At 41.3% G+C, this 57,671-nt stretch carries 53 protein-coding genes and 1 riboswitch (1 of these 54 running past the window's edge); of the genes, 21 read left to right on the top strand and 32 right to left on the bottom strand.

Annotation, left to right across the window (positions count from 1 at the left end):
* Both M3205_RS13695 and M3205_RS13690 read left to right on the top strand, forming a co-directional pair.
* A protein-coding gene (locus tag M3205_RS13695; RefSeq protein ID WP_251170413.1) for an aldehyde dehydrogenase family protein crosses the window boundary here: on the top strand, window positions 1–320 show its 3' portion. Its footprint begins 1,165 nt before the window's first position; only the last 320 of its 1,485 coding nucleotides appear in the window; its start codon lies beyond the left edge, outside the window; its stop codon occupies window positions 318–320.
* A gap of 133 nt (window positions 321–453) precedes the next feature.
* On the top strand, window positions 454–1,053 hold the full coding sequence (locus M3205_RS13690; protein ID WP_251170412.1) for an SCO family protein: 600 nt from the start codon (window positions 454–456) through the stop codon (window positions 1,051–1,053).
* 43 nt (window positions 1,054–1,096) lie between these two features.
* Here M3205_RS13690 and M3205_RS25635 read toward each other — a convergent pair whose 3' ends face one another.
* The 4 genes from M3205_RS25635 to M3205_RS13675 all read right to left on the bottom strand — a co-directional run bounded on the left by M3205_RS25635 (window position 1,097) and on the right by M3205_RS13675 (window position 4,542).
* On the bottom strand, window positions 1,097–1,231 hold the full coding sequence (locus M3205_RS25635; RefSeq protein WP_285886332.1) for a hypothetical protein: 135 nt from the start codon (window positions 1,229–1,231) through the stop codon (window positions 1,097–1,099).
* Between the two features lie 92 nt (window positions 1,232–1,323).
* Window positions 1,324–3,693, bottom strand: coding sequence for a penicillin acylase family protein (locus M3205_RS13685; protein WP_251170411.1), 2,370 nt, complete (start codon window positions 3,691–3,693; stop codon window positions 1,324–1,326).
* A gap of 17 nt (window positions 3,694–3,710) precedes the next feature.
* Window positions 3,711–4,097, bottom strand: coding sequence for a MaoC/PaaZ C-terminal domain-containing protein (locus tag M3205_RS13680; protein ID WP_251170410.1), 387 nt, complete (start codon window positions 4,095–4,097; stop codon window positions 3,711–3,713).
* A complete protein-coding gene (locus M3205_RS13675) occupies window positions 4,090–4,542 on the bottom strand; it encodes an FAS1-like dehydratase domain-containing protein (protein ID WP_251170409.1) in 453 nt (150 codons plus the stop codon). Before M3205_RS13675 ends, M3205_RS13680 begins: the two co-directional genes overlap by 8 nt.
* Before the next feature lie 179 nt (window positions 4,543–4,721).
* Here M3205_RS13675 and M3205_RS13670 point away from each other — a divergent pair, with 179 nt between their 5' ends.
* Window positions 4,722–6,341 carry an ABC-F family ATP-binding cassette domain-containing protein gene (locus M3205_RS13670; protein ID WP_251170408.1) on the top strand — a complete coding sequence of 540 codons (1,620 nt, stop codon included), beginning with the start codon at window positions 4,722–4,724 and terminating at the stop codon, window positions 6,339–6,341.
* Window positions 6,342–6,381: 40 nt separating this feature from the next.
* On the opposite strand, the gene M3205_RS13665 is transcribed toward M3205_RS13670, so the two are convergent.
* Window positions 6,382–6,519 (bottom strand): YuzL family protein, encoded by a 138-nt coding sequence (locus M3205_RS13665; protein ID WP_251170407.1) that lies wholly within the window; start codon window positions 6,517–6,519, stop codon window positions 6,382–6,384.
* A gap of 104 nt (window positions 6,520–6,623) precedes the next feature.
* Here M3205_RS13665 and M3205_RS13660 point away from each other — a divergent pair, with 104 nt between their 5' ends.
* The gene (locus M3205_RS13660; protein ID WP_251170406.1) at window positions 6,624–6,869 is read left to right on the top strand and encodes a YkuS family protein; all 246 of its coding nucleotides are present in this window, start codon (window positions 6,624–6,626) and stop codon (window positions 6,867–6,869) included.
* Between the two features lie 67 nt (window positions 6,870–6,936).
* Here the strand turns inward: M3205_RS13660 and M3205_RS13655 are convergent, their stop codons facing one another.
* The 7 genes from M3205_RS13655 to M3205_RS13625 all read right to left on the bottom strand — a co-directional run bounded on the left by M3205_RS13655 (window position 6,937) and on the right by M3205_RS13625 (window position 17,041).
* A complete protein-coding gene (locus M3205_RS13655; RefSeq protein WP_251170405.1) occupies window positions 6,937–8,109 on the bottom strand; it encodes a D-alanyl-D-alanine carboxypeptidase family protein in 1,173 nt (390 codons plus the stop codon).
* Between the two features lie 464 nt (window positions 8,110–8,573).
* Window positions 8,574–9,764 (bottom strand): DHH family phosphoesterase, encoded by a 1,191-nt coding sequence (locus M3205_RS13650; RefSeq protein WP_251170404.1) that lies wholly within the window; start codon window positions 9,762–9,764, stop codon window positions 8,574–8,576.
* Window positions 9,765–9,865: 101 nt separating this feature from the next.
* Window positions 9,866–11,191: a YjiH family protein gene (locus M3205_RS13645; protein ID WP_251170415.1), complete on the bottom strand. Its 1,326-nt coding sequence runs from the start codon at window positions 11,189–11,191 to the stop codon at window positions 9,866–9,868.
* A 63-nt stretch (window positions 11,192–11,254) separates the two neighbouring features.
* The gene (locus tag M3205_RS13640; RefSeq protein WP_251170403.1) at window positions 11,255–12,235 is read right to left on the bottom strand and encodes an agmatinase family protein; all 981 of its coding nucleotides are present in this window, start codon (window positions 12,233–12,235) and stop codon (window positions 11,255–11,257) included.
* Window positions 12,220–13,506 carry an imidazolonepropionase gene (hutI, locus tag M3205_RS13635; RefSeq protein WP_251170402.1) on the bottom strand — a complete coding sequence of 429 codons (1,287 nt, stop codon included), beginning with the start codon at window positions 13,504–13,506 and terminating at the stop codon, window positions 12,220–12,222. Before hutI ends, M3205_RS13640 begins: the two co-directional genes overlap by 16 nt.
* A gap of 216 nt (window positions 13,507–13,722) precedes the next feature.
* The gene (gene hutU, locus M3205_RS13630) at window positions 13,723–15,384 is read right to left on the bottom strand and encodes a urocanate hydratase (protein WP_251170401.1); all 1,662 of its coding nucleotides are present in this window, start codon (window positions 15,382–15,384) and stop codon (window positions 13,723–13,725) included.
* Window positions 15,385–15,556: 172 nt separating this feature from the next.
* Window positions 15,557–17,041 carry a helix-turn-helix domain-containing protein gene (locus M3205_RS13625; RefSeq protein WP_251170400.1) on the bottom strand — a complete coding sequence of 495 codons (1,485 nt, stop codon included), beginning with the start codon at window positions 17,039–17,041 and terminating at the stop codon, window positions 15,557–15,559.
* Between the two features lie 148 nt (window positions 17,042–17,189).
* Here M3205_RS13625 and M3205_RS13620 point away from each other — a divergent pair, with 148 nt between their 5' ends.
* On the top strand, window positions 17,190–17,642 hold the full coding sequence (locus M3205_RS13620; protein ID WP_251170399.1) for a hypothetical protein: 453 nt from the start codon (window positions 17,190–17,192) through the stop codon (window positions 17,640–17,642).
* A gap of 41 nt (window positions 17,643–17,683) precedes the next feature.
* On the opposite strand, the gene safA is transcribed toward M3205_RS13620, so the two are convergent.
* Complete coding sequence (gene safA, locus M3205_RS13615) at window positions 17,684–18,310, bottom strand: SafA/ExsA family spore coat assembly protein (RefSeq protein WP_251170398.1); 627 nt, start codon at window positions 18,308–18,310, stop codon at window positions 17,684–17,686.
* Between the two features lie 293 nt (window positions 18,311–18,603).
* Here safA and pflB point away from each other — a divergent pair, with 293 nt between their 5' ends.
* From pflB to M3205_RS13600, 3 genes are all read left to right on the top strand, one after another.
* Complete coding sequence (gene pflB / locus M3205_RS13610; RefSeq protein ID WP_251170397.1) at window positions 18,604–20,829, top strand: formate C-acetyltransferase; 2,226 nt, start codon at window positions 18,604–18,606, stop codon at window positions 20,827–20,829.
* 102 nt (window positions 20,830–20,931) lie between these two features.
* A complete protein-coding gene (gene pflA, locus M3205_RS13605; protein WP_251170396.1) occupies window positions 20,932–21,657 on the top strand; it encodes a pyruvate formate-lyase-activating protein in 726 nt (241 codons plus the stop codon).
* Window positions 21,658–22,431: 774 nt separating this feature from the next.
* Window positions 22,432–23,493: a hypothetical protein gene (locus tag M3205_RS13600; RefSeq protein WP_251170395.1), complete on the top strand. Its 1,062-nt coding sequence runs from the start codon at window positions 22,432–22,434 to the stop codon at window positions 23,491–23,493.
* A 36-nt stretch (window positions 23,494–23,529) separates the two neighbouring features.
* Here the strand turns inward: M3205_RS13600 and nadE are convergent, their stop codons facing one another.
* Together nadE and M3205_RS13590 are read right to left on the bottom strand one after the other, a co-directional pair.
* Window positions 23,530–24,351 (bottom strand): ammonia-dependent NAD(+) synthetase, encoded by an 822-nt coding sequence (nadE, locus tag M3205_RS13595; RefSeq protein ID WP_251170394.1) that lies wholly within the window; start codon window positions 24,349–24,351, stop codon window positions 23,530–23,532.
* Window positions 24,352–24,378: 27 nt separating this feature from the next.
* Complete coding sequence (locus M3205_RS13590) at window positions 24,379–25,836, bottom strand: nicotinate phosphoribosyltransferase (protein WP_251170393.1); 1,458 nt, start codon at window positions 25,834–25,836, stop codon at window positions 24,379–24,381.
* A gap of 380 nt (window positions 25,837–26,216) precedes the next feature.
* On the opposite strand from M3205_RS13590, the gene M3205_RS13585 reads away from it, so the two are divergent.
* On the top strand, window positions 26,217–27,281 hold the full coding sequence (locus M3205_RS13585) for a glycoside hydrolase domain-containing protein (RefSeq protein ID WP_251170392.1): 1,065 nt from the start codon (window positions 26,217–26,219) through the stop codon (window positions 27,279–27,281).
* Between the two features lie 26 nt (window positions 27,282–27,307).
* Here M3205_RS13585 and M3205_RS13580 read toward each other — a convergent pair whose 3' ends face one another.
* Window positions 27,308–28,237 (bottom strand): lysylphosphatidylglycerol synthase domain-containing protein, encoded by a 930-nt coding sequence (locus M3205_RS13580; RefSeq protein ID WP_251170391.1) that lies wholly within the window; start codon window positions 28,235–28,237, stop codon window positions 27,308–27,310.
* A 537-nt stretch (window positions 28,238–28,774) separates the two neighbouring features.
* Between M3205_RS13580 and yidC the strand changes: the two genes are divergently transcribed.
* The gene (gene yidC / locus M3205_RS13575; RefSeq protein WP_251170390.1) at window positions 28,775–29,563 is read left to right on the top strand and encodes a membrane protein insertase YidC; all 789 of its coding nucleotides are present in this window, start codon (window positions 28,775–28,777) and stop codon (window positions 29,561–29,563) included.
* Window positions 29,564–29,671: 108 nt separating this feature from the next.
* Window positions 29,672–30,226 carry a YhcN/YlaJ family sporulation lipoprotein gene (locus tag M3205_RS13570; RefSeq protein WP_251170389.1) on the top strand — a complete coding sequence of 185 codons (555 nt, stop codon included), beginning with the start codon at window positions 29,672–29,674 and terminating at the stop codon, window positions 30,224–30,226.
* 38 nt (window positions 30,227–30,264) lie between these two features.
* Here the strand turns inward: M3205_RS13570 and M3205_RS13565 are convergent, their stop codons facing one another.
* The 6 genes from M3205_RS13565 to M3205_RS13540 form a co-directional block, all read right to left on the bottom strand.
* On the bottom strand, window positions 30,265–30,468 hold the full coding sequence (locus M3205_RS13565) for a DUF6501 family protein (protein WP_251170388.1): 204 nt from the start codon (window positions 30,466–30,468) through the stop codon (window positions 30,265–30,267).
* A 47-nt stretch (window positions 30,469–30,515) separates the two neighbouring features.
* Window positions 30,516–30,758 carry a hypothetical protein gene (locus M3205_RS13560; protein ID WP_251170387.1) on the bottom strand — a complete coding sequence of 81 codons (243 nt, stop codon included), beginning with the start codon at window positions 30,756–30,758 and terminating at the stop codon, window positions 30,516–30,518.
* A gap of 87 nt (window positions 30,759–30,845) precedes the next feature.
* Window positions 30,846–31,382 carry a VOC family protein gene (locus M3205_RS13555; RefSeq protein WP_251170386.1) on the bottom strand — a complete coding sequence of 179 codons (537 nt, stop codon included), beginning with the start codon at window positions 31,380–31,382 and terminating at the stop codon, window positions 30,846–30,848.
* Between the two features lie 17 nt (window positions 31,383–31,399).
* A complete protein-coding gene (locus M3205_RS13550) occupies window positions 31,400–32,269 on the bottom strand; it encodes a gamma-glutamylcyclotransferase family protein (RefSeq protein WP_251170385.1) in 870 nt (289 codons plus the stop codon).
* A 406-nt stretch (window positions 32,270–32,675) separates the two neighbouring features.
* Complete coding sequence (locus tag M3205_RS13545) at window positions 32,676–34,328, bottom strand: AMP-binding protein (protein WP_251170384.1); 1,653 nt, start codon at window positions 34,326–34,328, stop codon at window positions 32,676–32,678.
* A gap of 431 nt (window positions 34,329–34,759) precedes the next feature.
* A complete protein-coding gene (locus M3205_RS13540) occupies window positions 34,760–35,554 on the bottom strand; it encodes a VOC family protein (RefSeq protein ID WP_251170383.1) in 795 nt (264 codons plus the stop codon).
* Between the two features lie 203 nt (window positions 35,555–35,757).
* Between M3205_RS13540 and sda the strand changes: the two genes are divergently transcribed.
* On the top strand, window positions 35,758–35,889 hold the full coding sequence (gene sda / locus M3205_RS13535) for a sporulation histidine kinase inhibitor Sda (RefSeq protein ID WP_035330849.1): 132 nt from the start codon (window positions 35,758–35,760) through the stop codon (window positions 35,887–35,889).
* 385 nt (window positions 35,890–36,274) lie between these two features.
* On the opposite strand, the gene odhB is transcribed toward sda, so the two are convergent.
* From odhB to M3205_RS13520, 3 genes are all read right to left on the bottom strand, one after another.
* A complete protein-coding gene (gene odhB / locus M3205_RS13530; RefSeq protein WP_251170382.1) occupies window positions 36,275–37,528 on the bottom strand; it encodes a 2-oxoglutarate dehydrogenase complex dihydrolipoyllysine-residue succinyltransferase in 1,254 nt (417 codons plus the stop codon).
* Between the two features lie 256 nt (window positions 37,529–37,784).
* Window positions 37,785–40,622 (bottom strand): 2-oxoglutarate dehydrogenase E1 component, encoded by a 2,838-nt coding sequence (gene sucA / locus M3205_RS13525; protein ID WP_251170381.1) that lies wholly within the window; start codon window positions 40,620–40,622, stop codon window positions 37,785–37,787.
* A gap of 316 nt (window positions 40,623–40,938) precedes the next feature.
* On the bottom strand, window positions 40,939–41,178 hold the full coding sequence (locus M3205_RS13520) for a hypothetical protein (protein WP_251170380.1): 240 nt from the start codon (window positions 41,176–41,178) through the stop codon (window positions 40,939–40,941).
* Between the two features lie 191 nt (window positions 41,179–41,369).
* Window positions 41,370–41,485: riboswitch (SAM riboswitch) on the top strand.
* A 75-nt stretch (window positions 41,486–41,560) separates the two neighbouring features.
* On the opposite strand from M3205_RS13520, the gene M3205_RS13515 reads away from it, so the two are divergent.
* From M3205_RS13515 to M3205_RS13495, 5 genes are all read left to right on the top strand, one after another.
* Window positions 41,561–42,673 carry a methionine biosynthesis PLP-dependent protein gene (locus M3205_RS13515; protein ID WP_251170379.1) on the top strand — a complete coding sequence of 371 codons (1,113 nt, stop codon included), beginning with the start codon at window positions 41,561–41,563 and terminating at the stop codon, window positions 42,671–42,673.
* Entirely contained in the window at window positions 42,670–43,854 is a 1,185-nt protein-coding gene (gene metC, locus M3205_RS13510; RefSeq protein WP_251170378.1) for a cystathionine beta-lyase, read from the top strand. The genes M3205_RS13515 and metC overlap by 4 nt, the downstream gene beginning before the upstream one ends.
* A gap of 4 nt (window positions 43,855–43,858) precedes the next feature.
* Complete coding sequence (locus tag M3205_RS13505; protein ID WP_251170377.1) at window positions 43,859–45,709, top strand: bifunctional homocysteine S-methyltransferase/methylenetetrahydrofolate reductase; 1,851 nt, start codon at window positions 43,859–43,861, stop codon at window positions 45,707–45,709.
* The gene (gene metH, locus M3205_RS13500; protein WP_251170376.1) at window positions 45,702–49,151 is read left to right on the top strand and encodes a methionine synthase; all 3,450 of its coding nucleotides are present in this window, start codon (window positions 45,702–45,704) and stop codon (window positions 49,149–49,151) included. Before M3205_RS13505 ends, metH begins: the two co-directional genes overlap by 8 nt.
* Before the next feature lie 86 nt (window positions 49,152–49,237).
* On the top strand, window positions 49,238–49,792 hold the full coding sequence (locus M3205_RS13495) for an HAD hydrolase-like protein (RefSeq protein WP_251170375.1): 555 nt from the start codon (window positions 49,238–49,240) through the stop codon (window positions 49,790–49,792).
* Window positions 49,793–49,845: 53 nt separating this feature from the next.
* Here M3205_RS13495 and M3205_RS13490 read toward each other — a convergent pair whose 3' ends face one another.
* The 3 genes from M3205_RS13490 to M3205_RS13480 are packed head-to-tail and all read right to left on the bottom strand — an operon-like array spanning window position 49,846 to window position 50,873.
* On the bottom strand, window positions 49,846–50,181 hold the full coding sequence (locus M3205_RS13490; protein WP_251170374.1) for a DUF3889 domain-containing protein: 336 nt from the start codon (window positions 50,179–50,181) through the stop codon (window positions 49,846–49,848).
* A 24-nt stretch (window positions 50,182–50,205) separates the two neighbouring features.
* Window positions 50,206–50,349: a hypothetical protein gene (locus tag M3205_RS13485; protein WP_251170373.1), complete on the bottom strand. Its 144-nt coding sequence runs from the start codon at window positions 50,347–50,349 to the stop codon at window positions 50,206–50,208.
* Complete coding sequence (locus M3205_RS13480) at window positions 50,349–50,873, bottom strand: hypothetical protein (protein WP_251170372.1); 525 nt, start codon at window positions 50,871–50,873, stop codon at window positions 50,349–50,351. The genes M3205_RS13485 and M3205_RS13480 overlap by 1 nt, the downstream gene beginning before the upstream one ends.
* 154 nt (window positions 50,874–51,027) lie before the next feature.
* Here M3205_RS13480 and M3205_RS13475 point away from each other — a divergent pair, with 154 nt between their 5' ends.
* Window positions 51,028–51,336, top strand: coding sequence for a hypothetical protein (locus tag M3205_RS13475; RefSeq protein ID WP_251170371.1), 309 nt, complete (start codon window positions 51,028–51,030; stop codon window positions 51,334–51,336).
* A 32-nt stretch (window positions 51,337–51,368) separates the two neighbouring features.
* Here the strand turns inward: M3205_RS13475 and M3205_RS13470 are convergent, their stop codons facing one another.
* The gene (locus M3205_RS13470; protein ID WP_251170370.1) at window positions 51,369–51,941 is read right to left on the bottom strand and encodes a hypothetical protein; all 573 of its coding nucleotides are present in this window, start codon (window positions 51,939–51,941) and stop codon (window positions 51,369–51,371) included.
* 115 nt (window positions 51,942–52,056) lie between these two features.
* On the opposite strand from M3205_RS13470, the gene M3205_RS13465 reads away from it, so the two are divergent.
* Window positions 52,057–52,308, top strand: a complete 252-nt coding sequence (locus tag M3205_RS13465) for a hypothetical protein (protein ID WP_396105721.1) — start codon at window positions 52,057–52,059, stop codon at window positions 52,306–52,308.
* A 45-nt stretch (window positions 52,309–52,353) separates the two neighbouring features.
* On the opposite strand, the gene M3205_RS13460 is transcribed toward M3205_RS13465, so the two are convergent.
* On the bottom strand, window positions 52,354–53,181 hold the full coding sequence (locus tag M3205_RS13460; protein WP_251170369.1) for an aldo/keto reductase: 828 nt from the start codon (window positions 53,179–53,181) through the stop codon (window positions 52,354–52,356).
* Between the two features lie 115 nt (window positions 53,182–53,296).
* On the bottom strand, window positions 53,297–53,503 hold the full coding sequence (locus M3205_RS13455; RefSeq protein WP_251170368.1) for a zinc ribbon domain-containing protein: 207 nt from the start codon (window positions 53,501–53,503) through the stop codon (window positions 53,297–53,299).
* Between the two features lie 156 nt (window positions 53,504–53,659).
* On the opposite strand from M3205_RS13455, the gene M3205_RS13450 reads away from it, so the two are divergent.
* Window positions 53,660–54,043 carry a globin domain-containing protein gene (locus tag M3205_RS13450; RefSeq protein WP_251170367.1) on the top strand — a complete coding sequence of 128 codons (384 nt, stop codon included), beginning with the start codon at window positions 53,660–53,662 and terminating at the stop codon, window positions 54,041–54,043.
* A 153-nt stretch (window positions 54,044–54,196) separates the two neighbouring features.
* Here the strand turns inward: M3205_RS13450 and M3205_RS13445 are convergent, their stop codons facing one another.
* Window positions 54,197–56,362, bottom strand: a complete 2,166-nt coding sequence (locus M3205_RS13445; RefSeq protein ID WP_251170366.1) for a beta-propeller domain-containing protein — start codon at window positions 56,360–56,362, stop codon at window positions 54,197–54,199.
* A gap of 184 nt (window positions 56,363–56,546) precedes the next feature.
* On the opposite strand from M3205_RS13445, the gene M3205_RS13440 reads away from it, so the two are divergent.
* Complete coding sequence (locus M3205_RS13440; protein ID WP_251170365.1) at window positions 56,547–57,452, top strand: DMT family transporter; 906 nt, start codon at window positions 56,547–56,549, stop codon at window positions 57,450–57,452.
* Window positions 57,453–57,671 lie beyond the last annotated feature (219 nt).

The following is a 57,671-nucleotide window of genomic DNA, read 5'->3' as shown; positions in this document are numbered from 1 at the left end:
ACGAAATGACAATTGCGAAGGAAGAAATCTTCGGACCGGTTATTTCGGCAATGCCTTATGATGACATTGACGAATTAATTAACCGTGCCAATAACAGCGAATATGGATTAGCTGCAGGAGTTTGGACTCGTGATGTGGCAAATGCACACTATGTGGCCAATAAACTTCGTGCTGGTACAGTTTGGGTGAACTGCTACAACACTTTCGATGCTGCCTCTCCATTTGGTGGTTATAAGCAATCCGGTATCGGCCGTGAAATGGGCTCATATGCTCTTGATAACTATACAGAAGTTAAGAGTGTATGGATCTCAATGAAATAATAGCCGAATCATCAAAAGGAACCTTTCGGGGTTCCTTTTTTTATTTGAAATTCCCCCTATTATGAATAAGTTCACAGATTATCCATAGGATTTTAGATGGATATTATTTATCCTTATATTGGGAGGGGAAATAATGAAAAAAATATATTTGATTTCCGCTATTATTGTATTATTTGGCATTGCTGCCGGCATTTCATTTTTTATCATCCGTGATTTGACATCAAAGATCCCTGATCATATTACACTTTTAACAGATGATGAGAAGGTATACGACTTTTCCAAATCTGATAAAAAACTGAAGCTTGTTGAATTTATTTATACGCACTGTCCGGATATATGTCCGACAACTACCCAAAGGATGAATCTCCTGAAAAGTGATCTTACTAATGAAGGCGTATTTGGGGACAAAGTACAATTCATTACAGTAACGATCGATCCTTATCGGGACACCGCAGATGTTCTTAAAAAATACAGAAGTACGTTTGACATCGAAAACGATGAGAATTGGCTTTTTCTAACTGCAGATCCTGATACACTGAAAACGGATCAGGCAGAGATTCAGGAGCTCGCAAACACTTTCCAATTTCAGTATCGTGATCCCGGCGATGGCTTCTATGTTCATAGCACTTTTGTATATTTGCTTGACGAAAATAATACATTTATTAAGAAGTTTCCTATGGGAGAAGATTTTGACAGGAATGAAGTTTTCAAAAAAATAATGAAGCAAATATAACAAAAAAAAATGACGGATTTTAGGGTCCGCCATTTTTTTTAACCTAGTTCGTAGAAGAAGATAAATTTTTGTTTTGGTCAATGAGTATTAAAGTTTTTGATCTTGGTTTAGAGAAGCTTACTTTAATACCGGATTTCTTTAATCGGTTTACTAAATCAACCAGCTGTTTTTTAGCCATCTAAAAAACTCCTTTTTCCCTGCCTGTATGATTAATATTTTACATGAAATTTATGAAAAAACTATGAACAAAAAGAAACATTTTATACTTTTTCAAGGTTTTAATAAAAGTGTATAACTGTTTTTTTCTTCAGTGAGGGATGTTTTATGATAGTTACCTTCTGCCCAGTCATTCATCTGATCGTGGTACCACTGGCTTAAGGGATGTCCGGACTGCCCCGGTCCTACCAGATGGTAGGCGGTGTTCATGTTTTGTGTATCAACCACAAATCTCCAGGATCCTCCATGATTCACAGTGCCATCGTCTTTGTTTGCTGCCGCCTGCACAGTGACTGAGCTGCCGCCAACAGGAATTCGTCCTTCTCTATTAAACAAATAGTTTAAAGGTTTTACATTCGAAAGCGGGTGGGAAAAAGCTAATTGATGATAGTTACCCCATTTCCACTTAGTCGGACTGCTTCCTTGAAGATTTTCGGCTTCTATTACCGCTATACTCAATGATTGGGAAAGGACTTCCTGCAATCCTCCCTTTTCTTCAATCCAAATGCTTTCCCGTCCATTTGCTGCATTTCTCAATAATTCATCCACTGTTTGCTTTTGGCCTTTGAAGAGCTTCCTCATTTGGGGTGATATCTGATCTTCAAAAAGTACATCGGCTATGCTTTTCATCCAAAGATTGAAAATGAGAGGGGCTGCCTCATCCTTGCTGTCAATATAATCCCATTTACTCAGGATCGTTAAAGCATCCTTTTCAAGAGCGGTTGATGGTTCTTTTATTCCGGACAGGAAAATCGGTAGGAATTCCTTTGCCTGCAGGTTTATTTGATCCATTTGCAGTGACATCATATCTTCAGCTGTAAGATTATCCTTGCTTTTCAGAAATTCCTGAATGCGCATTTGCCGATATGGCTGGGCCCAATCATGACTGATGTGGTAAGGGTAGCTGTCATCCATCACCTTATTGTTTGCTGTTGAGATATAGCCTTCTTCGGGATTGACAGTTTTAGGAAGCTGTTCATAAGGGATGTAGCCTTTCCACTCATATTCATCAGACCAGCCGGGCACCGGCAGCAATCCGTCTCCCTTCTTTCTGATTGGGATTTTACCATTAGCCTTATAAGCTATTGTTCCATCAGGAGAAGCAAATACAAAGTTTTGGACAGGTGTGTGGAATAACTCCAATGCTCGTTCAAACTGATTCCAGTTTGAAGCTTTATTCATTTTTAGAATGGCCTCCAGCTCTTTTGATGGCTGAAGTGCTGTCCATTGCAAGGAAAGAACGGTATCCTTTCCGCTGTCTCCTGCAAATTCCGAAATCACAGGTCCGTGGCGTGTAATCGTTACTTTATAGCTAATTGGCTCTTTGCCTTTTACCTTAATTGGTTCATCTATTACTTCAGCCTTTTCCCACTTTTCATTGAATAGAAACTCATTTATGTTGGCAGGATTCCTTTTTTCAATATACAAATCCTGAACATCTGGTCCTGTATTGGTTACTCCCCATGCAATATCTTCATTGTGACCGAGTATGATGCCTGGGATTCCTGCAAAAATGACACCGCTGACATTCATTTCAGGGGACTCCAGGTGCATCTGATACCAGATCGAAGGTGTGCTCAGTGATAAATGAGGGTCATCAGCCAAAATAGGCTTTCCGGATGCTGTTTTACTGCCGGCTGCCACCCAGTTATTGCTTCCGTTATATTCAGGAGGCGTAATGACAGATGCAAAGCTTTTTTCTATATTTAAGTCGTGCTTTCCTATTATGTATGGGGCTTCTTCCGGATAGGAGGGGAATAAATCATATGCTTTATCTTCCGGAAAATGCTGAAGGAGATAATAGCGGAATGCCTGGCTTTCCCAGTGTCCGCCAAGATCATATGCCATGTATTTGCCAATAGTAAGCGAATCCACAGGAGACCATTCTTCCGGTTCATAGCCGAGTATGGAAAATTCAACAGGGATTTTTCCATTTTCTATAACTTCTTTTATATAAAGATTAACTCCTTCCGCATACCAGCTTAAAATCTGTTTTGCATCTGAGGAATATGCTTCATAGGATGCTTCTGCAGCTCTTCTCAAACCAAGGGTTCTAAAATATTTATCATTTTCAACAGTAGCCTCTCCTATTACTTCACTCAATCTTCCCGATGCCTGACGCCTGCTTAAATCCATCTGAAAAAGGCGGTCCTGTGCCTGGACAAAGCCTTGGGCAATAAAAAGGTCCCTTTCATTGGCAGCAATCAGGTGCGGGACTCCGCTGTTATCGCGATTGACCTTTACTTCCTCAGATAGGGAACTTATTTTGATTACTCCCTCTGTTTTAGGCAGAGAGCGTGACAATAAACCATACATAATGAAAAAGGCAGCAGCCAGCAGCACTAATATGATAGCAATGCTCCAAAGCGAGTACTTCTTCCACTTTGCTTTTGGCCGATGCTTGATCCCGATATTGCCTTCCATAGACATTCCTTCCTTTATTATTCAATTTTGAATTCGAACCTGCCGGAAAGCTTTTGCTCACCAGCTTCATTTTTAACTGATACTTCTCCGGTCAGCCTTTTTTCGTCCTCTTCCCATTTCTCTCCTGTCACCCTCCCTTCTATTGTCAGTTTCTCGCCGGGCCGTGTCATTTTGCTGAAGCGCACTTTGAACCTTCTCAGGTCCTTTCTTGGAAACCACTCAGCCAGTGCTTCGCCTGCCATTCCCATGATAAGCATCCCGTGGGCGATCACTCCATCCAATCCGGCCTTTTCTCCTATAGGGACTACTGTATGAATCGGATTGAAATCTCCGGATGCTCCTGCATACTTGACCAGCTGTGTATGTGTGATTTCTGGTTTATGAATCATTTTCAGCTCACTCATTTTTGCTTCCCCCTCTTTCAATAATGGTGGATTCTGCATAGAGAACATCTTCTCCATCATGGTTTTTGTACTGAATACCAATTGTAATAAATCGCAGGTTCCTCTTTTCAAAAGAAGAAATTACTTTCGGGATCGCGGTTACTGTATCGCCAGCACAAATTTCTCCTATATAGCGATATTCCTGGCCCCCGTGAAGAACCTTGAGAGGGTCAAGTCCGAATAGCTCAATTAGGGTTTCGAAATCCATGCCTCCCCACATCTCAATGGCTGTAGGAAATGTTGGCGGGATGGGAATGTCACGATACCCCTCTTTTCTAGCAGTGTCAGCATCATAATAAATAGGGTTTTTGTCGCCAATTGCCATCGCAAATTCTTTGATTTTTCCCCTTTCAATGGTGAACTTGAAAGGTTTTAACTTCACCTCTGTATTTAAAAGAGATTCCATAATTACTGCACTTCCTCTCATCCTTTTATAATCTTTATGTATTCGACTTTTTCCTTCTGCTTCCTGTTAATTCTCTAAACTTTTACCTTAGAAGTTACGTGATAAGAACAAGAATTCGCGATTATGCGCTGAAAGTGTTATAATTTTATGGATTATGTATTTGGAGGAATAAAAACAATATGATAACTGTCAGTAATGTAGGTCTTCGTTACGGTGACCGCAAACTATTCGAAGACGTTAATATTAAATTCACACCTGGCAATTGCTATGGATTGATTGGAGCAAATGGTGCAGGTAAATCAACTTTTCTTAAAATTTTATCAGGTGAAATTGAGGCGCAATCCGGAAGTGTTCATTTAGGTCCCGGCGAACGCCTTGCTGTTCTGAAGCAGAACCATTTTGAGTTCGAAGAGCATGAAGCATTAAAAGTAGTCATCATGGGACATGCACGTCTTTATGAAGTAATGCAGGAAAAAGATGCTATATATATGAAGGCTGATTTCACAGATGAAGACGGCATGAAGGCTGCTGAACTTGAAGGTGAATTTGCAGAATTAAATGGCTGGGAAGCTGAATCTGAAGCAGCTATTTTGCTGAAGGGACTTGGAATCGGAGAAGAGCTTCACGACAAAAAAATGGCTGATCTTTCCGGTTCTGAAAAAGTGAAAGTTTTGCTTGCTCAGGCCCTTTTTGGCAAACCGGATGTTCTTTTGCTGGATGAGCCGACAAACCATTTGGATATCAAGGCAATTCAATGGCTTGAGGAATTCCTGATCAACTTTGAGAATACTGTTATTGTCGTATCCCATGACCGTCACTTCTTGAACAAAGTTTGTACGCATATTGCCGATCTTGACTTTGGCAAGATTCAAATTTACGTAGGGAACTATGACTTCTGGTATGAGTCAAGCCAGCTTGCCCAAAGGATGGCTCAGGATGCCAATAAGAAAAAAGAAGAAAAAATCAAGGAACTGCAAAGCTTTATTGCCCGCTTTAGTGCAAACGCATCTAAATCCAAGCAGGCAACTTCACGTAAAAAGCTACTTGATAAGATTTCATTGGATGATATTAGACCATCCTCAAGAAAATATCCGTATGTCGGATTTTCACCTGACCGTGAAATCGGAAATGATTTGCTGCGGGTAGACGGCATCACTAAAACAATTGATGGTGTTAAAGTTCTGAACAATGTCAGCTTTATCATGAACAAAGATGATAAAATAGCGTTAGTTGGAGCGAACGAATTGGCGAAAACCACCCTGTTTAAAATACTGACTGGTGAAATGGAGCCGGATGAAGGAACATATAAGTGGGGTGTAACAACCTCTCAGTCCTATTTCCCTAGTGATAACTCTGAGTTCTTCGAGAACTCTGATTTGACCCTTGTAGACTGGCTGCGCCAATTCTCACCTCAAGATGACAGTGAGAGCTTCCTGAGAGGTTTTCTTGGAAGAATGCTGTTTTCCGGTGAGGAAGTTTTAAAGAAAGCAAGCGTTCTTTCGGGTGGGGAAAAAGTCCGGTGCATGCTATCTAAAATGATGCTGAGCGGCGCTAACGTGCTTCTATTAGATGAGCCGACTAACCATCTTGATTTGGAATCCATTACGGCATTAAATAATGGGCTGATTAATTTCAAAGGCTCTATGATTTTTGCATCACATGACCATCAGTTCATTCAAACCATTGCCAACCGCATTATCGAAATTACACCGGCTGGCATTGTCGATAAGCAAATGATGTACGATGAGTATTTAGAAGATCCAGCCATTCAAAAGCAAGTTGCTGAAATGTATCAGTAAAGAGTAATAGCAGGAGGTTCAGCCTCCTGCTTTTAGTTTGTTATAAATCTTGTTTTTTCTTTTTATGGCGTGCAGAGGAAGCTGTTCTGCTCCCTGTTTCCATGTTGGTTGTCCCTTGCCCTTCGACGTTTGGAGAACTTAATCCGGCCTTTGAAGGGTCTTTTTTGCGTTTGGTCATAGTTAAACACCTCCTTTCTTACTTTTTCGTGTTAAGGCTATTTTTATCCGTGGAATAAAAATGGATTACAAAAGCCAATCTAACAAACGGAGGAGGTGTTAACATTGACGAAAAGAGTAGCTGTTGAACAATCCTTAACAAATGTTTCTGAAGCGCTTCGCCAAAAAGGATATGATGTGGTTGACTTGAAGTCGGCGCATGATGCTGAGAACTGTTCATGCTGTGTTGTAAGCGGTGTTGATTCAAATGTGATGGGTATGCAGGATGTATCTACAAAAGGTTCTGTCATTGAAGCAAGCGGCCTTTCAGCTGATGAGGTATGCCGGCAGGTGGAGCAAAGAATGCAGTAATCGAATAGTGAGCCTAAGACTAAAGATAACTTCTTTAGTCTTTTTCAATGTAAAAAAAAGACGGGCTTTAAACCCGTCTTTTCCTTCTTCGTGCTTTTGCTTTAAGATTTTTTCTTAAAACAATTATAAAGATTCCAAAGAACAAAAGGGTCAGTCCAGCTTTCCCATAGTACCCCGTTGTTTCTTTTTCAGGCTCCTCAGCTGTTTTCAGCTGGTTTGAAACCGCTTCATCCTGTTTATCCTCAATAAGTTTTACAGATTGAATGGTCCTTCCATTATCATTCTTTATCTGCAGCTTCCCTTTTGCAGTAATAATTTCTTCGTAGTTCCCTTTAGGTAAAGTAATGGGTATATTTACTCCGCCAGTTGTATAGGTTTTTCCATCAGAAGGAAAAACCTCAGTGCTGCTGAGTTCCGCAGTTACAAAGTTGCTGTGTCCATAATTTAAAAGGTTTTTTGTATCATTATAAATATCCCGCTTATATTCTGCTTTTAACACAATAGCGGTTAACTTGATTGAATCATATTCGGCAGAAGTAGCTAAAGTCTGCTTGGCTTCATCAACGAACCCGGTCTTTCCCCCAGTCACTCCCTCGAATGGAACCTCCCCTTTGAGCATCCTGTGATGAGTAAAGATGGTAGTGTCCCATGACTTTCCTGTCCATTTTAATTCCTTTGTGCCGAAAATTTCTCTAAAGGTCTCATTTTTCAAGGCATAATTGGTTAATTTCGCAAGATCAGCTGCGGTTGTAAAGTGGTTTTCATTGTACAGACCGTGAGGATTAACAAAGTGGGTATTTTTTAACCCTGCCTTCTCTTTCAGATAGCGATTAAGATTCTCTGAGAACGCTTCCATATTGCCGTCCAAATGCTCAGCAATGCTCCAGGCAGCATCATTTCCTGAGTTAATCAGCATTCCCTGAACGAGTTTTTTTAAGGGCACCTGTTCCCCTTCCTCCAAATACACTCGTGTCCCTTCAGTCTCCACTGCTTTTTTGCTGACTGTGGCCAGGTCACTCAAGTCGCCATTATCAATGGCATAAATGGCTGTTGCTATTTTTGTCAGACTGGCCGGGTACATCTTTTTATCCGCATTTTTTGCATAAAGAACTGCCCCTGATTCTGAATCTGTTACAATTGCGGCTTCACTAATCATTTCAGGCTCTTTTGTATCCTCAGCCGCTGCGTTTCCAGCAGGAAAACTGAATAAAAGCAGGATCATAGCAACCAATTTCTTCATAAATACACATCCAATTCAAACCGATAATCATCCCATCCTGATTGTATCAAACAAACCATGCATATCCCTATCATAATTATAAATTGTTACACAATTGAAAATTTCATGCCGTAATTTGAGAAGTTTGATAATCAAAGGAAATAAGAGATTTAATTTTTTGGTAAAGCTGGTGTTTAATTGGGAGGTATAACGCCATTAGAACCGGGCCTCAGAAAAAAGGGAGTTATCTGGAGGAATAACGCCCAAACTGGCTGGCCCTTCAGAAAAATGGTAGTTAATCCGCTGGAATAATGTCCAAACTAAGAGGTCCTACAAGAAAAACGGTAGTTAATCGGAAGGAATAACGCTCAAAAAGGCATGGCTCCATGAAAAAAGAGCAGTTAATCGAATGTAATGACCGGGTCCTCAAGATAAATGCCTGAAACTAAAAACAAAAAAGCAATCCAAAGGGACTGCTCTTTATGCTACTTTTTTGCCTTCATATAAAAACGCTTTAAGAATTCAACATAAATATCATCATGAACCAGCCAGGCCTGGTATTTTCTTTTAATGAAATTTTCAGCTTTCTGGAAATCCGGGAAGGGTTCCTGCATTGGCTTACCATTCATTTCAAGGATCCATTTGTTGTCCTCCTCAGCAAAAATAAAAAATTTGTCTCCTTTTTTACTTTCGTAAAGTGATCCCTGCTTGGCGTTTTTATTATTGTATTTGTTTTTGAAGGCATCTTGTCTCAAAGGGTCCAGGGGAAATATGTCTTGAACAAATAATTTAAAAGCGTCCTTTCCCATTGAACAGCCCGATGCTTTGGCATGTCCTCCCCCTCCATATTTTCCTGCCACGGCAGATACATCAACATGGTCATGGATTGTCCTGAAACTGATTTTTTTGCCCCCGAGGTTTAAGATTGCGATGTAGTCCAGATGCGGATACTCTTTACCAAGTTCATTGCCCAGCTCGGAATGATAATTCTCTGCATGGACTATTCCTGCGCAATGTTCCCCAATGAACGTTTGGATAAGTTCCCGCTTCTTCCGTCTTACGTAACGCTCAATCTTTTCCTCTTCCATTTCAAGCAGTTTTTGTTCAAAATCATCAAATTCGAAAGTATCAGAGTTCATGATTCTTTCAGTCATTTTTTCCTCAAATTCATCAATGGAAACCATGAAAAACAAATCATTCAGACTTTTTGCCTTCCAATTTTCATTTTTGTCCCATTCCCAAGTATCGTACTGCCGCACTAGCTCGACAAACTCATCGAGGGACTGAGATGGCTCAATCAGTTCATGCTCCTGAAGATACTCATACAGCAAAGAAGTTGCAGCCGTGAGCCTGCCATCTTCATATTGCACCTTCACTCTTCCCCAGCTGTAATCATTAAAGTGAAGAGCTGTTTTGTGATGGTCAATCAATCTGACTTTACCGCCGCTTTTTGCCAGATCATCAAGCCGGATCAAATTTTCGTCATTAACAGATAAATCTGTGATAATTAAGAAATCATCTTTTATATTTTTTTCGTTTTCCAGTAATTTTTCAATCTGATAATCAAGTCCCATTACAGAGTTATAGCGTACCTCAACATCTTTACCAAACGCGATTTTGGCCACAATGCCGCAGCCGACGCCATCAAGGTCATTATGTGTATACAGCCTGTACAAATTCCATCACCTGCTATTCTTAGACTCATTCCTCTGTTAGTTTGGTTGCGGAGGAAAATTCTATGCGAAAAATCCCCGCTGAAGTGAGCGGGGATTGCCAGTTAAAGCAGCAAATAGGCTAATGGCGCGGCAATCAGTATGGTCAGGATGGTTCTCTCTGCCCAGATGACAAGGAGCTGCGGAATGGTTATAGGAATTTCTGTTGATAAAATACATGGAACAAGTGCTGAAAAGAATATTATGGCTGATACCGAAACAACTCCGATTACAAATTTTGTGACCATTGCAGCCTCCGCTGCCAGCAAGGCTGGAAGAAACATCTCAGCAATTCCCACTGCACTTGCCTTGGCTGCCAATAATGGTTCAGGAAGCTGTACCAGAGCCGTAAAAGGATAAAAAATATATCCCAGCCAATCAAACACAGGGGTAAATTCAGCAAGAACCAGGCCGAATAAACCAACAGACATAATGGAAGGCAAAATGGACATAGTCATAACAAAGCCGTCTTTTAGATTATCCATGATGTTTTTCCATAGTGAAGGTGACTGGGCAGCTGTATCCATCGCTTCTTTCCAGGCTGCCTGCAGACGGCTCCCAGTGAAGGATTCAGCTGGAGGCTCCTGGCCATTGTAATAGTCTTCGCTCATTGATTTAAGCGGCCAAATCCTGACGGTAATCGCTGTCACGATGAACGTGACAGCAAACGTTGTCCAAAAATAGGTGTTCCAGATTTCCATCAATCCCAGTGTTTTGGCCACAACAATCATAAAAGTTGCGGAAACTGTTGAGAAGCCTGTAGCAATAATGGCTGCTTCTTTGATATTATACTTTCCTTCTTTAAATACCCTGTTGGTTATGAGCAGCCCGATTGAATAGCTTCCTACAAAAGAAGCAACTGCATCAATCGCTGATTTTCCCGGTGTTTTCCAGATCGGCTTCATGATCGGCTGCATAATTACACCAAAAAACTCCAGCAAACCATACCCGACGAGCAGTGCAAGAAATACTGATCCGATTGGGACAAGCAATCCGACAGAGACAACGAGTTTATCAAACAAAAATGGTCCCATGCTCGGGTCAAATAGCCAGGCAGGGCCAAAACCGAAAACAATCATGAAGGCGGTAATGAATCCAATCACTTTAAAAATGGAGAATCCGATATTGACTTTGTTTTTGTTCCAGGTTTTTGTCCAGAAAGGATAAATGGCGCCAAGCAGTATAACAAGCAAAGCATAGTAAGGAACTGCAGAAGGTATGAAACCCTGAATGGCAGTGACGAAATGGTCCAGCATGATGGAGGATTTATCATCTATAGTGACGGGAACAAAAAACATAAATAAGCCAATGGAGCTGAAAAGAAAAAACTTAACTTTGTTTTTAAAAGTGGAATTGGGATTTAATGCAGGCTGTTGAGATTGACTTAACATTGTTTCTTTTTCCATTCTCATTCCCCCTCGTCAGTTTAGAGGCAAGGAGCAGTGTGGCGCCCCTTACCTTCTGTTCATTAAAGCTGTTAAAAAGGTCAGAAAGGTGTATGTACCTGCTTTCACAGTTGGCTGTGCCTGGTGATCTCTTGTTGGATCAAGGCAGACAATATCCATGGCTTCCGTTTTAGAGGAAAGTCCCGCAGTGTAAACGGCTGTAAAAAGTTCTTCAGTAGTCATACCGCCTGGTGTAGATGCGGGTACCCCTGGCGCAAAACCAATATCCAGCACATCCATGTCAATGGTGACATAAATTTTGTCCACTTTTGCCTCAAGCTGCCGAAGTGATTCTGTAACCGTTTTTTCGATTCCCCTTCTTCTGGCTTCCTTAAGGGTAATATAATTGAGCTTATGCTCTTTAGCATGCTGGACTAGCGACTGGCTGTTGAAAAAGCCGTGAAGACCAATATTGTACACATTTTCCCCTTTTATTTTGCTGTTCTGAATGAGGTTTCGGATAGGAGTCCCATTTGTCGGTCCATGGTCTTCAAGATTTCTGAGGTCAAGGTGAGTGTCCAGCTGGAGTATGCCGATTTCTTTATCAGGCTCCAGTTCCTTCAGGCCGCTGACCAGCATGGCTGTAATTGAATGGTCTCCTCCGATCGCTATTGGGAATGAATCAGGAAATTGCGTCCGTACGTCTTTCATCGTTTGCTTGATATTGGAATGGCATTGTGGAATATCCGTGAAATGCATCTTCACGTCACCAAGATCCGCAACCTTCAGTTCTTGGAGATCCTTCTCAAAATCCAGGTTGTACGTGGAAAAGCCTTTCCAGGACCTCCTGAAGGATTCAGGGAATTCAGAAGCTCCTGATGTACTGATCGATGAGCGGGAAAGAGGGACACCGAAAAGCACGACATCCCAATTTTCTTTCTTTAATTCCCCTTCCTTCTGAATTTGGCGAATCCATTCACTCACCTTTACGTCAGTTCCCAATTCGGTTTGCGGCCAAAAAAACCCGGGAGGATTTATTGTTGGTAGCATAAGCTTCCTCCTTTAACGACGACTTCCCCATTTTTAATCACTGTGTCTGTATGATTCATGCCGTAGTGATACTGCATTTGCATATAGTTCGGCACATTGAGCAGAAGAAGATCAGCCTTCTTGCCGGTTTCTATACTTCCCACTTCATCGGCTCGATTAATCGCATGTGCTGCATTAATGGTAGCAGCGGCAATCGCTTCTGCAGGAGTAAGTCCCATGTGCATGCATGCAAGATTCATCATAAATGGCATGGAGCAGGTTGGCGAAGAGCCGGGGTTGCAATCGGTGGATAAAGCAACTGGGACCCCCTTATCAATCATGCGGCGGCCTCTGGCTGCTTCAGCCATCAGGAAGAATGCTGTGCCTGGAAGAAGAACGCCGATTACTCCCTTTTCAGCCATCATTTCCATGCCTTTATCAGAAGCTTTTAGCAAGTGATCCGCAGAGATGGCACCGACTTCTGCAGCAAGCTCGGCCCCCTCATAGGGTTCAATTTCGTCAGCATGAATCTTTGGAATAAGTCCATGCTTCTTCCCTGCTTCAAGAAGTTTTCTGGACTGCTCCGGTGTGAAAACGCCTCTTTCGCAGAAAATATCATTGAATTCAGCAAGCTTTTCTTCCGCGACTTTTGGCAGCATTTCTTCAATAACTAAATCTATAAAAGCATCTGGATTCTCTTTGTATTCAGCAGGAACTGCATGTGCTCCCATAAAGGTGCGGACAACCTCCACCGGATGCAGTTCATTCGCTTTACGGGCTGCTGTCAGCTGCTTTAGCTCTGTTTCCCAATCCAGTCCATATCCGCTTTTTGCCTCTATCGTGGTAACTCCGTGTTTAAGAAAGCGATCAAGACGGACAAGACTCGCATCTACCAGTTCCTCTTCAGTTGCTTTTCTCGTCATAGAAGTGGTTGCGTGAATGCCCCCGCCATTGTTCATAATTTCCATATAAGTTGCCCCGTTCAAGCGCATATTGAATTCCTCTTCCCTGCTGCCTGCATATACGAGGTGTGTATGCGGATCAACCAGTCCTGGAAGGAGTATCTTTCCTGTGGCATCAATGATTTCAGCTTCCTGAAGCCGGCTCTGATATTCAGCTTGGAGTTCCGCTGTTGTCCCTGCTGCTTTAATTATGTCCTCTTCAATCCATACGGCTCCGTCTTCAATAATGTGAAGCTCGCTCATTTTTTCTTTTGTGAGTGGCTGTTTGGAGCCGCCCTTTAAGGTGATCATCTGATTTGCATGTTTGATAAAAATAGGTTTTGAGTGCATTTTGTGCTCCTCCTTAAAAAATGGAAGTTCCAATCCGCAGAATTCACGGATTGGAGGGCTTCCTCATTGAAAATATTAATGGTTATTTGCAAGTTTAAGAATTTTATTTGCAAAATTGACTGGTCTATTTGCAGATTATCATGGTGTATTTGCAGATTATCATGGTGTATTTGCAAATTATTCGCTTCTATTTGCAAAGTTCATAAATGGAAATCTTTATTTCATCATTGGGATGTTGACGCCTTTTTCTTTGGCTGTTTTGATAGCAAGGTCATAGCCTGCATCTACATGGCGTACGATTCCCATTCCAGGATCAGATGTGAGAACACGTTCAAGACGCTGTTCTGCATCCTTTGTGCCATCCGCAACGATGACCATTCCTGCATGAAGAGAGTAGCCCATTCCTACTCCGCCTCCATGGTGGACGGAAACCCAGCTTGCTCCACCGACAGCATTGATCAATGCATTCAAGATTGGCCAGTCTGCCACTGCATCACTGCCGTCCTTCATGGCTTCTGTCTCGCGGTTTGGAGAGGCTACTGAACCCGAATCCAGATGATCACGCCCGATAACAATCGGTGCTTTTAATTCCCCGCTGGCAACCATATCATTGATAATTTTCCCAAATCTTGCGCGCTCCCCATAACCAAGCCAGCAAATTCTTGAAGGCAGTCCCTGGAATTGAATTTTCTCCCGAGCCATCTTGATCCATTTGCAAAGGTGTTCATTATCCGCAAACTCACGAAGGATCACTTCATCTGTTTTATAGATATCTTCCGGATCTCCTGATAATGCTACCCAGCGGAAAGGCCCTTTTCCTTCACAGAATAACGGACGGATGTAGGCAGGCACGAATCCAGGGAAATCAAATGCTTTCTCGACACCCTCATCTTTTGCAACCTGGCGGATATTATTTCCGTAATCAAATGTGACTGCACCCTTCTTTTGCATGTCAAGCATTGACTGCACATGGACAGCCATGCTCGCTTTTGATTTCTGAACATATTCGGCAGCATCCTCCTTCCGCAGAACAGCTGCCTCCTCTAAAGAATAACCAATTGGAACATAGCCATTTAAAGGATCATGTGCGGAAGTCTGGTCAGTCAGGACATCAGGGATGAAATTCATTTCAAGCATTTTTGGCAAAATTTCAGCTGCATTGCCTAATAGACCGATAGAAAGCGGACGTCCTTCCTGTTTTGCCTCTTTTGCCAGTTTAATAGCTTCTTCAATGGAATAAACCTTTGTATCCAGATATTTCGTTTCTAGCCTGCGGTCAATGCGGTGTTCATCTACATCAATGGCAATGCAAACACCATCATTCATGGTTACTGCAAGCGGCTGCGCGCCGCCCATTCCGCCAAGGCCTGCTGTCAACGTAATCGTTTGTTTCAGTGAGCCGGAGAAATGCTGTCTGCCAAGCTCTGCAAAAGTTTCATATGTTCCCTGAACGATTCCCTGGCTTCCGATGTAAATCCAGCTTCCGGCTGTCATCTGCCCATACATCATAAGACCTTTTTTATCAAGCTCATGGAACGTATCCCAGTTTGCCCAGGCCGGCACCAAATTTGAATTGGCAATCAACACCTTTGGAGCATCTTTATGTGATTTAAATACCGCCACCGGCTTTCCGGATTGGACAAGAAGTGTTTCATCGTCTTCCAGCTCATGGAGTGTTTTCACAATCGCGTCATAGCAATCCCAATTCCGGGCTGCCTTTCCGATTCCGCCGTATACAACCAGATCTTCCGGAATCTCTGCAACCTCTTTGTCTAAATTATTCATAAGCATTCGAAGTGCCGCTTCCTGAATCCAGCCTTTTGCATGCAGCTCATTGCCTTGATAATTTTTAATTTCTCTTTTTGTTTCCGCTTTCATCGTTATCCCTCCAGTGTTATCTCATATTTAAATTTTATAATAATAACTATCTGAAAAGTATAATAATTAGGTTTGATATTTTATAAAAATGTAAGATTATTTATTTGGAATTCGCTTGTCTTTATATTAATATTGGTACTTTTATAAAAATAGACAAAAATATAACCCCCAATTAAATGGAGGTTTTGTTCAGGCTTTTTCTGAATTGATTAGGCGGCATACCTTTAATTTTACTGAACACTTTATTGAAATACTGCTGATTTCGAAAACCGCAGACAGATGAGATTTCTTTTATGCTCATTTCTGATTCCAGCAGCAGCTTGGCAGATTGCCTGATCCGGGTTTCATTAAGGAGTTCCCGAAATGATTTTCCGCATTTTTTTGCCAGCATGGAGCTGATATAGTTTGGGTTCCGATCTGCGTATTCAGCTGCCCTCTCAAGGGTGACCGAAGAATCCCAGTAATTTGTTTCTATAAAGAATTGGACTCTGTCTGAAAGATCCAGTTTCAGCTTCTTATCAGATCGAATGTTCTCAAAAACATAAGATATGAAGCTGATCATTTCATTAATAATGCGGTAAATCAAGGGCGAATACAGGATCGTCTGGAATAAACGAAGGTATTCCTTCTCCATTTCTCCTTCGGCCAGGCGGAATGTCTTCATATGCCTGCGAATCTGCGCAAGAATACTCGTCAGCCTGATTCTGATAAGCCCGGGTTCCGGAAATGGATCTTCCAATATAAGAAACTCTTTGGAAAACCATGATTTGATCCCTTCTAAATTAGCCTGATTTAGGAAATCAATCCAGCTGCTCTGTTCATCGGGAGTTAAGAACGGATCAATTGAAAGCCATTTAGGCAATGAGGCTTCCTCAATTACCTGATTAAATCCCCTGAAAAAGGTTAATTCCATCAATTTTCTGTTCGCATCATAATGGTTTTTAAGTGTGTTCGGATCATCCTGGCCAGTATGAATGCTGATGGCAATTGGTTCAGGCGAGGTTTCCTGCCAATTCCTCATGAATCTGACGCTCTCCTCTTTCCATGATATGCCCGATTTTTCAGCAACTATCAGTACCATGTCACTTAAAATAAAATGATTTACTTTTTTCTTGAACCCATAGCTTTGCAGAAACTCATATAACTTTGGAAGCTCAAGGATATTCTCAGTTTTTATGCCAAGGGAAAGAAAACGTTCTGCCGGTTCCGGTGCTTCTAAAAATATATTTTGATAATTAAATGCTTTATCAGTAACCATGCGGGTGCTTTTTACAGTAGCAGGAATTTTCAGCTTCTGGCGCCTATGAATGTTTCGTGCGGATTTCAATAAAGTATCAGCTGAAATGGGCTTTAATATTAAATCGGCTACACCCATGTCAATAGCTCTTTTTGCCTGTGAAAATGTCGCTTCCATTGTAAGTGCGATAAGTTCCGGTCCTATAATTTGAATAGTTTTTAAGAAAGAGCTATATCTCTCTTCCTTTATCAAATCCAGTTCAAAAATCAGCAGATCGGGCTGAAAAGTCTCGAGCTTTTTAATTAGCCCTGCTTCATCTTCGGCAGATTCCACTTCCCAAGCGTTCATTGAAGATTTCAACAGCCACTCTATACCCTTTGTATCATACTCATCCCGATTGGCCACAAGTACTTTGTACATGCTGCCACATCCTTTTTTAATCTATTATGAAATAATATTTCAGCAGCTGTAAAGAATAATTCGGAAAAATCCTGCAAATAGTAGACAAGTTATGATGCCCTTCCTGCATATCTATATATGGACAACTATTTTTGGAAGGAGCATGAGCATGCCTTTTCTTGTATTAAAGAAACGAAGCATCATTGCCTTTGTCATCATATTTTCAGTCATAGTTTCTGCATCCCTTTGGTTTTTTTCAAAGTCTGATAGTTTATCGGTATTCAACCAGAATGAAGGCGAAAAAGTCCGGGAAATCCATATGGTTACAGGAGAGTTTAAAGCAAAGCTGCCTGATGGCAAGGAAATTGAAGCGTATCGCTGGGACCCGGGAACCATTTTTCTTGAAAAAAATGAAAAGGTTAACCTGAAGATTTGGGGAGTCAATGGAATGGAGCATCCTTATATCATCGAAGGAACCGATATTAAGGGTGTTGTAAAGAAAGCTGAAGAAACAGTGGTCCCTCTTCAATTTAATAAACAAGGCGTATACCGCCTTGTTTGTCTTACTCATCCGGATAAGGATAATAGCGGACCGATGATTGCTTATATTGTAGTAGATTAATAGCATAGCAAAAGCACCGGTGAAATCCGGTGCTTTTCTTCTTATCTCCCAATAAACATTTGTGTCCAATAGTGTCCGTAAGTTCCGCCCTGGGCGTAGCCTACTCCGATTTCTGTGAAGTTAGCAGATAGGATATTCTTGCGGTGACCTTCACTGTTCATCCAGGCAGTTACTACTTCCTGAGGCGTTTTTTGCCCGGCAGCAATGTTCTCCCCTGCAGTTTTGTAGGTAATTCCAAAGCTCTTCATCATATCAAACGGGCTTCCGTATGTAGGGGAGTTATGATCGAAATACTTTTTATTGATCATATCCTGAGATTTGTACTTTGCTACTCTTGCAAGCTCCCAATTTGATTTCAGAGGCTGTAATCCGTACTTTGCTCTTTCCTGGTTAACAAGCTGAACTACCTGTTCTTCAACGCTTGTAGTGGCTTTTGAAAGAGAAGGGATATTTACCTTTTGCCCTGGATAAATGGAGTTCGGATTTGAGATCTGCCCATTGGCATTGATTATTTCAGTGACTCCAACCTGATACTTCATGGCGATCTTCCACATCGTATCCCCTGGCTGAACGGTATGTACTGTTGATGCTTTTGCATCGAAATTGAATCCAAAGACAAGTGCGACAGACAACATTAAAATGAATGAAAGTTTTGATAGTGTTTTCATATTTATATTTAATCAAATTCTTCTATTCTTATAAACAGGTAATTGTTGGAGCAGAATGTAAGAATTTCAAAGTGATTGCTATCTGTTTTTATTAAAGTGTTCCATCTGTATATAACAGCTCTATGATTCCGAGAAGTTTTGTAGTACACGTTTTCCTTGAAAATGTATAAGACATCACATTTCACAATACGTTCAAAAACTTTGTGATTTATTTCACATTAAATCTGTTATATTGAGTGTATAGTAAAATTGTAATAACTGTTACACCAATAATCCCCTTGAGGTGAACTTACATGGAAAGATGGAATGGATTTGTAGAAGGCATTTGGACACGTGAAATTGATGTTAGAGATTTTATATTAAAGAATTTTGCACCTTTTTCCGGAGATGAATTATTTTTGGAAGGCCCGACAGAAGCTACCTCGCTATTATGGGAAAAAGTAATGGCTCTCACTAAAAAGGAACGAGAACAAGGCGGCGTGCTCGATATGGACACTGAAATCGTCTCTACTATTACCTCACATGGACCTGGTTATCTTGATCAGGATAAAGAAAGAATTGTAGGTGTCCAAACTGACCAGCCGTTTAAGCGCTCACTTCAGCCATTTGGCGGAGTCCGCATGGCTGTGGCTGCCTGTGAAGCATATGGCTATGAAGCCAGCAAAGATATGGAAAAAATATTTACGGACTACCGCAAAACACATAACCAGGGTGTGTTTGACGCCTATACTGATGAAATGAAACTCGCCCGTAAGGCAGGCATTATAACCGGTCTGCCTGATGCATATGGACGGGGCAGGATTATCGGTGATTATCGCAGGGTTGCCCTTTATGGGGCTGATCGCTTGATTGAAGCCAAAAAAGCGGATTTGAAGTCAACCTCATGCGTAATGACGGAAGAAAATATTCGATTGAGGGAAGAAATTTCAGAACAGATCAGGGCTCTGAAGGAACTGAAGCAGCTGGCAAACAGTTACGGTTTTGATATTTCAATACCAGCAGGAAATGCTCTTGAAGCTTTCCAGTGGCTGTACTTCGCTTATCTGGCCGCCATCAAGGAACAAAATGGAGCGGCTATGAGTCTTGGCCGTGTTTCCACTTTTCTTGATATTTTCATAGAAAGAGACTTAAAGAACGGGACACTTACCGAGAAGGAAGCGCAGGAGCTTGTTGATCATTTTGTCATGAAGCTGCGCCTTGTAAAATTCGCAAGAACGCCTGACTACAATGAATTATTCAGCGGCGATCCTACATGGGTGACAGAGTCCATAGGCGGCATGGCGCTTGATGGCCGCCCGCTTGTCACAAAGAATTCATTCCGCTTCCTTCATACCCTTAGAAATCTTGGTCCGGCTCCTGAACCCAACTTGACGGTATTATGGTCCACCAAGCTTCCTGAGAATTTCAAAAAATATTGTGCAAGGATGTCAATCGAAACAAGTTCAATTCAATACGAAAATGACGATATCATGCTTCCTGAGTATGGCGATGATTATGGAATCGCCTGCTGTGTGTCTGCATTGGAAATCGGAAAACAAATGCAATTTTTCGGAGCCAGAGCCAACCTTGCGAAGGCTCTCTTATATAGCATTAATGGCGGCAAAGATGAAATCCTTAAGGATCAAATCGGACCGGCCTATGCTCCAATAACTTCAGACGTCCTTCAATATGAGGAAGTGATGGAGAAGTTTGATTTCATGATGGAATGGCTGGCAGACCTCTATATTAATACTTTGAATATCATTCATTACATGCACGATAAATATAGCTACGAACGTATCGAAATGGCTCTGCATGATTCTGAAATTCTCAGAACAATGGCCACTGGGTTTGCAGGTTTGAGTGTTGCGGCCGATTCGCTAAGTGCCATCAAATACGCAACCGTTAAGGCAGTCCGTGATGAGAATGGGATCGTGGTTGATTTTATAACAGAAGGAGATTTTCCGAAATACGGCAATAATGATGATCGCGTCGACAGCATCGCTGTAGACCTGGTTGAACGGTTTATGAAAAAGCTCCGAAAGCATCAGACTTACAGAAACTCTAGGCATACGATGTCGATCTTAACCATTACATCGAATGTGGTATATGGCAAGAAAACTGGCAATACACCTGATGGAAGACGTGCCGGAGAGCCATTTGCCCCTGGTGCAAATCCGATGCACGGAAGAGATACGAAAGGAACGCTTGCGTCCCTGTCCTCTGTTGCAAAATTACCTTACAAACAGGCGCTCGATGGCATCAGCAACACCTTCTCTATTGTCCCTAAAGCACTTGGAAAGGATGATGAGAGCCGTGTGTACAATTTGGCAGCCATACTCGATGGATATGCCATAAAATCCGGGCATCACTTAAATGTCAATGTATTTAATAAAGAAACACTTCTGGATGCTATGGAACATCCGGAAGAATATCCTCAGCTGACCATTAGAGTATCAGGCTATGCTGTGAACTTCATTAAGCTGACTAAAGAGCAGCAGCTTGATGTCATCAATCGAACATTCCATGAATCCATGTAACCAATCGGATGGCGGGCCATTTTTATCGGCCCCCTTCTTCAAAAAAAGCTTTAGCAAGGTGCAGCTGCGGCTGCACCGGTGCTTATGGAAAGGAAGATAATCATGCACGGCAACATTCATTCAATCGAGACTTTCGGTACAGTAGACGGACCTGGCATCCGGTATGTTATTTTTACACAGGGGTGCCTCCTGCGCTGTCAATTTTGCCATAATGCAGATACTTGGGAAATTGGAACTGGGAAGCAAATGTCTGTTTCGGAAATCATGAATGACCTGCAAACCTATCTCCCTTTCTTCGAGGCTTCCGGAGGCGGCATCACAGTCAGCGGCGGTGAACCTTTGCTGCAGCTTCCATTCCTTATAGAACTTTTTAAAGAATGCAAGAAACTTGGCATTCACACGGCCATAGATTCATCAGGAGGCTGCTCCAGCTCCCTGCTTTTCCAGAATCAGCTGACAGAGCTTATGAGCTATACAGACCTGGTGCTCTTAGATTTGAAGCATATTGATAGAGAGAAACATAAAAAACTGACAGGACTTACAAATGACCACATTCTTCAATTTGCCCGGTATCTGTCTGACCATCAGGTGCCTGTGTGGATCCGCCATGTGCTGGTGCCAACAAAGTCTGATGATGAACGGGATTTGGAACGACTGGGAAGTTTTATTAAAGAATTGAACAATGTGGAAAAAATCGAGGTTCTCCCCTACCACAAGCTTGGTGTATATAAATGGGAAGCGCTTGGCTTGGAATATCCGCTGAAGGATATTGAGCCTCCGAGTGAGGGGAAAACTGAATGGGCTTATCGAATTTTGGCTGGGTTATAGGATCTTAGAGTAATGTTTTGCGTGGTTAGCCCCAATTTTGTGATTGGGGCTTTGTTTGTGCCTTGTATTAGTCGTTTGTTACAGTGAGAGTGCCGGGTTCTGACACAAAGGAGTGAAAAGCTGCTGGCTGAGTCCGAAGCTGGCTTAGGTTCTGACACAAACCGGCGAACAGTTGCGGGGTGAGTCCGAAGCTGGCTTGGGTTCTGACACAAAATCGCAAACAGTTGCGGGGTGAGTCCGAAGCGTGCTAAGGTTCTGACACAAACCGGCGAACAGGTGCGCGGTGAGTCCGAAGCTGGCTTAGGTTCTGACACAAACCGGCGAACAGTTGCGGGGTGAGTCCGAAGCTGGCTTGGGTTCTGACACAAAATCGCAAACAGGTGCTGCTTGAGTCGGAAGCTGGCTTAGGTTCTGACTCAAACCGGCGAACAGGTGCGCGGTGAGTCCGAAGTTGGCTTAGATTCTGACACAAACCGGCGAACAGGTGCGGGGTGAGTCGGAAGCTGGCTTAGGTTCTGACACAAACCGGCGAACAGGTGCTGCTTGAGTCGGAAGCTGGCTTAGGTTCTGACACAAACCGGCAAACAGGTGCGGGGTGAGTCCGAAGCGTGCTTGGGTTCTGACACAAAAACGCAAACAGGTGCTGCTTGAGTCCGAAGCGTGCTAAAGTTCTGACACAAAACCACAAACGGCTGCACTCTGAGTCCATATTCATCAAAACTTCCATTACATTCCCCCCTCATATAAGCTATAATTAAAACGAGGTGGATAATTATGACAATTGCATTGGAAAAGCCTAAGTGGCGGGTGTTTGGTGTGCTTTTATCTATGATTCTATGTTCCAACTATATTCTGTACAGGACCTCGCTCTTTGGCCCGGTTCCGGACGGAGCGGCTGTTGGCTCCCTGGTAGATTTGCTTGTTGTTGTACCGCTATTGACCTATTTTCTTATCCTGCGCAAACGGTATTCGCTGAAGTATTTGGGGGTTGTTATTCTAGCGGGATACGCAGCTGCTTATTTTATTATCCCTGCCAGTCATTTTTCGCAGTTTGCCTTTTTGCCTTATGTAATTGTTGTTTCTGAAGCACTTTTTATTGGCCTCGAGCTGTTTATTGCCTATAAGATTCTTGCCAAGCTGCCTGTACTATTAAAAGAATACAACAGGCTAAACGGGATTAATTCGCTATTTCTCTTTAATTTTAAGAGGGCGACTGAGAACCATTTTCAGAATAATAGGTTGGTAACTGTATTAGTCACTGAATTCGCTATGTTTAATTACGCCCTTTTTTCATGGAAAAAGACGCTTTCCATAAAGCATGGAGACTCATTCACCTACCATCAAAAAACAAGTGTAAATGCGGTTTATATTATGTTGATCCATGCGATAGTCATTGAATCAATTGGACTTCATTATTGGCTTCATTCATGGAATGCAATTGTGGCATATATCATCCTGCTACCAAATATTTATGGCATTATGTACTTCCTGGCCGAGATAAACGCCACCCGTTTAACCCCTTTCGTCCTTACTAATTCTCATTTGCTGCTGCAAACCGGATTCTCAAAAAGCATGTACCTTCATTTGGAGGAAATTAAGGAGATCAACTATTATGATGGTCCCGAAAGGTTTAGCAGACAAGAAATGAATGATATATTTGATGCAAGAGTGCCTGATCTTATCCAGGAAAAGCCGGTGTTCGAAATTATACTGAAGGAGCCGGCAGTTTATGAACTGATGTTCGGCATAAAAAGAAAAGCAAGCCGCATTATTCTGAATGTGGATGAACCGCAGAGGTTTTATCAGGAGGTTTCGAATAAATTAGCTCAAAAGTAAAAGGAAAATCCCCAGGGATTTTCCTTTTTGTGTACATTATTTCCACCAGTTATCGTGCATGGATGCGGGCATCTGGCGTTTATGTTGGGAAAAGATGTAACGTTTTTCGATCTTCTCTGCGGCTTCCGGACTTACTGATTTTCCTTCAAGGTAGTCATCCAATTCATCGTATGAAATACCGAGTTCCGTTTCATCAGCCTGTCCGGGTTTTTGGTCCAATAGATCGGCAGTCGGCACTTTTAAGTAGAGTCTTTCTTCTGCGCCAAGCTCTTTAAGCAGTGCCTTACCCTGTCTTTTAGTCAGTCCGGATAACGGAAGAACGTCTACTCCGCCATCACCATATTTTGTGTAGAATCCTGTCACTGCTTCTGCTGCATGATCCGTCCCAACAACCAGCAGGCCGTATTGGCCGCCAACTGCATATTGGGCGATCATTCTCATGCGGGCTTTCACATTGCCTTTATGATAATCTTTTAAAGGTTCCTCCGGCAATATACGGTCATATTCGGTTTGTACTTCATCCACTGCATTTTTAATGTTAAATACAACTTCCCGGTCAGCCTGAATAAAAGAAAGCGCCAGCTGTGCATCCTCTTCATCCTGCTGTACACCATATGGCAGGCGGACTGCCATGAAAGTTGCCTCTTTTCCTTCTTTTCGCAAGTCTTCTACTGCGAGCTGCGCAAGTTTTCCGGCGAGAGTGGAATCCTGGCCACCGCTTATGCCAAGTACATACCCTTTGGCATTCGATTTAACAAGGTAATCTTTTAAAAACTGAATTCTGTTTTTTATCTCTTCTTTTGGATCTATTGCTGGATTCACATTTAAATCTTCCATAATTTCTTTTTGTTTCTTCATTGCAGGTTCCTCCCTCTTTTTAAAGGTTCAGCTCTTTATATTTTGTTTTACCTGGCTGATCATGTTCATTTTATTATCCCAGCACTCCTGGCTAAGGTCGACCGGGTATTCCTCCGGATTAAGAGAACGGCGGTACTCATCCCATAATACGTTAAGGTTTTCCTTTGCAAAGCTTTGCATCTCTTTTAAGGATGGAACTTTATAGGTGAGTTTTCCTTCCTGAAAAATCTCTTTATGCAATTCTCTCGCTTCGAAATTGGTAACGAATTTGCTTACGAATGTGTGAACTGGATGGAACATCTTAAGCTTTGGTTCAGCTTGAGGATTCTCATGATCCAGAGCAATATAGTCTCCCTCAGATTTATGGTTGTCTTTATTAATAATCCGATAGACTCTTTTCAGTCCTGGGGTAGTCACTTTCTCCGGATTTCCGCTTATTTTGATTGTGTCAGTCATCTTGCCCTCTTCATTTTCGATTGAAACGAGTTTATAAACAGCTCCTAATGCAGGCTGCTCATAAGCTGTGATCAACTTTGTGCCAATGCCCCAAATATCGATTTTCGCTCCTTGAGCTTTAAGGTTAATGATGGTGTATTCATCCAGATCATTTGATGCAATAATCTTAGTATCATGAAAACCGGCATCATCCAGCATTTTTCTTGCTTCTTTGGACAAATACGCCAAGTCCCCGCTATCCAGTCTTATTCCTTTAAAATTAATTCGATCTCCCATTTCCCGTGCCACTCTAATGGCGTTCGGGACTCCTGATTTAAGCGTATCATACGTATCAACGAGAAAAACACAGTCTTTATGTGTCTCAGCATATTTCATAAAAGCGGTGTATTCGTCCTTATATGCCTGTACAAAAGAATGAGCATGTGTCCCTGCAGCTGGAATGCCAAATTTCTTGCCGGCTCTTACGTTGGAAGTGGCATCAAAGCCGCCAATATAGGCTGCTCTCGTTCCCCAGATGGCTGCGTCCATTTCCTGAGCCCTTCTGGAGCCAAATTCCATAGCTGTCCCATCGCCAATAACTTCTTTGATTCGTGTCGCTTTTGTCGCAATTAAAGTTTGGTAATTTATTATATTTAATAGTGCTGTTTCCACGATCTGGGCTTCTGCCAGCGGAGCTTCTACACGCATAATCGGCTCATTGCCAAACACAAGCTCTCCTTCTTCCATTGATTTAATGGTTCCGGAAAAAGTCATGTTTTTCAGATAGTCGAGGAAATCATCAGCATAATTCAATTCGTTTTTTAAGTACTGCAGGTCACTCTCGGTGAATCTGAAATTTTCAATATACTCGATGACCCTTTCGAGTCCTGCAAAAACACCATATCCATTCCCAAAAGGGAGCTTCCTAAAATATACTTCAAAGACCGCTTTTCGATTATGTATGTTGTCTTCCCAATAAGTCTGCGCCATATTGATCTGGTATAAATCAGTATGCAAAGCTATACTGTCATCCGCAAATTCCCTGTCCATAATGCAACCTCCTGTGACAAATCTTCCTAATAAATTTCTTATCGGCTAGTATTCCCTATTCACATCTTTCTCATTTTGAATGAATGGAAATTTGCCTATTATTTTTATAGTAGTGAAGTTTATTGGCTTAAGCAAATTTTTCAGTCTGAATATATACGGATATTTACCCATTTAGGACTTTTTTACACATTCTCCAACTGTTGTTCGTTATTTTGAACAAATGGTATTATTATGTTATAACATTTTATAATTATTTCCCGACCGTCTGTTGCTGTGAAGTTATTTTAGGATAAGAAAGCATTTTCACCCCCTATACTGTAATCACCAACCCTCCTCCATGCGCATAGGATGTCATGAACTGACAAGGAGGGCTGTGAGATATGGATAGACGGGGCCTCTTGCCTTTTGTTGTGACCGCATTTTTTGCAGTAGTTATTTCACTCTTTACTTTTTCGCTGATGGATACAAAGGATGCCGAGCCGCCAAAAACAGAAAACGTTCCGGATGGCCAAAGCACAAACCATGACAGTGATATCTCGAATGAAGTAAAAAATAATATTAAAGGCAATAAAGCCAATGTGAATAACTCAATCGACAACGATTTAAATAATGGTGATGATAGTCAAATTGAAAATAATGTTACAAATGATATAGAGGTAAATGTGGATGTGAATGTAACCAATACGATAAAAAATAAAGCTGATATAAACCAGGACTCCGGTCAAAAAGGTAATGAAAAGGAAAACAGCAGCGGCGGTAAGGGTAAGGAAAATAACCAGGACGGCCAGTCCGGGGCTGATGAAGTCGTTTGGGGTGTAGACTCGGCAACTCTCACTACAAGCGACTTGCTTTCTTGTGTTCGTGAAAACTTTGGATCTCCTAAAGTATGGGGGCGGTATTTAGGTGAAAAAGAAGGTGTATCAGCAGGCATTACATCCGAAGAGGCTAAACTGCTGCAGGACAATGATATTAAATTACTCGTGATATGGAATCGATTTAATGATGCAACAGGCATTAAAAATGGACAGAGTGAAGCAAGAGCAGCTGTTCAATTGGCAAAGGAGCTCGGGATACCCGAGGGTGTCGCCGTTTTTGCGGATATCGAGCCTAACTATCCTGTCGATTCTTCTTTTATAAAAGGCTGGTATCAAGCCATGTCGGAATCCCCCTATGAACCTGGCATTTACGGGATTTTTGATAAGGAAAAGGCCCTGATCAAAGCTTTTGATCAGGCTGCTGCCGAAAACCCTCCCCTCCTTGATAACACACTTATATGGACTGCTGCGCCGAATAAAGGAATCACCGCTAAAAAACAGGCGCCTGAATATAAACCTGAAGCTCCGGAAAACTCACTGATTGCAGGCTGGCAGTATGGAATCGATGCAGAAGAATGCAATATTGATACAAACTTATTTAACAAAGATATTTTAGAAAGTCTTTGGTAAATAAAAAAGAGCCCATTAAGGCTCTTTTATAGTTTAAAGCTGTTCTTTGGCATCCCGTTATTCCAAAATTGATTCATGATAAACGGTGTGCCGATAAACACTGGAACGATATAATAGCTGAGACGGTAAAACATGAGAATCAAAAGCCCCAGTTCTGACGGAACACCCTGTGATTCCAGTCCGATCAAAAATACAAAGTCAAAGGACCCTATTCCCCCTGGAATCATACTTGCAATTCCTGCACAAGCTGAGATGATGACTATCGGGAATAAAACCATAAATGGAATCGATACTTCCAGCGCTCTGGCAATTCCCCAGATACATATGATAATAAATAGCCACTCCAGCAATGAAACTGTCAACAGTTCCCCTGCAAACCCTTTTTTGATATGCTTCGTATTCCAAAATGACGGCTTAAAAAAGTAGATGCCAAGCAGCAGCGGTGTGTATGCAGCGACAGCCCAGACTGCGAGCTTTATAAGTTTTACATCATCATACAAATGTAAATCGGTAAATAGGACAACCCAAGACAATATAGACAAGCCTGTTAGGTAAAATAGTGACAGCTTGGCAATTATTTTGATATACGGTGTACTGCCTGTCAGGTAATCTTTATAAAAATAGGACCTGAGTGTAGCTCCTGCCACACCTCCCAGTCCGATAAAGTTTGAGAATGCGTTAGCAGATAAAGAATAAAATACAAGCTTTTTTTTAGGAACCCTTATTCTGAATAGTCTTTGCAATATTTCATCATAAAAATACATTGGAAAAAGTGCAGCCAGTCCCAGTAAAAGGATAAAAAATATTCGGCGGACGGTTAGCCGGTCAACATAGAGCTCAAGGAGAGCCCAATTAAAATCAGTGAATATCCCTTTTGCTTCAAGCATTATAAACAGCAAAATGAATAAGGGTACAAGGAGTTTGGCAAGCGTGATAATTGTTTTTTGTTTGAACAAGGACAAAATACCCCACCATTCATTTAGAGAACTAGAGATAATTTAATCTCCCTGATAGAGTGTATCATAAAAAAGCCTAATATATAAACATTTTTACTATTATATTCCTATTTAGTGACAATAGAATGGACAAGAAATAAGTTTTTGCTAATGGGTCAAAATCTGCAATTGTTATCAATGCAGCATTCAATTATACTTAAATATGTGAATAGAGGTGAATGGGCATCTTTGAACTATTAATTGAATCGTCTTTTATTTCATCAGAGTATACTCTTTATTTAACATATATTATTGGATTAGCTGCTAAGCTGTTAATCATTTGGAAAATCACGCCCGCTTTTTATAGTCCAGGAAATATCGGGAATGAACAAAACGAATATGAAAACCTTCCAGAGTTTTGCATGGACCGGGCCATTATTTGCGATTCGATTCAATCATGGATGGCAAAACTGATCCTGAAAAAAGGCGACCAAAGTGATGAGCCGGAAAGCCTCTCCCCCTATTATATAAAAAAATATAGCGGGAGGTTTGACCTGAATGAGAAAAACAAAACGGTTGCTGGCCATTACTATGATCACTTTATTGCCAATATTCCTAACTGCCTGTCAGGCACAAGGAGGACAAGGAACAAGCTTTTTCCATCACTATTTTGTCAATCCATTTGCCTTGGCCATACATGGAACGGCTGTCTTCTTTCATGGCAATTTCGGACTGGCCATTATCTTCATTACTATCATGATCAGGCTGATATTAATGCCTTTAATGCTTAAACAATATAAAAACCAAAGCTTAATGAAAGAAAAAATGGATAAGTTAAAGCCTGAACTTGAAAAAATCCAGCAAAAGCTGAAAATAGCGAAAAAACCGGAGGAGCAGCAAAAGCTGCAGCAGGAAATGTTCGGTTTGTATCAATCACACGGAGTGAATCCTTTGAATGCGGCGGGCTGTCTTCCAATCTTAATTCAAATGCCCGTTTTAATGGGATTTTATTATGCCATAAGAGGAAATCAGGAAATTGCGACACATTCCTTTCTCTGGTTTAATCTGGGTCATTCTGACATTTGGATCACGATCATTGCAGGAATAGTGTACTATCTTCAGTACCGGTTCACGCTTAGCAATATGACTGCGCAAACTCCAAAGCAAATGAAATTCTTGGGATTAATGTCTCCTCTAATGATTATGCTGGTTTCTTTAAATGCTCCTGCCGCCTTGCCGCTATACTGGACTGCGGGCGGATTGTTTTTAGTTTTTCAATCATGGCTTGGAAGAAGATTATATAACAAGAATAAAACTGATCAAGTGCAGTTTATGTCGGAATCGTAATGAAAGAGGGAGCGGGCTTAATGCCTGCTCCCTTCTTGTTTAAAGAAATTTGAATAACAATATTTATTCTTGGAAAGATAAGGGGGGAAATCGAAAGGAGGAAAGTGTATGATTAAGCGTAAATTAATGATGGCAGGAGCACTTTCTGCTGCATTGCTTTCTGGCTGTGCAACGAATAATACTGATATGAATGAAACTGCACAGAGAAATAGAGATCTGACAGAGCCGACTAAAGTGAACGACAGCAGCTATGGAGAAAATGGACGCACCACTGAGCCGGGGATTGATCTTACCCGCACGGGGACGGACAATGACAATCAAAAGGATTCCCCTAAAATGAAGGTTGCTTATAAAGTTGCCGATAAAATCACCTCCATACCAGAGGTTGAATCTGCGAATGTCATCGTTACAGACAATAATGCCTATGTGGCCGCACGCTTAAAAGATGGAAATGGAGAATTGACTAAGGATGTTGAGGGGAAGATTTCAGATCAGGTTAAAGCAGTCGATCAGGACATTGATAACGTATACGTCTCTGTTAACCCCGACTTTTATGACCGAATGACAGGATATGCAGAGGACATTCGGGCAGGTCATCCAGTGGAAGGGTTAGTTGATGAATTTACACAAACAGTACGCAGAATTTTTCCTACAGAAAGGTAAAAAGAAAACGGCCCATAACAGGCCGTTTTCTTTACTGTTTAAGCATCCTGAAAGTAGTCTTTATAAAATCCGCTTACTTTTCCGGAATTGTCTACAATGAAATAAAATTCATCCGTTTCATTTTTTACATCATAGATATTCCCTGCTGTTAAAGCCCGGTTTACAATGTATTTTGCTGCATCAGTGTGCACACATTTTACTTTTTTCAGTGTTTTGCGTTCATGCCAGTTTAAATGAATCACTATTGCCACTCCTTCAGATTCCGAATTACTTATATGTTTAGTTTTTATTATAATGAATAGGAACGGTTGTCTGCAACCAGATTTTCTTTAGTGGCTGGCATTAGCTTCATTAATTTTCGCAACTGCTTGATTTTATCTGCCTCAAATGTATAAACTTCTCCAGTTAACGAGTTTTTCATTGTTATATAGTTAATTTCGCAGATTTGGTCTGTTCGTACTAATTCCAAATTTTCGTAATGTTCATTATCGTATTCCACTTCATAAAAGCCATTATCTGCTAAAATTTTCATTTTGATGACCCTCTTTCTAAGATGATGGCAAAGGTTATATACCACCCGCTTAGCCTGTTTCAAACCAACAAATGAATTTTTGCAGGATTAACTTAAATTTTCCCATTCACTTAGGTGCATTGGATTTAGATATGGTTTTGCCTCCCCCTCTAAGACAGCGATATATTCTAATGAGTGGCCGTCTGGATCATAAAAATAGACTGAAGCAGCCGGTATCCATGAATGGACAATCGGTTCTGACGGTGATAGGCCTAAGCTTTCTCTCACCTCGATCTCTTTTTCCTTTAAAAACGGAATATTTCCCCTCAGCTTCTCAGGTGAAACAGAAAAGGCTATATGATTTCTCTCTATTGGGGTGTCTTTTGTTTCCCAAATGCCAAGCATGTTCTCTTTATTTTCACCCAGAAAGAAAAATGCGGCTTTTCTGTCCTCTGTAGTGTAAGCAACTTTGAAGCCGAGTTTTTCATAAAATATAATGCTTCTTTCTATATTGCTTGAGTTTAAATGTGCTTCATATAGTTTTGCTCCCTGCATGGTGTGGTCCTCCAATTCATTTTCAACTGTCTTTATTGTATTAAAAGCGGTAACCCTGCCATACAGAAAAAAGGATGAACTTGTGTTCATCCTTTAGTCGCATGCTATCATGTATCCAGTCGAATCTTAACTCCCAATTTTTCCAGCTGCTGTTCCAGCTGTTTGTAATAATCATCACTTACTCTTCCTCTTGCGCCTCGGAGAATTTCAAGAGCGTAATGGTCAGGCGGGGGCAGCTCCCCTTTTTTATTATAGACATGGAAAGTCAGGACATTATTGTACATTTTATCCCCTGCCTGAACATTTACAAAGGCAGGACGGTACCATTGCCCGTAAAACCCTTCCCTTTGGAAGAGATATTCGACAGCTTCATAGGGAAGTTCATATAGAACCCCTTCAGTAATTCCACCATTTTCAATAATATCTGCCCTTCCTCCATCATCTCTGGAAAACAGGTATTGCATTGAATAACCGGCCAATATTCCCCCGCCGACTATCGTTTTAAAATGGTGATCTACCTTGGCCACGCAAAATCGTTCATCATCCATACAGGAACCGTATGCAAAATAATAGGTCTTCTCGGGCTTATTCTCTAAAAGCTGATATAGCTTCCAATCTCCATGAAGGATGGGTTCTGCAAGCAGGTCATCCCTTGAGGATACATATACAAGTGCATTTACTTCTCCATTATCCGTATGAACAGTCTGTTCTACTCTGTCATATAAGTTGTCTTTTCTGCCCGGGATAAAATCTTCCAATTCATCCAGATCGGAAAAATGATCCAAATGCACTTCATAAAGCTCGCCATATACTTTTTGGTCCAGTGATGGCTTCATAGATGGATAGCCCAGTCCAGTATCAAATAATTCTCCGTATACCCATGCCTGCTCGGCAATGCATGGACTTCCTTTTAGAACAAAGTGATTGGATTCATGCATTCTTAAAGTTCCATATACAAACAATTTCTGTGTATTCATCAGCAAAACGTTCCCCCTTGGTTTTCTCTTTTGTTTACTATAGTATCATTTTCTGAAGATTCTTTTCAAAAAAAAGAAGACGGAGAATATCTCCGTCAATCCTGGCAATGGCAGGCATCCAAATTCTTTATTAGAGGAAGCCTGCAAATTAGCTTGGTATTTGAGGTATTATGGTGTGGTGTTATTAAATCCATTTTTCTTTGTTTTGCCTTCAGTATAGCTTCCATTACATACATTTCATCATACATTTGCTCTCGCTCCTTTTCTCATCTTTCTAATACCATTTTAATTTCTCAAAAGCTTTAACACATTGGCTTTGAGGAGGAGTTATTTTAAGCCTTTTGTATGAAAGATGATGGAGAATGAAAAAAACCTGCAGGCATTCCCCGCAGGTTTCGTATGCATATTATTTTAATGTAGTTGCTTTGTCAATGACTTCTTTAGCTTGTTCACGCAATCTGAACTTCTGAATTTTGCCAGAAGCTGTCATTGGATATTCTTTAATAAATTCGATATACCGAGGAATTTTATGGCGTGAAATTTTCCCTTTGCAGTACTCGCGAAGTTCTTCTGCCGTTAAGTCAGAGCCCTCCTTCACTATAACCCAGGCGACCACTTCTTCACCATACACAGCATCGGGAACCCCAACCACCTGGACATCCAGAATCTGCGGATGAGTATAAAGGAATTCTTCTATTTCGCGCGGATAAATATTTTCTCCGCCCCTGATGATCATATCCTTTAATCTTCCCGTGATTTTACAGTACCCGTTCTGATCCATTACAGCGAGATCCCCGGTATGCAGCCAGCCATCGTCATCAATGGCTTCTTTTGTAGCATCCGGATTTTTATAATATCCCTTCATGACATGGTAGCCCCTCGTACATAATTCCCCCTGAACACCGGCAGGGACTTCGCTATTTGTGCCCGGCTCTACAATTTTCACTTCTACATTTGGCAATGCCCTTCCGACAGACTCGACTCTAAGTTCAATTGGATCATCTGTCCGAGTCTGGGTTATAACCGGCGATGACTCTGTTTGACCATAGGCAATGGTTATTTCACTGGCGCCCATTTTTTCGATAACGCCTTTCATGACTTCAATTGGACAATTAGAGCCAGCCATTATACCTGTGCGAAGGGTCGATAAATCATATTTGCTGAAATCAGGATCATTCAGCTCTGCGATAAACATTGTCGGCACCCCATGAAGGCCTGTACATTTCTCATCCTGGACCGTCTGCAAAACAGCTTTAGGACTGAATTCCTGTACCGGAACAATAGTGGCGCCGACGGATATACATGCCATCGTTCCCAGCACACAGCCGAAGCAATGGAAAAATGGAACAGGAATACATAAGCGGTCATCTTTTGTTAATTGCATACAATTTGCGATATTGTATCCATTATTAACGATGTTATTGTGGGTCAGCATAACCCCTTTTGGGAAGCCTGTCGTTCCGGATGTATATTGCATATTAATGGCATCGAAGGGATCAAGACTTTCCATCCGTTCATCGAGTTCACTGTCAGTGACAGATTCGCCCATCCGGATAATATCTTCCCAGCTGTATGTTCCTGGAAAGCGTTTTTCTCCCATTACGACAACGTTTTTTAAGAAAGGAAGTTTTTTGCTTTTCAGCTGTCCCGGTTCGGAATCCTTCAGTTCAGGGACAATGCTGTAAAGCATTTCTATGTAAGAAGTTTCTCGGAACTTTTCCATCAGAACAATCGTTGTACTATCAGATTGCTTTAATAGATATTCGAGTTCAGCAGCTTGATAGTTTGTATTAACGGTTACAAGGACAGCACCCATCTTGCCTGTTGAAAACTGGCACGTAAGCCATTCCGGCGTGTTTGTTGACCATGCGGCAATATGCTCCCCTTTTTCGAGGCCCAACTTCATGAACCCTTTGGCAGCAAGCCTGCAATATTCATTAAACTCCTTATAACTCATTCGGAGCCCGCGATCGGCATAAACTACAGCTTCATGATCTGGGTGAAGGCCGGCTTTCTCCTCCAGGAGCTTCCCTACTGTAAGATTCAATAATTCTGTCATCCAGAAATCCTCCTTGGTATATGATCTCATCATTATGCAAAAGATTCCTCTAAGATGAAAATTATAAAACGCTTACATTTAATGTTAACACATATTGCTGAATATTCAATATTTTCATATAGTGATAGTTTAATTATATTGGCTCTTCTCGTATAAAGTGTTGTTGGCCGCTATCAATATTCCACTCCAATCAATTATGCAACAGTCCATAAAAACTATCAAAAACTTTAATTTTTTCAAGTTTATCCCCTCCCTTAATATATTGAGCCGTGTATTTTTCAAGGAGGTTTCAAATTCTTCCATTTTTTAATATAAGTTAACTTTTAGAAGCAATAAACCATAATACCCGTTGTATAATCACTGTAATCCATTGGATAAATGATAATAAAGAACATCGAAGTATCATAACTTAAGCTGAAACTTTACTCTAGTTAAATATAGTGACTTCCATACAGCGATATTTCTTTTTCAAGCCTTGGCGATATTTGAACAGCAAAGGGCTTTTCACCTCTTTTTCGAAGGACTTCCATTGTTCTGCCATTCTCGTATAATGGCTGGCAAAAGATGATGTTTACTGAACCAATTACTATGGATGCTCTTTTTTCTTTTCCGTCATGGCTTATGTAAATATCAGCCCCGGAAACTGGCATAATCTTCTGCCATGCTGCAGCTGATTTTTCGCAGTATTTTGAAGCTATATAGACTGCTTCAATCTTTTTATCTGCAAGCTTTTCATCAATAAAACCCTGCTGTTTCAATTCTTCTAATCTTTTATCGTCCTCCTTGCCCCAGTCAATAAAGAAAGGGTATTTATATCCCGGGTTTTCCTTTATGAAGAGCATTTTCCAGGAAAGGATGCTTCCGTTAGCCCTCCTTCTGCTTCCATCAAAGATTGGGAGGGTCTCAAATCCCTTTTCCGTTAGTTCACCCTGCAGCTCTTCAATATTGTTTGTTCGGAAGCAAAGCTGTCCGATTCCTTCTCCACTTCTGATTTCTTCTGTCAGCTGTTTAATAAGAGGATTATCGGTACTAACGGCAACAGGCTCCTTTTCAATCGATAAAAATTCAAGGTATGACTGCCCAATGTACAAAAGACTGTTATATGTTCCCCAATTTTCATGACTGCCTCCTGTGATTGCTTTGTACCCATGATCCCTCCATTTTGCAGCCGCCGCCGCGGGCTCAGCTTTTATAAAGTGGACGATATGATCAAGCGTTACTTTCATTTGCAGATTCTCCTTTTATTCAGTAGTTAGATAAATTTTACCTTTCAACAACGTTTATTGTCTGCTCTTGGAAAATGAGTTTGCAGAAAAATGTCACCATAATGTAATAAAACTTTTTTTAATTAAGGGTTCACAAAAGCTTAAATAACCTTTACAATGATAAAAACAGAATATTCAATCCATTTAACCAGGAGGTATGCATAATGAAAATTATGAGTAATGAACAGCTGGTCGTCTCGTATCGTGATGCATTAAAGTCAGGGTCTGAAAAGGAATGGATTAGGATATTAAAAACAGAAATTCAAAAACGTGGCTTAAGACCGTTTAAAGAGTAAATTTCAAATCCCATATTAGTTAGCCAAATACTTAGTGAATATGTAGAGCGGGAGCTATTCCCGCTTTTTTTATTATCTTCGGACGTATGCAGCGAGTTTGTTTGCTTTTTTTATATTTTCATAGTCTTGTTCACTCAAAACCCCTAACTTTTTCAGCACCGTACTATACTGCAGTATTTTCATTTGCCTTCTTGTCAAGATTATCACCCGCTTTTTAATATACTATTCATAACTCGTACTTTGTTTCCTTGATGCAATTGATTTTCCATAATAAAAGTAAAGTCCCGCAGCGGTTTAGGCCGGTCGATATTAATAGTGCAGATATTCACTTCTATATTGAAACCTATACAAAAAACCAGAGCGGAACTCCACTCTGGTTAATATTTTATGCTTCGAATAGAAGATTTTCCGGATCTTCAATCAGCTCTTTAACACGTTTCAGGAATGTTACTGCTTCTTTTCCATCAACAATACGGTGGTCATAAGATAATGCGATATACATCATTGGACGGTTTTCCATTCTTTCAGCATCGATTGCAACCGGCCGCAGCTGGATGGAGTGCATTCCAAGTATACCAACCTGAGGGCCGTTCAGAATTGGCGTTGACATCATGCTGCCAAACACACCGCCATTTGTGATGGTGAAGCTTCCGCCCTGAAGATCTGAAAGAGCAAGCTTATTGTCTCTTGCCTTCACTGCAAGGTCCATGATATCTTTTTCGATTTCAGCAAAGTTTTTGCGGTCTGCGTCACGGACAACCGGAACGACAAGACCTTCAGGAGCTGAAACAGCGATACCAATATCATAGAACTTTTTCAGTACGATTTCATTGCCCTGAATTTCAGCATTTAAGTAAGGATTTTTCTTAAGTGCTGCAACGACTGCTTTTGTGAAAAATGACATGAAGCCAAGCTTAACATCATTTTCTTCAAAGAATTTATCCTTACGCTTCTTGCGAAGGTTCATAACATTTGTCATGTCCACTTCATTAAAGGTTGTCAGCATAGCTGCCGTTTGCTGAACTTCTACCAGACGGTTTGCAATTGTCTGGCGTCTGCGGGACATTTTAATCCGTTCCACTTCTTTACCGCCGGACTGCTGTTCAGCAGGTTTCGATGCTGCAGCCGGTTTTGGTGCTGGAGCCTGCTGTTTTGCCTGATTAGGATTGTAGGATTCAACATCCTGTGTTCTGATTCGGCCCATTGGATCTGTTGTTGGAACCTGACTCAGATCAATGCCCTTTTCTCTAGCCAATTTGCGTGCTGCCGGTGAGGCGATAGGACGCTGGCCACCTGTTTTTTCTTCAGATGCAGGCTCTGCCGGCTTCTCCACTGCCTTTGGTTCTTCCGCCTTAGGTGCTTCAGGCTTTTCTTCTGCTTTTTCCGGAGCAGGTGCAGCTTGTCCGCTTTCATTTACGACAGCAATTGTTTCACCTACATTTACTGTGTCGCCTTCCTGGGCTTTAATTTCCTGTAAAACCCCGCTGTGTTCAGAAATAATTTCAACGTTTACTTTATCCGTTTCTAGTTCGACAACATAGTCACCTTTATTGACAGTGTCACCAGGCTGTTTCAGCCACTGTGCCACCGTACCTTCTGTAATGGATTCCGCCAATTCTGGAACTTTGATTTCTGCCACCTTAATTTCCTCCTTCTTGCTTGCGTTATAAAGTGAAACTTCAGTGGGTGATTTTTCCCACTGATTGTTAGTCGCGTTCTAGTGTCGCTAAGATCTCAGCTAACGCTTCGATCAATGGACACTACGAACCCGATTGGTTCAACTAAGCCTCTGCCTGTGCATCCGCAAGTTTCACTGTATCTCACCAATCGGGCCTAAGGGGAGTTTGGCTCCCGCTAAGTCTACAATTTATTTATCTAAGTGTTAATGAGGGGACTTAATGCCCGTTAGACTGCGATAGGGTTTCATCTATTATGCGTGCTTGTTCTTTCTTATGAACAGTCGGGTCACCTTCTGCCGGGCTTGAGCGGCGTCTTCTTCCGATGTAAATGACATCGATATCGCTGCCTGCGATTTCTTTCAGTCTTGGTTCAACGAAATTCCAAGCACCCATATTTTTAGGTTCTTCCTGTATCCAAACAATTTCATCCACGTTTGGATAACGGGTTAAAGTGTGTTTGATCTGATCCATTGGGAATGGATAAATTTCTTCCACGCGTAAAATATGGAACCAATCCTGATCCGGATAATTTTTCAGGCTTTCGGCTAAATCAATTGTAATCTTTCCTGTTCCAAGAATGATGCGTTTCACTTTTTCGTGATTTTGGCCTAAACCAGGCTGTTCGATTACAGATCGGAACTCTCCTTCGCTCAATTCAATGCCATTTGATGCGACAGTCGGATTGCGAAGCAGACTCTTCGGAGACATGATCACTAACGGGCGAACTTCCTCTTTTCCAAGTATGGCAGCCTGTCTTCGTAAAATATGGAAGTACTGTGCTGATGAAGAAAGGTTAGCAACTGTCCAGTTGTTTTCAGCTGCAAGAGTCAGGAATCGTTCCAGGCGCGCACTTGAATGTTCAGGTCCCTGTCCTTCATAACCATGCGGCAGGAGCATGACAAGACCTGATTTTTGGCCCCATTTTGCACGGCCGGCAGCAATAAACTGGTCAAACATTACCTGTGCTGCATTGGCAAAATCACCATATTGAGCTTCCCACAAAACGAGCGTTTCCGGAGCAAAGACATTATATCCATATTCAAATCCTACAACAGCAGCTTCAGATAACGGACTATTATGGACAGCGAATGAAGCCTTGGCAGTTGAAAGCTTATGCAAAGGTGAATACGCTTTTCCGGTTGTGTGATCATGCAAAACAATGTTTCTCTGTGCAAATGTTCCTCTCTCTGAATCCTGGCCAGTCAGTCTGACAGGTGTGCCATCAGATAGGATGGTTGCAAATGCCAGTGTTTCTGCGAGACCCCAATCAATCTTGCCGTCCCCTTGAAGCGCTTCCAATCTGCGCTGCAGAATTTTGCCCAGTTTATCAAATACCTTGAAATCTTCCGGCCATTTTAATAATTCTTCATTGATTTGCTTAAGTTTATCAATGGAAACGGCTGTATTAATTTTTGGCAGACCCTTTTCGACAGTTTCAGGAGGATCGGTTAACTCAGCTGCCTTCTTTTCTTTTGGGACTTTTTCATAAGCTGCCTTCATTTTTTCCAGTACTTCATTATGGACGCCTTCAGCTTCCTCTTTGGTGATGATCTTTTCATTTAAGAGCTTTTCAGCATACAGCGCTTTCACGGTTGGCCGCTTGCGCACAATATTATACATAAGAGGATTCGTCGTCATAGGCTCGTCCATCTCGTTATGTCCAAAACGGCGGTACCCGATTAAGTCGATGAGGATATCCTTCTGGAATTTAGCACGATACTCACAGGCGATTCTTGCCGCTGCAACTACTGCTTCAGGTTCGTCTGCATTAACATGCATAATTGGCATCTCATACCCTTTGGCCAGATCACTTGCATATCTGGTAGAGCGTGAATCATATGATTCTGTTGTGAACCCAATAGTATTATTGGCAATGATATGGATCGAACCGCCAGTGTTATAGCCTGTAAGCTGTCCGAGATTAAGTGTTTCTGCTACAATCCCCTGTCCTGGGAATGCTGCGTCTCCATGAATGATAATGGCTAAAGCCGCTTTTGGATCTACTTCAGGATAACCGGCCTTTGTTCTGTTGTCCTGTGAAGCTCGAGTGTAGCCCTCAACAAGTGAACCAACAAATTCAAGATGGCTCGGATTGTTAGCTAATGTAAGTCTGGCAATGGTCGTATTCTCATCTTTGATCTGTTTATCAAGACCAAGATGATACTTCACGTCGCCTGTCCAGCCGTAGTTGATGCCGATAGATCCTTCAGAAGGAACCAGTTCTTTATTAGGCGCATGCTGAAATTCCGCGAAAATCATTTCATACGGCTTTCCAAGCACATGGGCAAGAACATTTAACCTTCCGCGGTGTGCCATGCCGATGTTAATTGTTTTTGCTCCATCCGAAACAGATTCAGAAACAATTTCATCTAATAAAGGAACCATTGTATCCAGACCCTCGATGGAGAATCTCTTTTGTCCGACAAAGGTTTTATGAAGGAACTTTTCAAATTCCTCAACTTCAGTCAGCCTTCTTAAAACCTTCAGTTTTTCCGTCTTTTGCATTGACAGCTTATGGCTGTTGGCCCCTATTTTGCGACGAAGCCAGTCTTTTTCGTTTTCATCAAATATATGCTGGAATTCAAAAGCAATGGGTCCCATATAAGCGCTCTTCAGGAATTCAATTGCTTCAAGTCCGTTGCGTAAAGGATATGTGGCATCTTTAGTAATGACACCAGCAGGGATCTCTTTTAAGTCATTTTCAGTTAAGCCATATTTACTCAGTTCAAATAAAGCAGTTTCCGATTTATTGTTACCCAGCGGATAAATATCGGCAGCTAAGTGGCCATATGTGCGGATAGTATCAGCCAGGCGAATAGCAGCGAGCGTCTTCTCAAGCTGTCCGGCATTCAATGGCTGATTGGTTGATGAAGCCATTTGCCCCGTGCCTTCACTCGTAAGAGGGGAACCATTTTTTTCAAAATACTCTTTCATTTCAGGATCAATTGATGAGGGATCCTCTAAATATTTTTCATAAAGTTCAATAACGTAGCCAAGGTTTGGGCCATGAAATCCTTGTTCAAAAGGTCCCTCACCGTTAGATGGCTTTTTCATGGAAAATTACCTCCATAACTGTTTTGTAAGTAAAAAATTCAATACGTTTTTGCTCTCTAAAAGTACAATACCCATCATTAGAATGGATTAACAATTCATTTTTATGAATAATAATATTTTTCAGAGGATAAAACGTTTCCACAGCTATTCTAACACGTAAAATCTAGTTGTACAAAGATAAAAACATGTATATAGTGGAAAACTATTAAAAAAATTTCTTAACAATTACTTATTCTAAAAAAATGATTTGTAAAAGGTAAAACATTTATAAATATGAAGTAACTGAACATATAAAAAAAGCCGAAGGGATTCGGCTTTAAAAAGTTTCTACCAGATTTATATAGATTTGTTTCGATTCATTTGTATTTTTTCTCTTTTCTTTAAGGGAAGATTCGATAGCTTCTCTGGTATTCACGGGAAAATCAAAATGTCCGCAAGTTGTACACTTTTGAAATAAGCTGCCTGCGACATTCACCTCAATGCCATCAATTGACCGGAAAACTGCCGGCCCATCTGTTTCGGCAAATCTGTGAAGACAATGACTATGTTCTTGCATAAAAGCTTCCCTCCAAGAAAAATATTATGTTCATCATTATTATAAATGAAATATTCTGAATTTTAAAGCGGTCTACCTATAACAGTTTATGCCAAAAAGATTCATTTTAAATCAATACATGAAATATTCAAAAAAGTGTTGACTATTAACGGTTTACTGTAGTAAAGTTTAGAGAAAATTTAATAATTGATTTCTTATCCAGAGAGGTCGAGGGTAAGGCCCGACGACGCCTCAGCAACCAGCAGTCATTTTTTTGATTGAAAAGGTGCTAATTCCTGCAAGTTTTTTGAAACTTGAAAGATAAGAAGAATGGCTAATCACACTAAAAAGTCTTCTTCTTATAGAAGGCTTTTTTTATTATGACGAAGGAGTGTATATCAGCATGTATAATATTGACACCAAATTAGCGCAAATTGGAAACAGAAGCGAATCCGCAACAGGTGCAGTCAATCCGCCTGTGTACTTCTCCACTGCCTACCGCCACGAAGGTATTGGCCAGTCTACAGGATTCGACTATAGCCGTACAGGCAATCCTACCCGCCAGCTGGTTGAAAAGGCAATCGCCGATTTGGAAGAAGGCGATCAAGGATATGCATGCAGTTCTGGAATGGCGGCTATACTTACTATTCTTTCACTCTTCCAATCAGGTGATGAATGGATTGTTTCTAAAGATCTCTACGGTGGAACCTACCGCTTGCTTGAACAAGGCTTTAAAAAGTGGGGACTGGAAAGCAAATATGTGAATACTAGCAATCCTGCAAATGTTGAAGAGCTTATCAGTGAAAAAACAAAGGCTATATTTCTGGAAACCCCAACTAATCCGCTGATGGAAGAGACAGACATTGGACTGATAGCGGACATTGCAAAACAGCATAATGTTCTCCTGGTCGTGGATAACACATTTTATACCCCCCTTCTTCAGCAGCCGCTAAAGCTTGGAGCTGATATTGTCATTCATAGTGCTACAAAATACCTTGGCGGCCACAACGATGTCCTTGCCGGGTTAATTGTCGCAAAAGGCAAGCAGCTGTGTGAGGATCTTGCTATGAACCATAACGCTGTTGGTGCAGTCCTTAGCCCCTTTGATTCATGGCTTCTAATCAGAGGCATGAAGACCCTTTCTCTCCGTATGGAACGGCATGAGAAAAATGCCAGGGAACTGGCGTCTTTCTTATCAGGACATGAAGCCGTTAAGGATGTTCTATATCCTGGAAAAGGAGGCATGATATCGTTCCGGGTACAGGATGAATCCTGGGTGAATCCTTTTCTGCAGAGCCTCTCCCTTATCTCCTTTGCTGAAAGCCTTGGCGGAGTCGAGAGTTTTATCACCTATCCTGCAACACAGACGCATGCTGACATCCCTGAAGAAATCCGTAAGGAAACCGGTGTCTGTAACAGGCTTCTGCGTTTCTCGGTTGGAATCGAAAATGCAGAAGATTTGAAGGCGGATCTGGAACATGCTTTTTCAATGATTGTAAAGGAGGCAGTACGATGAGCATAAACTACACTTTCCAAACAAAATTACTTCACAATAATCATAAATTCGATCCGGAAACAGGAGCTGTCAGTGTACCGATCCAGCATGCCTCCACATTTCATCAAAAAGATATTGATGCATTTGGGAAATATGATTACAGCCGCAGCCTGAATCCAACAAGGGAAGCTCTTGAAGAGGTCATCGCGGATCTAGAAGAAGGAGTCAGAGGATTTGCCTTTTCTTCAGGAATGGCGGCTATTTCTACGGCTTTCCTTCTCTTATCACAGGGTGATCATGTTGTCATTACAGAAGACGTATATGGCGGAACCTACCGCATGACTACAGAGGTTCTCTCTCGTTTTGGCATTGAACACACATTTGTTGATATGACAAATCTGGAGGAAGTAAAGGCAGCCATCCGTCCAAACACAAAGGTATTCTATGTTGAGACACCATCCAATCCGCTGCTGAAAGTGACCGATATACAGGCCATCAGCAAACTTGCCAAGCAGCATGGGGCCCTGACATTTGTGGATAATACTTTTCTGACCCCTGCCCTGCAAAAACCGCTTGCTTTAGGTGCAGATATTGTACTTCACAGTGCGACCAAATTTTTATCCGGACATAGCGACGTCGTGGCAGGCCTGGCGGTTGTGAAAGATCCTGAATTAGGAGCAAGACTTTCCTTTCTCCAGAATTCCTTTGGAGCTGTTCTCGGTGTTCAGGATGCCTGGCTTGTCTTAAGGGGCATTAAAACGCTCCAGGTAAGGCTTGATCAGTCTGTGAAATCAGCTGAGAAAATAGCCCGTTTCCTTCATGAACATCCGGAAGTAAAGAAAGTTCATTACCCGGGCTTTGCCGAGCATCCCGGCTATGGAATCCAGAAAAAACAGGCTGTGAACGCAGGAGCTGTTCTATCATTTGAACTTGAAGATGAACAGTCAATGAGAGTCTTTGTGGAAAATGCAAAAATTCCTGTTTTTGCAGTAAGTCTTGGAGCGGTTGAATCCATCCTCTCGTACCCTGCCAAAATGTCTCATGCAGCCATGCCTGCATCGGAAAGAGAACAGCGCGGAATTACAGACAGCCTTCTCCGTCTTTCTGTTGGACTGGAGAGTGCAGATGATATTATAGAAGATTTTAAGGCAGCATTATCTGCTGCAGAACAATCAAAACAATCGATTCTACAGCGGGGGTGATACGATGAGTTTCCTGAATAAATTAAAGAATGAAATCATCATAGCTGATGGCGCGATGGGAACTCTCCTCTACTCCTATGGTACAGACAGCTGTTTTGAAGAATTGAATCTCTCTCAATCTGAACAAATTCAGCATATCCATGAAGCGTACATAGGCGCGGGAGCTGAATTGATTCAAACCAATACGTACGCGGCCAATTATCTTAAACTCCAGCGATATGGACTTGAAGAATCTGTGAAAGAAATAAACAGTGCTGCAGCCCGGATCGCCAAAAAAGCTGCCGGGGACCGTGCATATGTTGCCGGTACTGTTGGCGGAATCAGAGGCTTCAAACCGAATATGATCACACTTGAGGAAATAAAAAGAAGCTTCCGTGAGCAGCTTTATTGTCTGCTGCTGGAAGATGTGGACGGCATCTTGCTGGAAACGTATTATGATCTTGAGGAACTTGAGACGGTTCTGGCTATTGCCAGAAAAGAAACCGATTTGCCGATTATCGCGCAGGTATCCCTTCAGGAAGCGGGTGTCCTGCAGAACCAGACTTCAATTTCTGATGCGCTGGCAAGGCTCGATGGCATTGGCGCGGATGTAGTGGGAATCAATTGCCGTCTTGGCCCCCATCATATGCTGAATACACTTGAAAGTGTACCTTTGCCAAAGCATGCCTATCTGTCTGCATATCCAAATGCCAGTATTCCTGCTTATACCGACGGCAAATTTCATTATGAAGGTGATGCAGACTATTTCCGGCAGTCTGCAATCGAATTTCGAAATCAAGGCGTCCGTCTGCTTGGAGGCTGCTGCGGAACAACACCTGACCATATCAAGGCATTTGCGGATGTGTTAAAAGGGCGTCCGCCAATCGAGGAAAAAGAGATCAAAGCAGCTAACAAAGTGATCGTAACAGAAAAAACGGAATCATCAAGAGAGCTCCCTCCCCTTCAGGATATTGTCAGAGAAAGGCCATCGGTGATTGTTGAGCTCGATCCGCCAAGGAAGCTTGATACTGTCCGCTTTTTTGAAGGTGCCAAAGCATTGAAGGAAGCTGGCATTGATTCAATTACTCTAGCGGATAATTCACTTGCTTCACCACGGGTATGCAACTCTGCACTTGGTTATCTTGTCAAACAGCAGACAGGATTGCGGCCACTTGTACATGTAACTTGCAGGGATCGTAACATCATCGGGCTTCAATCCCATTTAATGGGTCTGCATGCCCTAGGGTTAAATGATATTCTTGCTGTAACAGGAGACCCGGCCCGTGTTGGTGATTTTCCGGGGGCCTCTTCTGTGTATGATGTATCTTCATTTGAACTGATAAATATGATCAAGCAGCTAAATGAAGGATTATCTTTTTCAGGGAAAGACTTAGGCCAGAAAGCAGCCTTTTCTGTTGCGGGTGCTTTTAACCCCAATGTCCGTTCATTGGAAAAAGCTGTTGGAAGGCTTGAAAAGAAAATTGAACACGGTGCAGACTATTTCATCTCGCAGCCTGTTTTTTCTGAAGAGAAGCTGCTTGAGGTTCATGAAGCTGTGAAAGATTTAAAAGCACCTGTTTATATAGGCTTAATGCCTCTTACCGGCAGCCGTAATGCGGAGTTTCTTCATAATGAAGTCCCTGGGATTAAGATCTCAGACAGTATTAGAAACAGAATGGCCACATTAAAGGATGATCCTGCAAAAGCCGGCGCTGAAGGCATTGCCATTGCCAAGTCGCTGATCGACGCTGCAGCAGAGCTGTTTAATGGCATTTACCTTATCACACCATTTATGCGCTATGAAATGACTGTCGAGTTATCAAACTATGCCCGTGAGACAACCGAACGGCTTTCAAGGAGGAAACAACATGCTTAAACCATCACTGCAGGAGCAGTTAAAAAAGAAAATCCTGATTATGGACGGAGCTATGGGCACCATGCTTCAGAGGGCCAATCTTTCGGCAGATGATTTCGGCGGCGAGGAATATGAAGGCTGCAACGAATATTTAAACATTACGGCACCTTCTGTGATTGAACATATTCACCTTGAATATTTAAAGGCCGGTGCAGATATTATTGAAACCAATACATTCGGTGCAACCAGCATTGTTCTTGCTGATTATGATCTGGAAGAAAAAGCATATGAATTGAATAAAATTGCTGTAGAAATTGCCAGGGAAGCTGCGGACAGCATTTCAACTCCTGAATGGCCGAGATATGTGGCTGGCGCCATGGGTCCTACAACGAAGACGCTGAGTGTAACAGGCGGTTCTACATTTGAAGACATGATAGCAGCTTATGAGGAGCAGGCCAGAGGATTAATCGAAGGCGGTGCAGACCTTCTCCTACTGGAAACCAGCCAGGACATGCTGAATGTAAAAGCTGGATTTATCGGCATCGAAAAGGCATCAAAAAAGACGGGAATTAAACTTCCGCTGATTGTTTCGGGAACGATTGAACCGATGGGTACAACCCTTGCAGGCCAATCGATTGAAGCTTTTTATATTTCGCTTGAACACATGCAGCCGCTGGCAGTTGGACTCAACTGTGCAACAGGGCCCGAATTCATGCAGGACCATATCCGCTCCTTGTCAGGATTGGCTTCTACTGCTGTCAGCTGCTATCCAAATGCCGGATTGCCTGATGAAGAAGGACAGTACCATGAAACACCCGAATCACTGGCGAGCAAGCTTGAAGGATTTGCCAAGGAAGGCTGGCTGAATATTGTCGGCGGCTGCTGCGGAACCACCCCGGAACATATTCAGGCAATTGCTGAGTCAGTAAAAAATTATAAACCAAGGAATTATGAGAGAAGTTCCCTTCATAAAGTTTCCGGAATTGAACCTCTGATTTATGACGACCCGACCTTAAGGCCTATTATGGTCGGAGAGCGCACAAATGTAATTGGCTCCCGCAAGTTTAAAAGGCTGATTGCTGAAGGAAAGTTCGAGGAAGCTGCTGAAATTGGCCGTGCACAGGTAAAAGGCGGTGCCCATGTTATTGATATATGCCTTGCAGATCCAGATCGTGATGAAATGCAGGATGTTGAGAACTTTATCAAGGAATTAGTAAAGAAAATTAAGGTCCCTATTGTCATTGATTCAACTGACGAAGCAGTAATCGAGAAGGCTCTCACCTATTCACAGGGGAAAGCCATCATAAATTCGATTAACCTCGAGGATGGCGAGGAAAGATTCGAGGCAATCGCACCGCTTATCCACCGCTATGGTGCGGCTGTAGTGGTAGGAACAATTGATGAAGAAGGAATGGGTGTTTCGGCGGAACGCAAACTTGATATTGCAAAGCGTTCATATGATTTGCTTGTGAATAAATACCATGTTCCGCCGCAGGATCTTATTTTTGACCCTCTCGTCTTCCCTGTCGGCACAGGAGATGAGCAATACATCGGGTCAGCAAAGGCAACAGTCGATGGAATCAGGCTTATTAAAGAAGCACTTCCGGAGGTACAAACCATTCTGGGAATCAGTAATGTATCATTCGGCCTCCCTCCTGTCGGAAGGGAAATATTGAATTCTGTATTTCTGTACTACTGTACACAGGCCGGTCTGGATTATGCGATAGTGAATACAGAAAAACTCGAGAGGTTTGCTTCCATTTCAAAAGAAGAGGTCTTAATGGCTGAAAAGCTGCTTTTTGAAACTACTGATAAATCACTTGCCATTTTCACTGAATTTTACCGGGGTAAGAAAAAAGAAAGCAAAAGTGTTCTTCCGGATATGACACTTGAAGAACGCCTGGGCTATTATATTCTCGAAGGAACAAAAGAAGGGCTTCTCCCGGATCTCGAGCTTGCACTCCAGACATACCCTGCTCCCCTGGATATCATTAATGGGCCTTTAATGAACGGAATGAAGGAAGTCGGAAGATTGTTCAATGATAATCAGCTGATTGTCGCAGAGGTTTTGCAGAGCGCCGAGGTTATGAAAGCATCTGTTGCTTATCTTGAACCCCATATGGAAAAAGGTGCTGCTCAATCTTCATCAAAGGGGAAAATCATCCTGGCGACCGTTAAAGGCGATGTTCATGATATAGGGAAAAATCTTGTGGATATTATTTTAAGCAATAATGGATATGAAGTGATAGATTTGGGAATCAAAGTCTCCCCTGCTGAACTAATCGAAAACATCAGGCATGAGAATCCGGATATGGTTGGCCTCTCAGGTCTGCTTGTTAAATCTGCACAGCAGATGGTCATAACGGCACACGACATGAAACAGGCTGGAATTGATATTCCGATTTTAGTTGGCGGCGCCGCCCTTTCAAGGAAATTTACGGATACTAAAATTTCTAAGGAATATGGCGGTCTCGTTTTGTATGCCAAGGATGCTATGAACGGTCTCGCATTAGCCAATCAGCTTCAGGAGCCTGAAGAGGCTGAGAGGCTTCGAATCCAGCAGGAAGAAAAACTGGAAGCAGCCCTTAATGCAGTACCTTATGACCGTGGCGGATCAGTGGCTGTTGCAGTAAAGCCTAGACCAACAGTAAGCACACAAGTACCTGTATTTGTTCCAAAAGATTTAAAACGGCATTTGCTGAAATCCTATTCTCTTTCACATATTGAACCGTATATTAACAAGCAAATGCTGATTGGCCATCACCTTGGTTTAAAAGGAAACCTGCAAAAGCTGCTTGCAGAAAAAGATGAAAAAGCCATGAAAATTAACACAATGGTTGATGAATTGATTGCTGAAGCAAAAGAAAATAACTGGATAGAGCCAAAAGCTGTTTATCAATTCTTCCCTGCCCAGTCTGATGGTGATAAGGTTCTGATTTATGCAGAAGATGAAAAAACGGTCATCGAAACATTCGAATTTCCGCGTCAGGAGACAGAACCATTCTTATGTCTTGCAGATTTCCTTAAATCGAAAGACAGCGGTCAAATGGATTATGTTTCGTTCTTTACTGTAACAGCCGGGAAAGGTATCCGCGGTATAGCAGACCGTTTGAAAGCAGAAGGCAGATTCCTGGAAAGCCATGCTCTGCAGTCACTGGCTTTAGAGACGGCTGAAGGTCTTGCTGAGCTGATTCATCGCCAGATCCGTGATCGCTGGGGTTTCCCAGATCCGATTGAAATGACGATGAAAGACCGTTTTGCAGCGAAATACCAGGGGCAGCGCTTTTCGTATGGATATCCTGCGTGCCCTGAGCTTGAGGACCAGAAAAAGCTGTTTAAGCTTATTAGCCCTGAAGATATAGGTGTCCAGCTTACTGAAGAATGCATGATGGAGCCTGAGGCCTCTGTATCTGCGATGGTATTTGCCCATCCGGAAGCCAGATATTTTAATGTATTGAGATAAAGGGTACCCGGCAGAAAACTGCCGGGTATTTGCCTTTGCCCTTTCTCAGCCTTTACTATGAATTTATAGCAAGGAGGTTAATTTTTATGAATGTTCTTTGGGATTTAGATGGCACGATCCTGGATACTTGGCCAACTTTGGTTCAGGCCTTTATCGGCATCTCCGGCAAAGAACTCGATTTGGAGGAAGTTCTCTTGCCCCTTAAAAACGGAACAGCCTATCAGAAATTTGATGTTCCTCCTGAAAAAATTAAAGATTTTCGTAAATTGGAATCGGCTATTAAGCATAATAAGAAGCCTTTATTCCCATATGTAAGAGGTATATTAGAGCGAAATAACGTAAATGTCCTCGTGACCCATCGAAACCGGCGTTCCACGGAGGAGCTGCTGGAGTATTGGAATCTCACTTCCTATTTTGAAGAAGTGATCTGCCCGGAATATGATGGTTTTTCCTTAAAGCCGCATCCGGAATCATATGAATATCTTCACTATCGTTATCATATTGATTTGGCCATTGGCGACCAGGATACAGATTTAATTCCTGCAAGGCAAATCGGCATCAGAACCTGTGCGTTCCGCAATCCGAACCCTTATGCAGATTTCTCCATTGATTGTTATTCAAAATTTGAATTTGATCAATAAAAAAACCAGGGACTTCTCGTTGAAGAGGTCCCTGGTTTTTTCTGAGGGCAAGTTTAATTAGCTGATTTTCGAGTATTAATTCGGATAACACTATCTGTTTTTGAATTAAATTCAATATCAATGTACAAACCAAACTCTTTGCCATCATCCTCAACCCACAGCTTGAATTTTTCAATCTCTGTCGTTTGCCTCTGTTCTCTGCCTATATGCAAATAATCAAGAATTTTAGCCTTTGGGTATTTTTCTTTCGCTGTTTCCATAGCCAGTCTGCCCCATTTTGCATAGGCTGGTTCCGGTCTCTCAGCATAGGCTTCACCAGTCATTGTTCGAATGGGAATGAATTCTGTTAAAAGCATTAATACCATAAGGCTGGTCATTAATTTCTTCATCTTAAACCTCTTTTCAAAAAGCTCCTAGTTGCTATTAACGTTATTCATAGTTTCTTCCTTCATCCGTTCTTCCTCTTCTTCGACACAGATATAAGCAATTTGTTCCTCCATGAGATGATGGAGAATGTCCTTTTCATCCGTACAGGAAACGTCCTTTCTTTTTCCCATTATCCTCTCTCCTCACTTTCATCGTTTTGAGATTTTCTGAATGAGTTTTTAATCGCTTCAACTGGCGCAGTTAACAGCTTTTTATCCAACAAGGCCCAATGAAATACATACATAAATATCGATTTCATTATGAAAAGCATAAATAGCTGCAGCTGTGAAAAACGGAGAAGCTTCCAGATTCCGATTCTTTTGAACCAGGTATAAAAAGGGTATGCGAAAAAAGCATCAACCACAGCATTCAAAAGAAAATAGATTAATGGCCTTCCATAAGTCAGTTTTAAAATCCAGATGGACCCTGCAAAAAATGGTCCTAAAACCAAGGGGAATTCACCGCTGAGCTTTGAGTGCAAACGAGTCTTAATTTTCCACCATTTGTTTTTTTCAGCGATAATTCCTTCTACCAATACATATAACCCCATAAAGGTTGCTGCCGGATAAAATCGTTTAAAATCCTTTTTGCCTATAAATGGAACAGTCAGCCAGGAAAGGATAATTATAAGCACCAAATATAGCTTCTTTTTCATCTTACCCCACCTTTTTTAAAGGTTTTGTATTTACAGGAATTTTATTCATTCTTTTAGGGGAGCCAATGGATTTTTTACGAAATTGCATGAAAATCGTGTTTTGAAAGTTCCATTATGTGTAATAGATTAACAAGCATAGAAGGAGCTGTTCAGCATGATGACAATGTACAAGTGCAAGAACTTCAACAAAACGGGTAAAATTTCTCTTCCGAGCAAGTGGCGCAGCCAATTTGGCCTTTTGCCGGGAAAACTGGCCGATCTTCGTTTTGATCATGATCAGATTATTATAGAAAGAGCCAATTTAGAATCAACCCACAATAAAAGGCTAATTACTGAAAATGGTTCCATCCATATTCCGAAAGAACTTCAGCAACTGCTGGATATAACAGAGGAAGAAGAATATTGCCTTTATATTGATGAGAAAGATAAGAGCTTTGTCCTGAAGATCGTTTCAGAAAATTAAAAAACTGCAGCAAGTTTTTCAGCAGCAGCTTTTCAACATATATACTTTCCTGTCAGATTCGTAAGTGCCATGCAAAACTTATCCCAGCCATTAGGGAATGATTGTATTCCCTGACTCTGAAAAATATTTTCCTTCGTGACCAGCTTTATGGACCATGTCACACTTTCCATTAAAATCCCGGGATTTTTGTATTCCTTCTGCCACTTCCAAAGTTTCAGCCGGTATAATTCTTTTTTAAATTCTTCAATGCTTCCCGATGCTTTCGGCAGCTCATTTCTTGATGAAAAATTGCTTAAATGCCATTCAAAATAAACAAAACGGCCATTGATAAAATCCACTTCAATTTTATACCATGGTCCGGGATAACCGCCGAGGCTGACACTTAAAAGAATGGGTTCTTTATCAGGGTCAATCGTTACAATATTATTTTTAATATGAAAAAGCTCTCTTTTCCTGCTGATGACGGATTTAACATGTGATAGTTCAACTGGCTTCGTGCCAGTTCTCTGAAAATTACTCGGCCTGTTCATTTCGTGCAGCAGAGATGGGATAGAAATAGCCCCCTTTTTCTCCAGGATATCTAAAATGTTCTCGAAAATGCTCATTTGTCTTCTTCCTCCATCAAAAACCTGGGTAGGTTTATATAACACAAAGATTGTTTTATTCCTAATATCCTTTTTTCCGTCTGTGCAAACATTCTTTCGTACTTTAGGGGCTATCATGAATAAATTGTACTTACTCATTGCACGCTATGGAATGGGAGGTGCAGGCATGGATCCAACAAAACCAGGAAGCAAAAAGCTGCCGGACTTCGAAGAACTGGATGATCGGATGATCGCCAAACATACTACAGGGCCAACACTTGTCATAAAGACCAATCTTGATCCCCAAAATTCGACTGAAGATAATCCTTACTACAGGAATAAATCTGAAACGGATAAAGAAGAATTTCGAGATTATTTTGAGGAGTAAAAGAAAACCGGCAGGCTAAGTGTGCCTGCCGGTTTTCTACCGTATTTAAAAATCGAAGTTGTCAGGGTCCGGACCTACTCGTCTGTTTTCATTTAAGCTGCTGATTTTGTCCATATCTTCTGTAGAAAGTTCAAAGTCAAATACATCAGCATTTTCAATGATGCGATGTTCTTTTACCGACTTTGGTATAGTAACAATTCCGTTCTGAAGATCCCATCTTAAGATAATCTGCGCAACCGATTTGCCGTGCTTTTGGGCAATTTCCTTCAATACTGCGTTTTCAAGAAGTTCTCCCTGTGCAAGCGGTGACCATGCTTCTATCTGAATTCCCTGATTTCTGCAGAAGTCTCTAAGCTCAGACTGACTGAGTAAAGGATGAAGCTCCACCTGATTGACCATTGGCTTAATCTCTGCATCCTCCATGAGATCTTCCAGATGATGGATCTGAAAGTTGCTTACACCAATTGCTTTTACTTTATTCTCTTTATAAAGAGTTTCGAGTGCTTTCCATGTTTCTTTATATTTTCCTTTCACTGGCCAGTGAATCAGGTAAAGGTCAATATAATCGAGACCAAGTTTTGCAAGGCTGGTTTCAAATGCAGTTATTGTTGAGTCATAACCCTGATCAGAATTCCAGACTTTCGTGGTAATAAATAATTCTTCACGAGGTACGCCTGCTTCCTTAATTGCCTGGCCTACACCCTCTTCGTTCCCATAGACTGCGGCTGTGTCAATGCTTTTATAGCCTGCTTTAATGGCCGATTTAACTGAGTGGACAACTTCGTCTCCGTTCTGGACCTTGAAAACACCCAGTCCCAGCCACGGCATTTTGACACCGTTATGTAATGATACAGCAGATTGTAAATTTTCCATTCTTTCACCTCATTTATCAAATTGGGTTCTGGATAATTTTCTCACATTTCTTTCGGTTAACAAAATTTTTTGCTTAAAAAAGCATTGCCGTATGAGGGCAATGCTTGAAATATATTTAGCCTCCAAAGAAAAAATCGAGAACATTTCCTGCCATTGAAGAATTTCTATTATAGAATTCTGAATATCCGCATTTTTTACAGTAAACGACCAGAAATCGGTTATGCTGAACATCAAACATTTTGGATAGTCCAGTACCAGTCATGGCAACTTCTTTTTGGCCGGCTTCGCTGCTGCCGCATTTGATGCACCCTTTGCTTTTCATCCTCATCCCCTCACCCTTTCGAATACTTTCTATTATATACGTGCAAAGCGGAAGAAAGTTACGTTAAAATTATCCTGTGATTTATATCACATTTTATCTAATGTAAGTGCTATATACTTGTTTTAAAAATAACGTATTACGAGCAGGTGAAAAAGCATGCAAGAATTTAAGACACTTTTTGAAGAATTAGGCGGTACAGAAACAATTGAAAAACTGGTGGAGGCATTTTACCCGCGTGTGTATGCAGATCCTGTTTTAAGTCCCTTATTTGAAGGGGACATAGAGGATATTAAGCGCAAACAAAAAATGTTTCTCACACAATTTCTTGGTGGGCCGCCAATTTACAGTCAGGAGTTTGGTCCGCCTGCAATGAAACAAAGACATCTTCCATTTGAAATTACACCATTAAGAGCGCAAAGTTGGCTTGCCTGTATGAAGGAAGCCTTTCAGGAGGCTGACCTTGACGAAAATCCTGCTTCTGTCCTTTTCTATGATCGATTAAAGCAGGTTGCAGCAATTATGGTTAACAGTTATGAATGAGAAAGGACCTTCCGTCCGGAAGGTCCCAATCATTAAAGTGATTCAAAATATTCTTTGGCATGCTCTGCAGACTGGGGGTATTTTTACTTTTGTCACTTCCTTCTCGTCATTTTCCACACCTAAGAATCCATCCGCAAAGCCAGTTCTCTTAGATTACTTTAATCTAAGTTCGCCTGCTTTTTGGAACGCGTCTGTATGATAGGCATTAACTTTTCCAGGTGAAATGCTATAAATGTTGTCACTAATATAGATGAGCCTTTCGATTGCATTTTCCCATTCTTCATAGATTGTATCTTCTGTCTGATGGGTAATTTCTTTTTGGAGCTCAATTCCGTTTTCTGCAGTTATTTTGTAAAGTAACGCACCCTGGAAGTCAAATGTGGATTCAAACTGGCTTCCTTTTTTATTTTGGTAGATTGAGATGGGAAAACCATATATATTTTTCTTTTTGTCAACGAGCAGCGCTTTGTGATCGTAATTTAAAGGGGAATAGGTGCCGCGTCCCCCGATAATTTCGGTATCTTTTTCGACAGGATTATTTGTATCACTTACATCGAATAAAGAGATTTTAACACCATCCGCAGTAATCACAGGCCCGCCGCCAGCTCCTTTTCCTCCGGTAATCTTTGTATCATGTCCAAAGCCAATGAGATGGTTATCATCCAAAGGGTGCAAGTAGTTGCTGAAGCCTGGAATTTTTAATTCTCCGAGAACAGATGGTTTTTCAGGGTTTGAGCCATCAATAACAAAGAGAGGATCGGTTTCTTTGAAGGTAACCATATAAATGCGCTCATTCATAAATCTTGCAGAGTAGATTCTTTCCCCTTTTGCCAGGTCTTCAAGCTGGCCGATCTGTTTTAAATTGTTATTTAAAATGTAAAGACTATTGGACGATGGGCTTCTTTCATCCCATGTTTGCCCTTTCGTTGTCACTACTCTGAAGTTTCCATTGTATTCATCCATTGAAAACTGATTTAAAACGGTGCCTTTTAATTCTGCAGAAGTCTGGAATTCTACTTTTCCGTTTTTTATATTGAACTTATAGATACTTGTATCCGGATGCGGCCTCTCTCTGTCTGCTTTGATTTCATTATTGTAATGGGTGGCTGCTAAATATAAATTATGTTTGGACATGTAAAATTCATTTCCGCTGCCTAAGTAGCTGGTGACAGACAATGGCTCCTTGCTTGCACTTACATCCATTACGGCAATATTAATAAAATTTGCATGATGGGAACCGGGAAAATATTTTATCTCATGGTAATCAACAATCTGCTGCTCCTTGCTTTCGGTCGTATCATAAAAGCGGGGACGCAGATCTGCATTTTTATTTTTTTCCAGTATCATATATTCGGGATAATAACTTGTAATTAAATATACCTTTCCATCCATAAGCCTTGAAGCAAGAAGGCTGCCCTCAACCTCTGCCTCTCTGATTAGTTTTGGCTTTTGTTTATTTTCGATATTATAAACAATTGTTTTGGCGGATTGGTATGCAGGTGCAATCATTTTTGCTGTAGACTCATTTCCAATGTGTTTTTTAGCATCTTTATAGCTGTGGCCCATAACGATTAATTGATTGCCTTCAACAAATAATTGGTAGGGAGAAAAATCTCCACTGAACGGTAACTGAGATTCTAGTTTCATTTGATCTGCCGGAACAGCTTTGATAATCTGTACTTTATTTTCAGAGATTTTGTAGATGTGCGTTCCATCTGTTTTTATTAAATCGGCTTCATCAATACCTGAAACCTGCACATTTGTACCCGAATAATCTGTTTCAGCGGAATTCGCTGCACTCTTTGCACTGCTATCTTCGCTTACTGCCACTTCCCTGTCTAATAGGAAAGTCCTTTCTTCGTTCTGCATTCTTGAAAAATAACTGTTCAATTCCTCTTTTGAACCGATTGCCGGCAATGTATTTATAACTTTAAAGGCTGTTTTTACTGATCCATTTAGACTTTGTCCTCTCTTTGTTTTAATATGATTGGTGATGACCAATGTATAATGCGGTGAGTACAGGTTATATCCTTCATCAGGCGGCTGAATTTCTATGGATTTATGATTGTTTTCCAGTGAGATATTTACCTTCTCTTTTTCTCCTTCTTCATTCAGAACATAAACTGAGGTGCTGTTCACACTATCTGGATCAAGCTCTTTTGAAAATGTTACCTTCCATACTTTATTGGATAAAACCATTAATTCTTCATTGCTTTCTGCCAAAGTACTGACAATTTTTAATCTGTTAAAGAATGTAAAAGAAGCCACGATGATAAGAATGAATGTGATGCCGCCAATTAGAAGCCATTTATTTTTCATAATTGTCACCCCTTTTTAAGTAAGTTGACGCGCATCATCTTCCAATAGTTACAAATTCTTCAGGGAAAACTTTTACGAAATGAATGAATTTTCCTGAAGATAAAGGTAAAATTTTATATATTACATGTATGGAAGAAGGTTTTCATTGTTGCTGGATGAAAGGAACAAAACTCACGGTTTTATATTGCTGATATTAGCGAATATGATTTGGGGAGGTAATTTTGTTATTGGGAGAATGGGTGTCGATTATTTCCCGCCTGTTTTCTTTTCACTTATGCGCTGGATCATTGCCTTTCTTGTGTTAACGCCTTTTATGAGAAAGCAGCTTAAGAATGATTGGGTTACTTTAAGAGATCATAAGCGTATTCTTTTACTCTTGGCTGTGACGGGTGTAGCCGGCTACAATACGATTATATATTTTGCACTGCAGTACACCACTTCGATTAATGCATCAGTGGTCAATAGTACGACACCCTTATTTATCGCGCTGCTGGCTGTATTTATTTTAAAAGAAAAGCTTCTGGCACATCAGGCTGCAGGAATTATCCTATCCGTCTTTGGGATTTTATTTGTCATATCAAAGGGATCAATTGAAGTGTTTCTTTCATGGAAAATAAATGCCGGTGATTTTTATGTTTTGGCTGCAGTTTTTATGTGGGCTCTGTATTCTGTGATCGGCAAAAAATATGCAGACATATTACCTTTGCTGTCTGCTTTTTATGTATCCGTATTTCTTGGGATTTTACTTTTGGCGCCTTTAAGCTTGTTTGAATACATTTGGATGGAAGCAGTAAAACCTGTCTTTACTCTTTCCTCCATAGGGATCTTGCTGTATGTTGGATTTTTGGCTTCCATTATGGCTTTTCTATCGTGGAATTTTGGCGTTCGTATAATCGGAGCAGCCAAAGCGGGGGTATTTCTGAACCTGCTTCCTGTTTTCGCGATAATATTCGCGCTATGGTTTACACAGGAAAAATTGTATTTTTATCAGACAATTGGCGGGGGTATTGTCATTCTCGGCGTAATAATATCCTCGATGAAATCTTTAAGTCTAATGAATCATTCAGAAGAAAGTAATTTTTCAGCATAAAAACGAGGCTGGGACATAACTAGTTTCAAATAGTGAAAAAGATGAATTTGAGCACATTCAAATTCATCTTTTTCTATTTTTAGTAGTAAGAGTTGCTATGCTCTCAGTGATTGGCAGTGAATTTCCTTAAATTCACTGCCATTAACGCTAGACCTATTTCATTTTCAACCTTCGATTTTCCTCTCACAGAAAATCGAGCGAAACGCAAATTAGCCTTCA

Source organism: Cytobacillus firmus (genome assembly GCF_023715565.1).
Taxonomy (GTDB): Bacteria; Bacillota; Bacilli; order Bacillales; family Cytobacillaceae; genus Cytobacillus; species Cytobacillus firmus_C.
This window is presented reverse-complemented; position numbering and strand designations above follow the sequence as displayed.

Bases quoted from the DNA above. Each gene is read 5' to 3' on its own strand.
- M3205_RS13690 (WP_251170412.1), top strand. From the start codon at position 454: ATGAAAAAAATATATTTGATTTCCGCTATTATTGTATTATTTGGCATT.
- M3205_RS25635 (WP_285886332.1), bottom strand. From the start codon at position 1,231: ATGGCTAAAAAACAGCTGGTTGATTTAGTAAACCGATTAAAGAAATCC.
- M3205_RS13685 (WP_251170411.1), bottom strand. From the start codon at position 3,693: ATGGAAGGCAATATCGGGATCAAGCATCGGCCAAAAGCAAAGTGGAAG.
- M3205_RS13680 (WP_251170410.1), bottom strand. From the start codon at position 4,097: ATGAGTGAGCTGAAAATGATTCATAAACCAGAAATCACACATACACAG.
- M3205_RS13675 (WP_251170409.1), bottom strand. From the start codon at position 4,542: ATGGAATCTCTTTTAAATACAGAGGTGAAGTTAAAACCTTTCAAGTTC.
- M3205_RS13670 (WP_251170408.1), top strand. From the start codon at position 4,722: ATGATAACTGTCAGTAATGTAGGTCTTCGTTACGGTGACCGCAAACTA.
- M3205_RS13665 (WP_251170407.1), bottom strand. From the start codon at position 6,519: ATGACCAAACGCAAAAAAGACCCTTCAAAGGCCGGATTAAGTTCTCCA.
- M3205_RS13655 (WP_251170405.1), bottom strand. From the start codon at position 8,109: ATGAAGAAATTGGTTGCTATGATCCTGCTTTTATTCAGTTTTCCTGCT.
- M3205_RS13645 (WP_251170415.1), bottom strand. From the start codon at position 11,191: ATGTTAAGTCAATCTCAACAGCCTGCATTAAATCCCAATTCCACTTTT.
- M3205_RS13640 (WP_251170403.1), bottom strand. From the start codon at position 12,235: ATGCTACCAACAATAAATCCTCCCGGGTTTTTTTGGCCGCAAACCGAA.
- hutI (WP_251170402.1), bottom strand. From the start codon at position 13,506: ATGCACTCAAAACCTATTTTTATCAAACATGCAAATCAGATGATCACC.
- hutU (WP_251170401.1), bottom strand. From the start codon at position 15,384: ATGAAAGCGGAAACAAAAAGAGAAATTAAAAATTATCAAGGCAATGAG.
- M3205_RS13625 (WP_251170400.1), bottom strand. From the start codon at position 17,041: ATGTACAAAGTACTTGTGGCCAATCGGGATGAGTATGATACAAAGGGT.
- M3205_RS13620 (WP_251170399.1), top strand. From the start codon at position 17,190: ATGCCTTTTCTTGTATTAAAGAAACGAAGCATCATTGCCTTTGTCATC.
- safA (WP_251170398.1), bottom strand. From the start codon at position 18,310: ATGAAAACACTATCAAAACTTTCATTCATTTTAATGTTGTCTGTCGCA.
- pflB (WP_251170397.1), top strand. From the start codon at position 18,604: ATGGAAAGATGGAATGGATTTGTAGAAGGCATTTGGACACGTGAAATT.
- pflA (WP_251170396.1), top strand. From the start codon at position 20,932: ATGCACGGCAACATTCATTCAATCGAGACTTTCGGTACAGTAGACGGA.
- M3205_RS13600 (WP_251170395.1), top strand. From the start codon at position 22,432: ATGACAATTGCATTGGAAAAGCCTAAGTGGCGGGTGTTTGGTGTGCTT.
- nadE (WP_251170394.1), bottom strand. From the start codon at position 24,351: ATGAAGAAACAAAAAGAAATTATGGAAGATTTAAATGTGAATCCAGCA.
- M3205_RS13590 (WP_251170393.1), bottom strand. From the start codon at position 25,836: ATGGACAGGGAATTTGCGGATGACAGTATAGCTTTGCATACTGATTTA.
- M3205_RS13585 (WP_251170392.1), top strand. From the start codon at position 26,217: ATGGATAGACGGGGCCTCTTGCCTTTTGTTGTGACCGCATTTTTTGCA.
- yidC (WP_251170390.1), top strand. From the start codon at position 28,775: ATGAGAAAAACAAAACGGTTGCTGGCCATTACTATGATCACTTTATTG.
- M3205_RS13570 (WP_251170389.1), top strand. From the start codon at position 29,672: ATGATTAAGCGTAAATTAATGATGGCAGGAGCACTTTCTGCTGCATTG.
- M3205_RS13560 (WP_251170387.1), bottom strand. From the start codon at position 30,758: ATGAAAATTTTAGCAGATAATGGCTTTTATGAAGTGGAATACGATAAT.
- M3205_RS13555 (WP_251170386.1), bottom strand. From the start codon at position 31,382: ATGAACACAAGTTCATCCTTTTTTCTGTATGGCAGGGTTACCGCTTTT.
- M3205_RS13550 (WP_251170385.1), bottom strand. From the start codon at position 32,269: ATGAATACACAGAAATTGTTTGTATATGGAACTTTAAGAATGCATGAA.
- M3205_RS13545 (WP_251170384.1), bottom strand. From the start codon at position 34,328: ATGACAGAATTATTGAATCTTACAGTAGGGAAGCTCCTGGAGGAGAAA.
- M3205_RS13540 (WP_251170383.1), bottom strand. From the start codon at position 35,554: ATGAAAGTAACGCTTGATCATATCGTCCACTTTATAAAAGCTGAGCCC.
- sda (WP_035330849.1), top strand. From the start codon at position 35,758: ATGAAAATTATGAGTAATGAACAGCTGGTCGTCTCGTATCGTGATGCA.
- sucA (WP_251170381.1), bottom strand. From the start codon at position 40,622: ATGAAAAAGCCATCTAACGGTGAGGGACCTTTTGAACAAGGATTTCAT.
- M3205_RS13520 (WP_251170380.1), bottom strand. From the start codon at position 41,178: ATGCAAGAACATAGTCATTGTCTTCACAGATTTGCCGAAACAGATGGG.
- M3205_RS13515 (WP_251170379.1), top strand. From the start codon at position 41,561: ATGTATAATATTGACACCAAATTAGCGCAAATTGGAAACAGAAGCGAA.
- metC (WP_251170378.1), top strand. From the start codon at position 42,670: ATGAGCATAAACTACACTTTCCAAACAAAATTACTTCACAATAATCAT.
- M3205_RS13505 (WP_251170377.1), top strand. From the start codon at position 43,859: ATGAGTTTCCTGAATAAATTAAAGAATGAAATCATCATAGCTGATGGC.
- metH (WP_251170376.1), top strand. From the start codon at position 45,702: ATGCTTAAACCATCACTGCAGGAGCAGTTAAAAAAGAAAATCCTGATT.
- M3205_RS13495 (WP_251170375.1), top strand. From the start codon at position 49,238: ATGAATGTTCTTTGGGATTTAGATGGCACGATCCTGGATACTTGGCCA.
- M3205_RS13490 (WP_251170374.1), bottom strand. From the start codon at position 50,181: ATGAAGAAATTAATGACCAGCCTTATGGTATTAATGCTTTTAACAGAA.
- M3205_RS13485 (WP_251170373.1), bottom strand. From the start codon at position 50,349: ATGGGAAAAAGAAAGGACGTTTCCTGTACGGATGAAAAGGACATTCTC.
- M3205_RS13480 (WP_251170372.1), bottom strand. From the start codon at position 50,873: ATGAAAAAGAAGCTATATTTGGTGCTTATAATTATCCTTTCCTGGCTG.
- M3205_RS13475 (WP_251170371.1), top strand. From the start codon at position 51,028: ATGATGACAATGTACAAGTGCAAGAACTTCAACAAAACGGGTAAAATT.
- M3205_RS13470 (WP_251170370.1), bottom strand. From the start codon at position 51,941: ATGAGCATTTTCGAGAACATTTTAGATATCCTGGAGAAAAAGGGGGCT.
- M3205_RS13465 (WP_396105721.1), top strand. From the start codon at position 52,057: ATGAATAAATTGTACTTACTCATTGCACGCTATGGAATGGGAGGTGCA.
- M3205_RS13460 (WP_251170369.1), bottom strand. From the start codon at position 53,181: ATGGAAAATTTACAATCTGCTGTATCATTACATAACGGTGTCAAAATG.
- M3205_RS13455 (WP_251170368.1), bottom strand. From the start codon at position 53,503: ATGAAAAGCAAAGGGTGCATCAAATGCGGCAGCAGCGAAGCCGGCCAA.
- M3205_RS13450 (WP_251170367.1), top strand. From the start codon at position 53,660: ATGCAAGAATTTAAGACACTTTTTGAAGAATTAGGCGGTACAGAAACA.
- M3205_RS13445 (WP_251170366.1), bottom strand. From the start codon at position 56,362: ATGAAAAATAAATGGCTTCTAATTGGCGGCATCACATTCATTCTTATC.